Origin of the sequence: Mycobacterium sp. 852002-51613_SCH5001154 (assembly GCF_001667425.1) — a bacterium.
Lineage (GTDB): Bacteria > Actinomycetota > Actinomycetes > Mycobacteriales > Mycobacteriaceae > Mycobacterium.
Map to the genome: position 1 here is coordinate 57,672 of NZ_LZII01000005.1, position 57,671 is coordinate 115,342.

The following is a 57,671-nucleotide window of genomic DNA, read 5'->3' on the forward strand; positions in this document are numbered from 1 at the left end:
GCCGCTCGGGGACTTCACCGGATGGCGCCCGCAGATGCCGGTCACCCAGTGGGCGGTGACGACATGACCGTGTATTTCATCGGTGCGGGTCCGGGCGCGGCCGACCTGATCACCGTCCGCGGCCAGCGGCTCCTTCAGCGATGCCCGGTGTGCCTGTATGCGGGTTCGATCATGCCCGACGACCTGTTGGCCCTGTGCGCACCCGGGGCGAAAGTCATTGACACCGGCCCGCTGACGCTGGAGCAGATCATCGCCGAACTGGCCGACGCCGACGCCGACGGCCATGACGTGGCGCGGCTGCACTCCGGTGACCCGTCGCTCTACAGCGCGCTGGCCGAGCAATGCCGCCGGCTCGACGCGCTGGGCATCGACTACGAAATCGCGCCCGGTGTACCGGCGTTCGCCGCGGCGGCGGCCGCGCTCAAGCGCGAGCTCACCGTTCCCGGTGTCGCGCAGACCGTAACCCTGAGCCGGGTCGCCACCCTGTCGACCGCCATGCCGCCCGGTGAAGACCTGATCGCGCTCGCCCAATCCGGCGCCACGCTGGTCCTGCATCTGGCCGCGGCCCAGATCGATGCCATCGTCCCGCAACTCCTTGAAGGCGGCTACCGACCCGAAACACCGGCTGCCGTTGTGGCTTTCGCCAGCTGGCCGCAGCAAGTGGTGCTGCGCGGCACGCTCGCCGACATCGCCGGGCAGATGCGGGGGGCCGGCGTCACCAAGACGGCGGTGATCGTCGTCGGCGATGTGCTGGCCGCCGAGGGATTCACCGACAGCTATCTGTATTCGACTGGGCGATCGCGGGGGAGCGGGCACTGATGCGGGTACTGCTGCTCGGCGGCACGGCCGAAGGGCGTGCGCTGGCGGAGGTCCTGCACCCACGCGTCGACATCGTCAGTTCCCTCGCCGGCCGGGTGCCCGACCCCGCGCTGCCGGTCGGCCCGGTCCGCGTCGGCGGCTTCGGCGGCGTCGACGGGCTACGGCGATGGCTGCTCGATGAACGCGTCGGCGCCGTCATCGATGCAACCCACCCGTTCGCGGCCACCATGACCGCACACGCTGCACAAGCCTGCGCTGAGCTGCAGATCCCGCATCTGGTGCTGGCCCGACCGGCGTGGGATCCCGGCGACGCAATAGTCGTCGACTCGGACACCAAAGCGGCGGAAGCCGTTGCAAAGCATGACTTCTCGCGGGTGTTTCTCACCACGGGACGCTCCGGGACGAGGGCATTCGCGGGCAGCGACGCATGGTTTCTGATCCGGGCGGTCACCGAACCCGACCCCGCGTCGCTGCCGCGCCGCCACCAGTTGGTGCTCTCCCGCGGCCCGTATCGTTACGACGACGAGCTCGCGCTGTTGCGCGAACACCGCATCGACGCCCTGGTCACCAAGAACAGCGGCGGGCAGATGACGCGGGCGAAATTGGATGCCGCTGCGGCACTGGGCATTCCGCTGGTGGTGGTGGCGCGCCCGCCGCTACCGGCAGGGGTGACGGCGGTCGGCAGCGTCGACGAAGCCGCGAAATGGCTAGCGGCGCTGCACAACTAGCCCGTCAGGTCGTCGCGCTCGGCGTCGGCGGCCAGCAGCGCGTCGCGGGCGCGCGCGACGCGGGACCGGATGGTGCCCACCGGGCAGCCGCACACCGCGGCGGCGTCGGCGTAGGGCAGTCCGAGCAATTGGGTGAGCAACAAAGCTTCTCGTTGCTCGGGGGTGAGGCTCGCGATCATCGTCGTCACTTCGACCAGGTCTTCGAACCCCCGGGCGTGGCGGTCACCGCGCAGAACGTGTTCCGGGTCGGCGCCGAGGGCGGCGCGCGGCCGCGACTGCACGTGGCGGATGTGGTCGGCCACGACGCGGCGCGCAATGGAGAGCAGCCAGGTCCGGGCGCTCGAGCGCCCGGAGAACCGTTCGATGGCGCCAATCGCGCGCAGGAACGTCTCCTGGGTGAGGTCGTCGGCGCTGCCCGCGTCGGACAGATATGTGACAAACCGCCACACGTCTTGCTGGGTGGCTTTGATGAAACTCTCTAGCGCCCGGTCATTCCCACGCGCGGCGGCCAACGCGAGTTCGGTAACGGCCTCGTCATCGCTGGGCGCGACCATGGCGAACCACCTTTGTTTCGCGGGCGGACTGAGTCTACGACGGCCTGTCGTAGGGGCTGCGGTGGGGTCGAGGGCCGCCCGGTTGATGGGCCAGAGGTGACCGCGTCGCCGGGCGACCGGGGAGTCCGCCGACCAGTCGGCGTCGTCCGCCGTGTCGGAGGCGCCGGCTCGGTCTGATCGGACCCGTTCCCGCGCCACCAGCAGCGCGAACGCGAGGCCCAGGAGCAAGGGCATGTGGCTGGCGATCCGCGTTGCCGTGACGTCGCCCGCGAAGGCGTCGACGATTACGTATCCCAACAGTGCGACGGAATAGACCCCCGTAATCGCCGCCACGCCAATCGCGGTGACGGGCCAGACACCCGCGGCAACCATCGCCAGGCCCAGGGCCAGCAACCAGGCGGTGGACTCGTGCATCAGGTGCTCACCGGACATCGCGCCGTGCATGTGGCTAGACACCATCCCGAAATCGATGCCGCTGATCTGGGCGGCAGCGATCGCCACCTGGAACACGCCGACACCGATCAGGCCCCATCGCCGGTAGTGCGAGCGAAGCCAGCGCATCCGGCGCTGGCGCCCGGACGACTCCTCGCCGATGCTCGCCATGATCTTCGTGACCAGGTCGGGCCCGTCGGCCGGCTCGACCGTGGCCAGCCGGCGAGTCTGGGCCGCGGCGCCGATGAGCCAGGAGCGGCAACGTCGGCACGATTCGAGATGGGCGTCGACCTGCTGCGCGAGCACCTGGGGACGTTCGCCGTCCAGTCGAGCCGAAAGCGCCTCACGCACCGCGTCACACCGCATCCCTGCATCGTTGCGCATGCCCGGTCCGCGCGCAAAGACCAGGGAAATCAGACGGCGGGAACTAAACCGTCCGGCAAACCGACCACTGAACGTCAACAGCCCCGACATTCACCGAAGAGGTATTCGTGTTCGTGCCCGAAGGCCACCGACGATGACCGCCCCGATCTGGATCGCCTTCCCGCCTGAGGTGCACTCGACGTTGCTCAGCAGCGGCCCCGGACCCGGGCCGCTGCTCGCCGCCGCCGCGACATGGTCGGAGATGGGCACTCAATACGGCGAGGCGGCAGACGAACTCACCGGCTTACTGGGCGCCGTGCAGGGCGGTGCATGGGAGGGCCCCAGCGCCGAACAGTACGTCGCGGCCCACGCCCCGTACCTGGGCTGGCTGCTTGAAAGCTCCGCCAAGAGCGCGACCGCGGCAGCGCTGCACGAGACGGCGGCCGACGCTTACACCGCGGCCCTGGCCGCCATGCCGACGATGCCTGAGCTCGCCGCTAACCATGCGACCCACGCGGCGTTGGTGGCGACGAATTTCTTCGGCATCAACACCATCCCCATCGCCGTGAACGAAGCCGAATATGCGCGCATGTGGGTGCAAGCCGCCGCGACCATGACCACCTACCAGGCCGTCAGTGAATCGGCCCTCGCGGCGGTTCCTGCCACCGCGCCGGCGCCGGCGATCGTCATCCCGGGAGCGGAGGCGAGCGTCGCGAGTCTGCAGGCGGCCGACACCCAGCAGCAGGCGACGCAGACCTATCCGTCCTGGCAGGACCAGCTCACGGCGTGGCTGCAGCAGTACACCAAGAATTTCGCCTGGCCGGTGTCCAAAGACCTCAATCCCGGTGGCTGGCCGTTCCCGCCGATGCCTTTCGTCAACGGTCTCGCCTCCTTCTTCGGTCAGTTGGGTTTCTCGCCGGCCCTCTCCAGCGCGCTCGGCTGGGCGATTTTCCACACGCTGATGATCTTCTGGCCCTTCATGCAGGCCGCGATCCAGATGGCCGTGGTGCTGGCCCCAATGGTCGTCTCCGTCCTGGGCGCCGCCGCGGCAGGGGGAGCGGCGGCGGCGGTCACCGCGGTCAGCGTCGCGGCCCCGCTCTCGGTCGCCCCGCCGCTGCCCGCTTCCGCGCCGGCACCGGCGCCGATGGCGTCCGCGGCGAGTCCGACCATCAGCACCGCGCCGGCAAGCGTGAGCAACGCTCCGACGATGTCCAGCTCGCCCGCACCGACGGTGGCCTCGCCGGCCGGCGCCGGACCCGTCGGCGGCGGGCCGGGCGCCGGTTTCAGTCCCACGGCCACGGACGGCATCGGCGCGGGCATGTCCGATGCCTTGTACGCGGTGGGACTGTCGGGGCTTGCGGCGCGCGGCAGCGCGAGCGGGCGGGCGCGCCGCAAGTCCGAGGAGCCCGTGCCCGACGACGTCGACGCGCCCGCCGCCGCCGCGGCGGCGGCAGCGGCCAAGAAGATGGCAAGGGCGCGTCGGCGCCGCGCCGGGACCGCCACGGACCGCGCGTACCGCTACGAATTCATGGACCTCGACGAGGACTCGGGCGTGGAGGGCGAAGACGCGGACACTGTGCGCGACTCGGGTCAGGGCGCGGGACCGCTCGGATTCGCCGGGGCGGCAACGAAATCCGGTGTCACCCAGCCCGCCGGGTTGGCGACGCTGACCCGCGACGGGTTCAGCGATGGCCCCACCGTACCGATGCTGCCCAGCAGCTGGGGCAGCAAGGATTAACCGACCGGATAGCGCCTTGGTGTGAACACCCGGTCGCCGGAATCGCTTGCGTGCCACTGGGTTTGCGAGGAACCGACGATCAGCAGACAGCGCATGTCCACCTCGCCGGGGTCGAGATCGGCCAGCCGCACCACGCGGACGTCCTCGTCGGGCCCAGAAACACTGCGGCCGATCACTACCGGCGTCCCGGGCTCGCGATGTTCCAGCAGCAGGTCGCGCATCGCGCCGACCTGCCAGGTTCGCGTCTTGGACGCCGGGTTGTAGATGGCCAGCACGAGATCGGCGGCGGCCGCGGCGGCCAGGCGCTGCGAGATGATTTCCCACGGCTTGAGCCGGTCGGACAGCGAGATCACCGCGTAGTCGTGGCCTAACGGAGCGCCGACGCGGCTGGCGACGGCCTGTGCGGCCGTCATCGCCGGAATGACCCGGACCCGCACTCCCGGCCACTCTTTGGCCTCTTCGAGCACGGCGGTGGCCATCGCGAAGACTCCCGGATCGCCGGACGACACCACCGCCACGGCCCGCCCTTGCTCGGCCAACGTGCACGCCAGCCGGGCGCGCTCCGGTTCGTCGGTGTTGTCGCTGGGGTGCCGCCGCTGGCCGTCGCGCACCGGGACGCGGTCCAGGTAGCCGCCGTAGCCGATCAGGTCGGTGGCGGTGGCCAGCTCGCGCCGGCTCTGCGGCGTCATCCAGTCGCTGTCGCCGGGCCCCAGACCCAGCACCGCGACGGTGCCGGCATGGGGCGACCGCCGTCCGCGGCGCCCACCCGGCAACATGGCCAGCGAGAAGTACGGCACGCCCGCCTCGTCGACGTCGGCGGCGGGCATGATGCGCTGCCCGCCGGTGCTGGCGCGCTCGACGTAATAGGCGTCGTCAAGCTGCCCAGACGCCGAAAGCGCTTCGCGCACAGCATGATACGAACGACCCAGCTTTAGCACCACGGCGGCGTCGGCGTCGGCCAGGCGGCGGGTCAGGTCGGCGACGGGCAGGGTGCCCGGCAGCACGGAGAGCACCTCGTCACCGGCCACCAACGGCGTCGCGATGGCCGCCGACGCGGCGCTGACCGACGTCACCCCCGGCACGATGACGGCGTCGAACCGCTGCGTCAGCCGGGTGTGCAAGTGCATGTACGAGCTGTAAAAGAGTGGGTCGCCCTCGGCGAGTAGCGCCACGTTGCGGCCCGCGTCGAGGTGGGCGGCGATACGCGCGGTGGCTTCGGCGTAGAAGTCCTCCAGCGCGCCCGCGTAGCCGCCGGGGTGGTCGGTCACCTCGGTGGTCACCGGGTAAACCAGGTGCTCCTCGATCTGGCCGGGCCGTAAGTATGGTTCGGCGATGCCGCGCGCGATGCTGCGGCCGTGCCGGGCGCTGTGGTAGGCCACCACATCGGCCTCGCCGATCACCCGGGCCGCCTTGACTGTCACCAGTTCCGGGTCACCGGGACCCAGCCCGACTCCCCATAGCGTTCCCCGGGCGGTCATTCGCGGTCGCTCGCGATCGCGTTGACCGCCGCGGCGGCCATGGCGCTGCCGCCGCGGCGGCCCCGCACCACCAGATAGGACATCCCGCGCGGACGGTCGATGAGTTCCTGCTTGGACTGGGCCGACCCGACGAATCCGACCGGGCCGCCAAGCACCCCGGCCGGCGGGGAAACCCCTTCGTCGATCAGCTCGAGCAGCCGGAACAGCGCGGTCGGCGCGTTGCCGATCGCGAGCACGGCGCCCGGCAGCTGGTCGGCCCACAGCTCCACCCCGGCCGCCGATCGAGTGGTGTTCCGGCGCGCGGCCAGCTCGGCGGCGCGCGGATCGGCCACCAGCGACACCACCTCGTTGCCGGCCGGCAGCCGCGCGCCGGTGATGCCGGCCGCCACCATCGACGAATCGCACAGCACGGGGGCGCCCCCGCGCAGGGCGGCACCGACGCGCGCGACGACGTCATCCGTATAGGCGACATGCTCGGCGAGATCGACCTGCCCGCAGGTGTGGATCAATCGGACTACCACCCGCGCGATGTCTTCCGGGAACGGGGTCAGGTCGGCTTCGGCTCGAATAGCCGCGAACGACTGGCGATAGATCTCAGCTGCGTCGCGGATGTAGTCGAGCACCCGATTACCGTAGCTGGCGGTATCCGTCGCCAGTCGCCAGCAGCACCTCACCGGTAAGCGGGCTGCCGCACGCGCGGTCGCAGCCGACGAAGTGGCGATGCACTCCCGCATCCCCGCCCGCCGCCGCGGCCGCGTCGGCCCGCACGTCGGCGAGAGAATGCGTGCACCCTGGGCTGCCGGTGCAGGCGCTGACGTTCAGCCAGGGGGAGTTCTCGTCGAAGACCAGACCCAATGGCGCCAACACCCGCAGCGCGACGTCGGCGACGGCCTCGTCGAGGTCGCACACCAACACCGACCGCCAGGGCGTGATCACCAGCGGGACCTCGATCGCCGCCAGGTATTCGGCGACGCGCGCGGACAGCACCCCCAGCGGCACCGCGGCGCCGAGCGCCACCCGGCCGTCATCCTGGTTGATCCAGCCCACCGGTGGCCTGGTGACCGCGGGAAAGCGGGCGACGCCGAGCTCGACCCCGGGCAGCAGGCTTTCGATATCGTCCAATTCCTTGATGCGCCAAGCGGTTCCGCGCGTAGCCGCGAACCGACCCGCGATGCCGACCAGCGTCTCGACCACCTCGCTGGCCGCCAGCCGGACACCGGTGTCGCGTCCGGTAAGCAGCAGCGCGCAGCCGTCGGGGAACGCGTGCACGCCGACATCGGCGCACAGGCCCGATACGTCGGCGCGCCCGTCGTCGAAACTGAACCAGAATCGGCCGCCCAGCTCGACGAGGCCCGGCTCGGCGCAGATTGCCGCGTCCAGCTTGGCCACCCACGGCCGCGCATCGAGATTCCCGCCGGCGCGCCCCGACAACGGCGACGCGACGATATTGCGGACCCGCTCGTGGGTGTCCGAGGGCAAGAGCCCGGCGTGGGCTATCGCCTCGGCGGCCGCCGCCACATCGGTGATGCCCCGCACCTGCACGTTGCCGCGAGCGGTGAGCTCCAGCGTCGACGAGCCATACGCGCTCGACACGTGTGCCAGCGCCGCCAGCTGATCGGCCGTCAGCATGCCGCCGGGCAGCCGGATCCGCGCCAGGGCACCGTCGGCCGCCCGGTGCACCTGTAGCGCACCCGGGCAGGCGTCGGTGTCGCGGGCTCTGGCCATGTGCCCACGGTACCGAGGGGTCCCGATCTCGCGCCGAACGTGCACTCACGGCGAGATTTCGGCGGTTTTTCGCCCTGAGTGCACGTTCGAGATTGAAGCCTCGCCGACCTGGGCACCCTCGTGCCCGTGCAGACAGTGGAGTACGCACCAACACGTTTCGCGGATGTCTACGGCGACTCGACCCGGCCCACCGTCCTGTTGTGGCACGGCATGCAGACCGACGCCCGCGCCGCATTCGGCCCTCTGGCCGGCATGCTTGCCGACCGCGGCGCGGCGGTGGTTGCGCCGGACTGGAACTCGCACGCCGACGACGGCGGGCGCGGGGATCTGCTGCGATCGCTCGACTTCGCCCGCAACTTCGCCGACGCCCCCGACAACATCGTCCTCGTCGGGTGGTCGATGGGAGGTGTCGCCGCGGCGGCCCTGACGCTGCGGGGCGACGCGCAATTGGCGCACACCGTGTGCCTGGCGGGCGCATTCATGGTCCCCGACCCGATCTTCGGTCGGCGCGTCGACGACGACCTGTCGGCCGGCCCTGTCGGCGCACCGTTCACGTTGCTGCACGGCCTGGCTGATGACGTGGTTCCCGTGACGGCCAGCAGGGAGTTCGCCGAAAGCCTGCAACGGGTCGGGTGGCCGGTCGAGTTGGTGGAGCTGGCGGCCGACCACGGCTCTATCGCCGGCGCCGACTACGACCCGGTCGCCGACCGCTATGAGCCCGGCACCAGCGACGAGGCATTGCGGGTGGCCGGAGAGGTCGCCGCCCGCATCGCGGCGACGCTGCTGTACGAATGAGGGGTGGCTGAGCCGACCGTCCTGCTGCTGTCGACATCCGATACGGACCTGATCAGCGCCCGTGCCAGCGGCAAGAACTATCGGTGGGCCAACCCGTCACGCCTGGACGAGAGCGAGCTCCCGGCGCTGCTGGTCGACGCCTCGATCGTGGTGGTCCGGATCCTCGGCGGTTACCGCGCCTGGCAGAGCGGCATCGACGCGGTCATCGCCAGCGGGGTGCCGACGGTGTTGGTCAGCGGCGAGCAGGCTGCGGACGCAGAATTGACCGGCCTGTCCACGCTGGCCGCCGGCATCGCGGTGCAGGCGCACATCTACCTGGCGCACGGCGGCGTGGAAAACCTGCGCCAGCTGCACGCCTTCCTGTCCGACACCGTGCTGATGACGGGTTTCGGGTTCAGCCCGCCGGTGGTCACGCCGACCTGGGGCGAGCTGGAGCGGGCCGCGGGCGACGGCGACGGTCCCACGATCGCCGTGCTGTACTACCGCGCGCAGCAACTGGCCGGCAACACCGGCTACGTCGAGGCGCTGTGCCGGGCCATCGAGGACGCCGGCGGGCGCCCGATGCCGGTTTACTGCGCATCGCTGCGCACCGCCGAACCTGAACTGCTGCAACGGCTGGGCGACGCCGACGCCATGGTGGTCACGGTGCTGGCCGCCGGGGGACTGAAGCCGGCCGCGGTGTCGGCCGGCGGCGACGACGACAGCTGGAACGTCGAACACCTTGCGGCCCTGGACATTCCGATCCTGCAGGGACTCTGCCTGACCAGCTCCCGCGCACAGTGGAGCGAAAACGACGACGGGCTCAGCCCACTCGACGTCGCCACCCAGGTGGCGGTGCCCGAGTTCGACGGCCGCATCATCACCGTCCCGTTCTCCTTCAAAGAGATCGACGACGACGGGCTGATCTCCTATGTCGCCGACCCGGAGCGATGCGCGCGGGTCGCAGGCCTGGCCGTCCGGCATGCGCGGCTGCGCGACGTCGCCCCGGCCGACAAGCGGGTGGCCCTGGTGTTTTCGGCCTACCCCACCAAGCACGCGCGGATCGGCAACGCGGTCGGCCTGGACACGCCCGCCAGTGCGGTCGCGCTGCTGCGGGCCATGCGCGAGCGTGGGTACCAGGTGGGTGAACTGCCCGGGGTCGATGCCAACGACGGGGACGCGCTGATCCACGCCTTGATCGAGCGTGGCGGCCAGGACCCCGACTGGCTCACCGAAGGGCAGCTCGCCGGCAACCCGATCCGGTTGTCCGCCAAGGATTATCGCGATTGGTTCGCCACCCTGCCCGCCGCGCTGACGGACGCGGTGACACAGCATTGGGGCCCGCCGCCCGGCGACCTGTTCGTTGACCGTACCGGCGACCCCGACGGTGAAATCGTCATCGCCGCAATGCAAGCGGGCAACCTGGTGCTGATGGTGCAGCCGCCCCGCGGCTTCGGGGAGAACCCGGTGGCGATCTACCACGACCCGGACCTGCCGCCCAGCCACCACTATCTGGCCGCCTATCACTGGCTGGACACCGGATTCGGCTCGCACGCCGTGGTGCACCTGGGCAAGCACGGTAACCTGGAATGGCTACCCGGCAAGACACTGGGCATGTCCGCGGCCTGCGGGTCCGATGCCGCGTTGGGCAACCTGCCCCTGATCTACCCCTTCCTGGTCAACGACCCAGGAGAGGGCACCCAGGCCAAGCGACGGGCGCACGCGGTGCTCGTCGACCACCTCATCCCGCCGATGGCGCGTGCCGAAACCTACGGCGACATCGCCCGTTTGGAACAGCTGCTCGACGAGCACGCGAACGTCGCCGCGCTGGACCCCGGCAAGCTGCCCGCCATCCGCCAGCAGATCTGGACGCTGATCCGGGCCGCCAAAATGGACCACGATCTCGGGCTGACCGAGCGGCCCCCGGAGGACTCGTTCGACGACATGCTGCTGCATGTCGACGGCTGGCTCTGCGAGATCAAGGACGTCCAGATCCGCGACGGCCTGCACATCCTGGGCCAAAAGCCCTCCGGGGAAGTCGAACTCGACCTCGTGCTGGCAATACTGCGGGCCCGCCAACTGTTCGGTGGCGAGCAGACCCTCCCCGGGTTGCGGCAGGCACTGGGCCTCGCGGAGGACGGCACCGACGAACGCACCTCGGTCGACCAGGCCGAAGCCACGGCGCGCGAACTCGTTGCCGAGCTGCAGGCCAGCGGCTGGGATCCCGAAGCCGCCGAACGCATCACCGAGGAGACCGAGGTGGCGGCCGTGTTGCGGTTCGCGGCCACCGAGGTGGTGCCCCGGCTCGCCGGAACGGCCGCCGAAATCGAGCAGGTGCTCAACGCGTTGGACGGCCGGTTCATCCCGGCCGGCCCCTCCGGCTCCCCGTTGCGCGGCCTGATCAACGTGCTGCCCACCGGCCGCAACTTCTACTCCGTCGATCCCAAGGCGGTTCCGTCGCGGCTGGCCTGGGAAGCCGGTGTGGCCCTGGCGGATTCGTTGCTGAGTCGCTACCGCAACGACCACGGGCGATGGCCGCAATCGGTGGGACTCTCGGTGTGGGGCACCTCGGCGATGCGCACCTCCGGCGACGACATCGCCGAAGTGCTTGCGCTGCTGGGTGTCCGACCGGTCTGGGACGACGCGTCGCGTCGAGTCGTCGACCTGACGCCGATCCCACTGGCGGAGCTGGGCCGGCCCCGCATCGACGTAACCGTGCGGATCTCCGGGTTCTTCCGGGACGCCTTCCCGCACGTCGTGACGATGCTCGACGACGCGGTACAGCTGGCCGCCGGTCTTGAAGAGCCCGCCGACGACAACTACGTCCGCGCGCACGCACAGGCCGACCTAGCCCAGCACGGCGATCAACGTCGCTCCACCACAAGAATTTTCGGATCCAAGCCGGGCACCTACGGCGCCGGGCTGCTGCAGCTGATCGACAGCCGCAACTGGCGCGACGACGCCGACCTGGCGCAGGTGTACACGGCGTGGGGAGGGTTCGCCTACGGCCGCAACCTGGACGGCCGCGAGGCGGTCGACGACATGAACCGCCAATACCGTCGGATCGCCGTGGCCGCCAAGAACACCGACACCCGCGAACACGACATCGCCGACTCCGACGACTACTTCCAGTACCACGGCGGCATGGTGGCCACGGTCCGCGCGCTGACGGGGCAGGCGCCCGCCGCTTATATCGGCGACAACACCAGACCGGACGCGATCCGCACCCGCACGCTGTCCGAGGAGACCACCCGGGTGTTCCGGGCCCGCGTCATCAATCCGCGCTGGATGGCCGCGATGCGGCGGCATGGTTATAAGGGCGCGTTCGAAATGGCGGCGACCGTTGACTACCTGTTCGGCTACGACGCCACCGCCGGGGTGATGGCCGACTGGATGTACGAGCAGCTCACCGAGAGTTACGTGCTGGATCCCGAGAACCGAAAGTTCATGGCCGAGTCCAACCCGTGGGCGCTGCACGGCATGGCCGAACGCCTGCTGGAGGCAGCCGGCCGCGGTATGTGGGAACAGCCGCAACCGGAGACCCTCGACGGGCTGCGGCAGGCGCTGCTGGAGACCGAGGGTGACCTCGAGGGCTGACGCTCAGTCAGGAGTTTGCGCGAGTCGGCAGCGAGGTGACCGGGACCGGCGGCAGCGGTGTCGTCGGCAATGTCCACCCATGCCACCTTCACCAAGAACGGCCTGCCGAAGCCGACGCCAATCTGCGTCGCCACCGAACGTGCGGTTGGCCGCACCTTCGGCATCGAACGTGCGGCTGGCCGCACACTCGGCACGGCTGAAACCTCAGATGAAGTCCGATCCGCCGTCGACGTTGACGGTGGCACCGGTGACATAGCCGTTTCGCCGCGACACGAGGTAGGCGGTAATAGAGGCGACCTCTTCGGGAAGTCCGGCGCGGCCGAGATCGCAGGGCTGGTGAAAGTTGTTGTCGATCCAGCTCATGACGTCGACCGGGTCGGTGGCGTCGAGGCCCTCGGCGGCAAGGATGTCTTTGAGCGCCTCGGTGAAGCTGGCCGTCACGATCGTCCCAGGACATATGCAGTTGACTAGAATGCCGTCCTTGGCAAGGCTTTTCGACAAGTTCTTGGTGACGCTGGCAAGTGCCGCCTTCGACGCCGTATAGGCGACGATGCGCGGGTTCTGGCGCTGAATCGAATGTGCGGCCAGCGTCACGATGCGGGCCCAATCCGCGGTCCGCAGCAGCGGCAACGATGCTCGGATCGATCTGACGCCCGACATGGTGCCGAGCGCAAACGCCTCGTCCCACTCCGCGTCGTCCATCTGCTCGAAATAGCCGTCGCCGGGTCCAATGGTGTGGACCAGACAATTCAGTCGACCCCAACGCTCCGAGATCGTCGCAAAGGCATCACTGATGGACTGGGCATCAGCCATGTCGACGCTGATTCCCACGGCGTCCGGGGCGCCGGCCGCGCGCAGTGCTGTGACCGCGGTGTCGAGCGCACCGCGGCCCCTGGCCATCACGGCCACGCTGGCTCCCTCGGCCGCAAGGGTTTCGGCAATGGCCAGACCCATCCCTTTGCTCCCGCCGGTGACCACGGCGGTCGACCCCACGAAACCGAGATCCATCATCGACTCCTTCGCTACGAGTTTTTGGAGCAAATCCGCTCGATCGCTTCCGCCGTCACGCCCAGCCCGCTCAGGCAGAAGCGCACACTGCGCCGGCGGAGATCGTCGCGGTCACAATCGCCGGCCGCCCACTGTTGGTGAATGCCCGCCCAGACCACCCCGTGAATGAATTGGGCGTCGGTCGCCGGATCGATGTGGTGAAACATTCCGTTGTCCATGCCGCGCTGAAGTGTGTCGCTGAGTGGTTCGAGGATCTCGGCGTATGCGGGCCGAACGAGAATGGGGGAGGCGAACATCTGGGATTGAGCCTCCATCGACAGGCGGCGCAAGTCAGCACCGATGGTTTCGTCGAACGCCAGGTCGAGTCGGCCGTCAATCCACGCCGCCACCGCCTCGATGTCCGTGGTGGCACGGCTCATTCGGCGCCGTAGGCGCCGTTTCTCGACGCGCGCGTTCTCCAGGAAGACGGCGGCAATCAATTCGTCTTTGGAGGCGAAATGCCGATAGAACGCGCGTGTGCTCAATCCTGCCCGTTCCAGCACGGCGGTGATACCGAGCCCGCGAACTCCATCCTCGCGCAAAGCGATCGACGCGGCCTGCAGGATCTCGCGGCGTACGGCCGGGTCGGGGCCCAGCTTGTCGCGTCGCCGCGTGCGGGGAGCGGTCATGTCGTCAGCCGGTCGCATCGTAGCTGGCGAGGTAGTCGGCGAACCGTTCGCGAACGCCGTCGGGTGTCAAGCCGTAGTCGGTCAGCTCATAGTCATGCGCGCCACGGGAGCCGGGTCTGTGCCCTTTGGCCCATTGCTCTACGGAAGCCATCGTGGCGTCGGTGAAGCTCAAACCCAAGGCCTCGTAGCTGGTTCGCAGGGTGCGCACGGGATCGGTCTGCAGATCGGCGAACGAGACGTCTGCGAATCGGTCGTCACCGGCGCGGCCGCGGAAATCCATTGCCCGCCGGACGGCTTCAACCCAGCTGTTGACTTGTTCGGCACCGAGTTCGTTAGCGTCGTTGCGGTCGCTGCTCCAGCTGCGCACGTACTGAATGAGGCTGCATACCGACCCCATCACCTTCGCCGGGTCACGGTGGCTCCAAAGGAATTTCGCGTTCGGGTAGGCCTCGACGAGCGCGTCGAGTGCGAACATGTGCACGGGCGTCTTGAGGTGCCATAGCACCGGCGGACAATGCCATTGCAACAGCTTGAGCACTCGCCGGTGAAAGGTGTAGGTCCCGCGCATGTCGCAGTCCATCAACCACGCGAGATAACCGGGCGCGCGAACGGCGCCGTCGAAGTGAAAGGTGCGAAAGCTCATTCCCATCAGGTCCTGGCATTCGGTCGGTGCCGTTGGCTCGGAGTTGTACAGCGTCTTCATGAGCGGGAACATGTCATCGAGCATCTTCAGGCCGGCCTCGGCCTGTGCGATCCGCGGATCGGTGTGTTGGGTCGCGGCCTCCGGCGGCGGGGTGGGGGCTTGCGATTCCCACATCCGTAGCGACCGGAATTGCGGGTCGGCGGCCACCAGCTGACTCAAAGCGGTGGTCCCGGTGCGGGGTAACCCGATCACGAATACGGGGCCGTCGACCACCTCGTCGTCGAGCTCGGGGTGGCGGGCGTAGGTGTCCTCGATCTTGAGGCGCTGAATCAAGGCGTTACTGATGGTGGCGTGCTGGATGATCCGGCCCATGTCGTTGAGGTCGGCCTCGGTGTTCAGCGCATCGACGATGCGTTCGAGCCCCTCGCGATAGTAGGGCGAACCGAAATCCTCGAGACCCGTTGCGGCGCGGGCGCCGTCTTCCAACTTGTCGGCATCGAACATCATTGTGCAAACCTCTTGTGCACGGCTTGGCGACGCGCCGCGAGGACGGACCGGCGCTCTTCTGGAGTGACTTTTGCGGTATTCGGAGGTAACTCCGAATCAATCTCGCCGAAGGGCACGACGCGGGTGGTCGGCGTCGGCGCCGTCTCGGTGCGCACACAGCGCAGGATGATCGGGCCGTTGCTGTGGCCGGCGGTGTCGAGCCAATTGGCGACGCCCGGATCGTCAGAGCACAGCACCAAGCGCACGATGCCATCGTCGTCCACTACGGCCTGATGGGCATTGAGGCTGGACTGGTGGCGCCCGTAATGGATCGTCTCCCACCACGGATTGCCGATGGAGAAGCTCCAGTAAATACCTTGGGGCGGCTTCACTTCCACGATGAGCGCCTCATTCGGGCCCAGCTCCCACCGGCCGATTACCGGCCTGTTCTCCGCCGCCGCACCTATATCTGTGCGGTCGATCGGCGGCAGGAATCCGTTGGGCGGTGCCGCGGCGCCGAATTGCAGGAAGAACGCCAGATTGTCGCCGACGAAGTCACCGAGCGCAGTGATCTGCCGCGACACCACCATGTCCGGATCAACTGATGGGCCGTCGGTTTGCACCGCGTCGCCGATTCGCTCGATGCGCAGCGACGAGGCCACCTCGGTGTCCCAGTCGTAGAAGAAGTGCCGCACCGTCAACGTGGGATGGTCTCCCTCGATGCGCATCCAATTGCCTGGTCGGTCATCGGCTGACAGCACGACCTCGAAGTTGCCATCCGCATCCACGTCGAGCTCATCCACCAGTTCGTTCGCTGTCGCGGCGACGCCGTTCATTGTCTGCAGCCCGACGTACCTCGCGGTCCCTCGATTCCCGAACAGCCGATAACTCTCGCCGCCGCGCAACACCGCACGGGTGTAGAGGCAGTCGGGGCACTCCATGCCCCAGGTCACCAGGTCGTCAGTGCTGGTACGGCGCACGCTCAGAACCGGGTGCGGATCGAACCGCAGCACCTCGTCGATTCCGGCGGCAAGCAACACCAACAGATGCCGGATGCCGGCAGCGACGTCGATTCGGTTTCGACTTGCCGGGTCGGATTCGACGGTCTGTGCGGCTGCCCGTAGCCGGACCAGCAGATGGGACCACGCCTGAGAAAGGTCTACATTGCCGACTTCTTCCGACAACGCCGCCTCTGCGATTGAGAACGGCAGCCACGCCAGCGGTGTTCTCGGCTCGCTCACGTTCTCCGCTTCCGTCGTGCCGGCAGTCTTAACTGAAAATAATATTTTCGGTTAAGGGTGCCATGACTATCGCAGTGACCGCTCACGATGTCAATGACGGGTCGTGCAGCGTAGGTTGTTACCGTGACGCCCGCATTCGCCGATCTCGCCAAGGCGCAGTACATCCTGTTGACCACCTTCACCAAAGACGGCAAGGCCAAGCCGACGCCGATTTGGGCGGCCGCCGACCAAGACCGGCTCCTGGTCATCACTCAGGAAAAGTCCTGGAAGGTCAAGCGGATTCGCAACACTCCGAGGGTCACGCTGGCCACCTGCACCATGCAGGGCCGCCCGACCAGTGAGGCCGTCGAAGGCACCGCCGCGATACTGGACAAGTCGCAAACCGCCGTGGTGTACGACGCGATCGGAAAGCGTTACGGCATCGTCGGCAAGGTGTTCAATCTCTTCAGCAAGCTGCGCGGCGGCATGGAGAACAATGTCGGTCTCGAGCTGAGGGTGGCGCAGGCCTAGGGCGCCTCATGGGCACCGTTCTCGTTCCGATCCCGGACCGCGATTTCGACCCGACCGAGGTCGCCGTCAGCTGGCGCGTCTTGATCCGCAACGGTCATCGGGTGGTGTTCGCCACCGAAAGCGGATCGCCCGGTGCGGCGGACGACATCATGGTGAGCGGCCGCGGTTTGGACGTGTGGTCCGCCCTGCCGGTGCTGGGCGCCATCCCGGCGGTCGGGCTGATGCTGCGCGCGAACAAGGACGCGCGTAGCGCATACCGGGACATGTTGGCGTCAAACGAGTTTCAGCACCCAATCGCGTGGGCGCAAGCCGGTCTCGACGGAGTCGACGCCCTGCTGCTGCCCGGCGGGCATCGCGCCCGCGGCATGCGCAGCTATGTCGACAGCGACGTCCTGCACCGGCTCGTCGTCGACGCCTTCAAGCGGGGGGTCGTCGTCGCCGCCATATGTCACGGCGTGCTCCTAGCCGCGCGCAGCGTCGACCCCGCGACGGGTCATTCGGTGCTCTACGGACACAAGACCACCGCGTTGACATGGGCGATGGAGGGCCTGGCGTGGCGATTGACGCGGTTCACCCGATTCTGGGATCGAAACTACTACCGCACCTACACCGAGCAGCCCGGCCAGCCCCGCGGCTACATGTCCGTGCAGTCGGAAGTGACTCGCGCACTTGAAAATCCGACGGATTTCTGCGACGTCGTGCGCGGTTCGCCGGGCTGGCGGCGCAAATCCTCCGGGATGTCACGCGACACCGCGACCGACTCGCGGCCTGCGTTCGTCGTCGACGACGGCAGCTACGTGTCGGCGCGTTGGCCGGGAGATACGCACACGTTCGCGACGGTTTTGTCGCGAAAGCTGGTGTGACGCAATTACGTCGTCGCGCCCGATGCCAAATGTTCGCCGAAGAACGCGAAGACCCGGCGCCAGGCGTCCTCGGTGGCGTCCGCGTCGTAGCCGAAACCGGTAATCCGCAGTAGTGGCTGGGCGGGCAGTTCGTTGGCGAAGCTGTGGCCGACACCGGGGTAGACCTTCACGTCGGCGGTGATGTTCTTGTCGGCGATGGTCTCGCGCAGCTTCTCGGGCGCGCCCCGTCCCAGCGGGTCACGGGCGCCGAAGCTGGCCACTATGGGGCACGCCCCATCGAGCGTCCTGTCGAGGTTGCGGGGCAGGGGAGCGCCGTAGAACGGCGCCGAGGCGCCGAAACCCTTGGGCGACATGACCAAAGCGAACTGGCCGCCCATGCAGAAACCCGCGATGCCGACCTGACCGGAACATTCGGGCATGGCTTTCACGTGGTCGCGGGCCGCGAGGATGTCGTCCAGGGCACGGCCGCGCTGTGTCTGCAGCTCCTTCATCACCCGGGTGATGCAGCGGATGCGGCCGCCCCGCGCGTACATGTTCGGGGTGATCGCCACGTAGCCGGCCTGCGCGATGCGCTTGTTCGTCGACTCCTTGTCCCTGCCGTATCCGAACGCGTCGTGAATCACGACCACGCCGGGCCACGGGCCTTCACCGCTGGGAAGGTCCAGCAGCGCGTCGATCGGTCCGGCGGGCGTGTCGATCTCAATCGTGGTCATAGCGTCATCTAACTGCAATCGCCCCGGACACCACCATGGGAACTTCGACGCAGTTGGCGGACGTTGGCTGTACATGCTGTCACGGCTGTTTCTCGTCTACGCCGCCGTCGAGCTGGCGGCGACCATCGCCCTGGTTGCGACGATCGGTTGGGGTTGGACGCTGCTGGCGCTGGCGGGCACCTTCCTGCTCGGATGGAGCCTTCTGGTGCCGGTGATGGGCTCGCACCTGGCCCGTCAGATCGGGCACCTGCGCTCCGGCCTGGCCGAACCGCGCACCGCGGTGCGAGACGGGACGTTGGTCACGCTGGCCACCCTGCTGGTCCTGGTGCCCGGACTGGTCACCACGGCCCTGGGGCTCCTGCTGCTGATGCGGCCCGTCCGCGCTGCGGTCGGCCCCGGTCTGGCCGCGGTCGCGATGCGTGGCCTACGACGGCGGGTGCCGCTGTTCGCCGACACGACGTTGTTCGCCGCAGGCGTGCGTCAGCGCGGCGGTGCTGCGGCGGACGACTACATCGACGGCGAGGTCGTGGACGTCCACGACATCAGGCCGCCCGCCCTACCGAACGAGCCGGTGCGGGGCGGATACCCGGGCCGGCCCGCCTGGGACTAACCACCGGCCCGCCACCACACGTAGTTTTGCCCTGTGAGCGACACGTTGCTGGTCAACGGCCGGGTGCACAGCCCGACCCATCCAGACGCCACCGCCATGGCGGTGCGCGACGGCGTGGTCGCCTGGCTGGGCAGCGATGACGTCGGCCGCAGCACGTTTCCGGGCGCGGACGTCGAGGACTTGAACGGCGGTTTCGTGGCGCCCGGCTTCGTGGACAGCCACATTCATCTGACCGCGACGGGCCTGACGCTCAGCGGGCTCGATCTACGCGCGGCGAGCTCGCGCGCGCAGTGCATCCAGATGCTCGCCGAGTACGCGGCAGCCCACCCCGGCCGTCCGGTGTGGGGGCATGGCTGGGACGAGACGTCGTGGCCCGAGAACTCCCCGCCGAGCACCGCCGACCTCGATGCCGTCCTCGGCGACCGCGCCGCCTACCTGTCCCGGGTCGACGTGCACTCGGCGCTCGCCTCGACGGGGTTGCGCCGGCTGGTCGCGGACCTACCGGCGGCGGTCGGCTTCGCCGCCGACCGGCCGCTTACCGGCGACGCCCACCACTTGGTCCGCGCCCTAGCCCGCGGCCTGTTGACGCCCGAGCAGCTGGCCGAGGCCCGCGCGGCCGCCCTGCGGGCCGCCGCGGCGGCCGGCATCGTCGCGGCGCACGAATGCGCGGGGCCCGAGATCGGCGGGCTGGACGACTGGCTGCGGCTGCGTTCCCTCGTTGCGGGTGTTCGAGGCGTCGAGGTGACCGGCTACTGGGGCGAGGCGGTGACCACGCCCGCACGGGCGCGCGCGCTCATCGAGGAGACCGGAGCCCGCGGGCTGGCCGGCGATCTCTTCGTGGACGGCGCGCTCGGGTCGCGCACCGCCTGGCTGCACGCGCCGTACGCCGACGCCGAGGACCGGCTCGGCACCTGCTACCTGGACCCCGACGCCATCGAGGCGCACGTGCGGGCGTGCACCGAGGCGACGGTGACCGCGGGCTTCCATGTCATCGGCGACGCCGCCGTCTCCGCGGTGGTCACTGCCTTCGAGCGGGTCGTCGCGCAACTCGGAGCCGTCGGCGTCGCCCGGTGCGGGCACCGCCTGGAGCACGTCGAAATGGTCACCGCCGAGCAGGCCGCCCAGCTGGGGCACTGGGGCGTCATCGCCAGCGTGCAGCCCAACTTCGATGCGTTGTGGGGTGGCCCCGAGGGCATGTACGCGCGCCGCCTCGGCGCCGAACGAGGCAGTCGGCTCAATCCGTTAGCGCTGTTAGCATCCCAAGGCGTGCCCCTCGCGCTTGGTTCCGACGCACCGGTAACAGGCCTCGACCCCTGGGCGAGCGTGCGCGCGGCGGTCAACCATTGGACCCCTGGCAGCGCGGTCTCCGCGCGCGCCGCGTTCGCCGCAGCAACCCGTGGTGGCTGGCGGGCCGCAGGCGTCCACGACGGCAAGATGGGGACACTGGTGCCCGGTGCGCCGGCCTCCTACGCCGTGTGGGACGCCGGGCCCCTCGACGTCCACGCACCTCGCGACGCCGTGCAGCGCTGGTCGACCGACCCGCGCGCCCGGGTGCCGGCCTTGCCGCGCCTGGGCCCGAACGACGCCCTGCCGCGGTGCCGGCGAACGGTGCATCGGGGCGCTGTCATCCATGGCTGAGGACTGGCCCGGCCGAAAGGACCGCGCTGAGGAAGCCGCTGAGGCCGACCCGACGGACGATGATCTTGCGGCGCGCCCCGATACCGAACCGGCCAGTGGCGACGCGGCTTCGGAGCGCGATGACAAGCCCGGAGAAGATGTCGACCCCTCGGAACCCGGCGCGCCACCGCTGACGAGCCGCATCGCGGCCGCAGCACGCCGGGTGGGCGCCGGAGCGCTCGCGCGGCTGCCTGCCGTCCGGGCCGCGATGCTGCCGCGGCTGACCCGCTTGGCCTGCGCCATAGCCGGCGGTGTCCTGCTCTTCACCAGCTTCCCGTCGCTGAACTGGTGGTGGGGCGCGGTCGTCGCGGCCGCGCTGCTGGCTTGGGTGCTCAAGCATCCGGCGACGACGCCGGCGGGCGGTTTGGGCTACGGGTTCCTTTTCGGGCTGGCGTTCTATCTGCCGCTGCTGCCCTGGATCAGCATGCTCGTCGGTGCCGTGCCCTGGATGGTGCTGGCCATGACGTGTGCGCTGTTTCCCGCCCTCTTCGGCCTTGGCGCCGTGCTCGTGCGGCAGCTGCCGGGCTGGCCGGTGTGGTTCGCGCTGGTGTGGACGGCCCAGGAGTGGCTGAAATCGATCGTCCCGTTCGGCGGCTTCCCATGGGGGTCGGTGGCATTCGGCCAGGCGCAGGGCCCCTTCTTGCCGTTGGTCCAGCTCGGCGGCGCCGCGTTGCTCTCGATGGCGATCGTGCTGGTTGGGTTCAGCGCGACCGCCATCGAGCTGGAGATCGTGAAGTGGTTGCACGCCGGTAAGCGGGCGCACCGCGGCGCCGACGAATCGGCGAACGCCGGTGCTGAACCGCCCGCGGTGGTGCTGCCGGGCGTCTGCATCTGCCTCGTGCTGTTCGCGTCCGTCGTCGTCTGGCCGCAGGTTCGGCACGCCGGCACAGGATCGGGCGGCGAACCGTCGGTCACCGTCGCGGTGGTGCAGGGGAATGTGCCGCGGCTGGGTCTCGACTTCAACGCGCAACGTCGGGCCGTGCTCGACAACCATGTCCGCGAGACCCTGCGGCTGGCGGAGGACGTGCGAGCGGGACAGGCGCCGCAACCCCAATTCGTCATCTGGCCAGAGGACTCCTCGGACATCGATCCACTGGTCAATGTCGACGCCGCGCTGGTGATATCGCAGGCCGCGACCGCGATCGGCGCACCGATCCTGATCGGCACCGTGTCGGAACTGCCCGGCAGCCCGCCGGAGAATCCGCAGTACACCAACACCATGATCGTGTGGAACCCGTCGACCGGACCGGCCGACCGGCACGACAAGGAAATCGTGCAGCCCTTCGGCGAATACCTGCCAATGCCGTGGTTGTTCAGCCATCTCTCCTCGTACGCCAACCGCGCCGGGAACATGGCGCCCCGGCCGGGCACGGACGTCGTGCACATCGCCGGGGTGCCGGTCGGGGTGGCCACGTGCTGGGAAGTGATCTTCAACCGCGTCCCGCGCAAAGCGGTCCTCAACGGTGCCCAGTTGCTCGCCGTGCCGAGCAACAACGCCACCTTCAACAAGACGATGAGCGAACAGCAGCTGGGATTCGCCAAGGTGCGCGCCGTTGAGCATGACCGATACGTGGTGGTCGCGGGCACCACCGGGATCAGCGCGGTGATCGCGCCGGACGGCGCCGAGCTGGTTCGCACCGACTTCTTTCAGCCCGATTACCTGGACATCCAGGTGCGCCTGAAGACGAAACTGACACCGGCGACACGTTGGGGTCCCATCCTGCAATGGCTCCTGGTCGCGGCGGCCGGAGCGGCAATCCTGGCCGGGATACGGCACAATAGATTGTTCCCGCGTCCGATTCGTCGGAGGTCCGAGCCCCCGGACGAATCCCCGAACGCCGGTACGCCCCCGGGCGAAACCCCGCCTGACGAGGGCGGCGACCAGGCGCCGCCGGAGGACGGCGGTGACTACACTCCGCTCCACGAGGGGGGCGAACGACCATCGCGACACATCGGGCGACACAGAGGAGCTACATGACCACCGGCCAGCCGGCGCCCCGGAACCCGGGGAATCGTCCCAGCGAGCGCGTCCTGGTGATCATCCCGACCTACAACGAGCGGGAGAACCTGCCGGTGATCCACCGGCGGCTGAAGGACGCCTGCCCGCACGTGCACCTACTCATCGTCGACGACAGCAGCCCCGACGGCACCGGCGATCTCGCCGAGGAACTGGCCGCCGCCGATGCGGGTCGCACCCACGTGATGCACCGCACCGCCAAGGACGGCCTGGGCGCGGCGTACCTGGCGGGCTTCGCCTGGGGTCTGAGCCGCGACTACTCGGTGCTGGTGGAGATGGATGCCGACGGCAGCCACGCGCCCGAGCAGCTCCACCGTCTGCTGGACGCGGTCGACGCCGGAGCCGACCTGGCCATCGGATCCCGCTACGTCGAGGGCGGGTCGGTGCGAAATTGGCCGTGGCGGCGCTGGGCGCTGTCGTGGACGGCCAACACCTATGCGCGGCTTGCCCTGGGAATCGGCGTCCATGACATCACCGCCGGCTACCGCGCCTACCGCCGAGAGGTCCTCGAGGCGATCGGCCTCGAGGCGGTGGACTCCAAGGGCTACTGCTTCCAGATCGACCTGACCTGGCGCACCGTGTGCAACGGGTTCGTCATCGTCGAGGTGCCGATCACCTTCACCGAGCGCGAACTCGGCGTCTCCAAGATGAGCGGATCCAACATCCGCGAGGCGCTGATGAAGGTCACCCGATGGGGCATAGAGGGCCGCAAGGCCCGCGCCGGCACCCAGCGCGCCGACAACCGCAGCTAAAGCGGTCGGGGGTCAGCCGCGGCGGCGTGACCGGATGATTTCGAGCCGCTCCTTGAGCAGCTCTTCGAGCTCCTCGACCGAACGGCGCTCCAGCAGCATGTCCCAGTGCGTACGCGGCGGCTTGACCTTCTTCGGCTCGGGCAGGTCGCCGTCGATCAGCGTGCCGTCCAGGCCGTTCTTGCAGGGCCAGGTGCCGGGAATCTCGGCGTCGTCGGCGAACGGAACCTCGAATTCCTCGCCGTTGTCCGTGCGGTACCGCGCGATCTGACGCGGCGCCAGGTCGTGGTTGCGGTCGGTCTCGTAGCTCACGGCTCCGAGGCGGCTGCCCCTAAGGACGCGATCAGCCATGTTGCTACTCCTCTAGGTCATTTGAATTTTCGGGCTGCGGTAATGCAATTCTGTCCGCTTGGCAAACGTTGCGGCGGTCCGTGTAGTTCCCCGGTCGGCGGGGCGGCGTACGCGACGCGACCTTCAATGATACCGGGATGGCCGGGCAATCCCGACTAAAGTCGGCAGGCGTGAGCCGCCGCCCCCGCCCGCAGCCGTGTCGTTGGTGCGGTCGAGACGTGTCCGACGCCGGGATGGGACGGCGACGCCAGTACTGCCGCCAGTCGTGCCGGCAGCGGGCATACGAACAACGCGCCTCGTTGACCCGTGGCGGCGCCGGGGCCTCACTGGCCTTGCCTCCCGACGCGGTGGTTCTCTCGGCCGACGACGCCGCCGACCTGTCCGACCGGGTCTACCAGGTGCGGTGCGCGGCCGAGGATGTCGCCACAGCCCTCGACGAGGGAGCGCAGGCGACCGAACTGCGCGAATTGTGCGACCAGCTGATCAGGGCCGCCCGGGCGGCAGACGGCTGGCGCCGGGTGGGCGTCTGAGCCGTCCTGACCACTGTCGATGCATAGCCGGGTACAGTCGCGCCATGGATGGCGCGTCAGTTGTATCCCGGCGTACCGGGGTCACGAGATGCCTCGACACCCGCGGGCGCAACGGCGCGTTCCGGATCCCCTGGGACAAGGCGTGCCTCACGCCGAAGCCGGTTCTCCTGTAGCAGCCGGGAGCATCGGACGTTTTGAAATACCGTCAGAGTTGGCCATACTCACCAGCGACATTCTTGGGCCGGAGAGCGGCACGGCATCGCATCGTGCAGCAAATTCCGTGACTCGGCGAGAGTCGCATCGAGGCAGCTGACGGCCAAGTTAGGCGAGAGGTAGTGATGGTGGATCAACTCCAGCATGCGACCGAAGCGCTGCGCAAAGCGCTGGTCCAGGTCGAGCGCCTGAAACGCACCAATCGTGCGCTGCTGGAGCGGTCGAGCGAGCCGATCGCGATCGTCGGTATGTCCTGCCGCTTCCCGGGCGGAGTCGAGACACCGGAAGAGCTGTGGCAGATGGTGGCCGACGGCCGCGATGTGATCACGGAGTTCCCCAACGATCGCGGCTGGGACCTGGCGAGCCTGTACGACCCCGACCCCGACGCCCGCCACAAGACATACGCGCGGACCGGCGGTTTCGTGGACGGTGTCGCCGACTTCGATCCGGCGTTCTTCGGCATCGCGCCGAGCGAGGCGCTCGCGATGGACCCGCAACATCGGATGTTGCTGGAACTGTCGTGGGAGGCATTGGAAAGGGGCGGCATCGACCCCAGCGCGCTGCGGGGCAGCGCGACCGGCGTGTTCGCCGGGCTCATCGTCCAGGGCTACGGCATGCTCGCCGAGGAGATCGAGGGCTACCGGCTGACCGGCATGACATCCAGCGTCGCTTCCGGTCGGGTGTCGTATGTGCTGGGGCTCGAGGGCCCGGCGGTGTCGGTGGACACTGCGTGTTCGTCGTCGTTGGTGGCGTTGCACATGGCGGTGCAGTCCTTGCGTTCGGGGGAGTGCGATCTGGCGCTGGCCGGCGGCGCGACCGTCAACGCGACCCCGACGGTCTTCGTCGAATTCAGCCGCCACCGGGGGTTGGCCCCCGACGGACGGTCCAAGGCTTACGCCGGAGCGGCCGACGGCGTCGGCTGGTCGGAGGGCGGCGCGATGCTCGTCGTCGAGCGGCTCTCGGATGCCCGGCGGTTGGGTCATCCGGTGCTGGCGCTGGTGCGCGGCTCGGCGGTCAATCAGGACGGTGCATCCAACGGGCTGACCGCGCCGAACGGTCCGTCGCAGCAGCGGGTGGTGCGTGCGGCGCTGGCCAATGCCGGTTTGTCGGCGGCCGACGTCGACGTGGTGGAAGGCCACGGAACCGGAACCACGTTGGGCGACCCCATCGAGGCCCAGGCGTTGTTGGCCACGTACGGCCAGGACCGGTCCGAGCCGCTGTGGCTGGGGTCGATCAAGTCGAACATGGGTCACACGCAGGCCGCGGCGGGCGTGGCCGGTGTGATCAAGATGGTGCAGGCCATGCGGCACGAAATGTTGCCGGCGACATTGCATGTGGACATGCCCAGCCCGCATGTCGATTGGTCGGCGGGAGCGGTCTCGTTGCTGACCGAGGCGCAGCCGTGGCCGGCGAGTCGGCGCGTGCAACGGGCGGGCGTGTCGTCGTTCGGGATCAGCGGCACGAATGCACACGTGATCATCGAGGCGGTCCCGTCGCCCGAGCCGCTGGCGGACCGCCCGCAGCCCGTTGCGGTGCCGTGGGTGGTGTCGGCAAAATCGTTGCCGGCGTTGAGGTCTCAGGCGGCCCGGCTCGCCGGACATCTGCGCGGCCATGGCGAGCTGGACGTCGCCGACGTGGCCTGGACGCTGGCGGGGCGCGCGACCTTCGAGCATCGGGCCGTCGTGGTCGGTGGCGACCGGGAGCGGTTGCTCGCCGGGCTGGACGAGCTGGCCGGTGACGACCCGGCCGGCACGGTCATTCAGGGCAGCGCGGTGCCGGCGGGCAAGAACGTCTTCGTGTTCCCCGGCCAAGGTTCCCAATGGCTGGGCATGGGCATCGAATTGCTGGACACCGCACCGGTATTCGCGCAGCAGATCGACGCGTGCGCGGAGGCGTTCGCGGAATTCGTCGACTGGTCGCTGGTCGATGTCCTGCGTGGCGTCCCGGGCGCCCCCGGCATGGATCGCGTGGACGTGGTGCAGCCGGTGCTGTTCGCGGTGATGGTGTCGCTGGCAGAACTGTGGAAATCGGTCGGAGTCAACCCGGACGCGGTGATCGGCCATTCGCAGGGGGAGATCGCCGCGGCGTATGTCGCGGGCGCGCTGTCGCTGCGCGATGCCGCTCGGGTGGTCACGCTGCGCAGCAAGTTGTTGCGGTCGCTGGCCCACTCCGGTGGCATGCTCTCCATTGCTTGCAGCACCGAACGCGCACGGGAACTGTTGGCGCCCTATGGCAATCGCGTCAGCATCGCCGCCGTCAACGGCCGCTCGGCGGTAGTGGTATCGGGCGAGGTGGCCGCGCTTGACGAACTCGTCGGGTTCTGCGCCGACCTGGAGCTGCGCACTCGCAGGATCGACGTGGACTATGCGTCGCATTCGGTCGAGGTCGAGGCCATCCGGGATGAGCTGGCCGAGGCACTGGCCGGCATCGAGCCGAGTTCCTCCCGCATTGCCTTCTTTTCCACGGTGACCGGAAACCGTTTGGACACCGCCGGTTTGGATGCAGCGTACTGGTACCGCAACATCCGGCAAACCGTGCAGTTCGACCAAGCGGTGCGGGCCACATGCGAGCACGGGTATCGCACGTTCATCGAATCCAGTCCGCATCCCGCGCTCATCGCCGGCATAGAAGACACCGTGAACGACTGCCTGAAAAACTCGGTCGGCGACCCCGAGGTCATCGTGGTTCCCACCCTGGGCCGCGATGACGGCGGCCTCGAGCGGTTCGTCACGTCGGCCGCCGCCGCATTCGTGGCCGGTGTGAGCGTGCACTGGCGTGGTGTGTTGTCCGGGGCGGGCTTCGTGGAGCTGCCGACGTACGCCTTTGACCGGCGCAGGTTTTGGCTGTCCGGCGAGGGCATCGGAGCCGACGCCGCGGGCTTGGGGCTCGAGACCAGCAAGCATGCGTTGCTCAGCGCGGTCGTCGAGCTGCCGGCTTCCGACGGGGTGCTGCTGACGGGCCGTATGTCGCCCAGCCTGCAGGGGTGGCTGGCCGATCACGCGGTCTCCGGCGCGGCCGTGTTCCCGGGCGCGGGGTTTGTCGAGTTGGCGATCCGGGCCGGCGACGAAGTCGGCTGTTCGGTGGTCGACGAATTGACGCTGCAGGCGCCCCTGATGCTGCCTGCCTCCAGTTCGGTTGCCCTGCAGGTCGTCGTCGGTCCCAGTGACGATTCGGGACGGCGCGCAGTCTCGGTGTTTTCCCGCGCCGACGCCGGTTCGGGATGGATTTGTCACGCGGAGGGGGTCTTGAGCTCCCGATCGATCGAGCCCGGCGCCGATCTGTCAGTGTGGCCGCCCGAGGGCTCGGTCGCGGTGGACGTGGCCGACGGCTACGACCACCTGGCAGCGCATGGGTACGGCTACGGCCCGGCGTTCCGGGGATTGACCGCGACGTGGGTCCGCGGCGACGAGGTGTTCGCCGAGGTGCGACTGCCGGACGCGGCCGGAGGCGCCAGCGGGTTCGGCGTGCACCCGGCCCTGCTCGACGCGGCGATGCACGCCGTCATCATGGCCCAGCAGGCGGCGGGCCAGCCCGTCGATGTGATGTTGCCGTTCTCGTGGCAGGACGTCTCGCTGCACGCCGCGGGTGCGACCGCGGTCCGCGCCCGGATTGCGCCCACCAGCCGGGGCACACAGACCGGTGGGGGCGCCTCCATCTCGATCGAGCTCGCCGACGGGCTGGGCCTGCCGGTGTTGTCCGTGGGCGCGATGGTTGCCCGCCCGGTCAGTGAGCGGCAACTGCGCGCGGCGGTGTCGAGCTCGGGGCCCGAGCGACTGTTCGAACTGGCGTGGTCGCCGGCAACCGTGCCGGCCACGGCGAACCCGGCAGCGGCCTACGAGATTCTGGAATGGGTTGGCACCGAACAGGATCCGGTCACCGCAACGTATGAGCGTACCCACCGGGCGCTGGCCGCCGTGCAGTCGTGGCTGACCGAGCGCGACGCCGGTGTGTTGGTCGTGGTGACCCGCGGCGCCGTGGGATTGGCGGGGGAGGACGTCACCGATCTGCCCGGCGCGGCGGTATGGGGTCTGGTGCGCTCGGCGCAAACCGAGCATCCGGGTCGCATTGTCCTGGTGGATTCCGATGTGCCGCTGGATGCTCAGGCGGTCGCTTCAGTGCTCGCGGTCGGGGAGCCGCAGGTATTGCTGCGCAACGGTCAGGTCCATACGGGGCGGGTGCGGCCCAGCCGCGCGGTCGACGATCTCTTGGTTCCCCCGGACGAGGGACCCTGGCGCCTGGGTATCAGCAACGCCGGCACGTTCGAAAACCTGCGGCTGGAGCCGGTTCCCAACGCCGACGCGCCATTGGAGCCGGGTCAGGTTCGGGTGGCCTTGCGCGCTATCGCCGCCAACTTCCGCGACATCATGATCACCCTGGGCATGTTCACCCACGACGCGCTACTCGGCGGCGAAGGCGCCGGCGTGGTGGTCGAGGTCGGCCCGGGTGTCACCGAATTCGCCGTCGGCGACTTGGTTTACGGTTTCTTCCCCGACGGAAGCGGCACGTTGGTCGCCGGCGACGTACGCCTGCTGCAGCCTATGCCTGCGGACTGGTCATACGCCGAGGCCGCCGCCATCTCGGCCGTCTTCACCACCGCTTACATGGCCTTTGTCCACCTGGCCGATGTCAAGCCGGGCCAGCGGGTATTGGTGCATGCGGCCGCCGGCGGGGTCGGCATGGCCGCGGTCCAGTTGGGCCGGCATCTGGGTCTCGAGATATTCGCGACTGCCAGCCGGGGTAAGTGGGACACGTTGCGGGCCATGGGCTTCGACGACGACCACATCTCGGACTCCCGCAGCCTGGAGTTCGAGGACAAGTTCCGGGCGGTGACCGGTGGCCGCGGGATGGATGTGGTGCTGGATTCACTGGCCGGCGACTTCGTCGATGCCTCCCTGCGGCTGGTCGCCCCCGGCGGCGTGTTCTTGGAGATGGGCAAGACCGACATCCGCGATCCGGGCGTGATCGCCCAGGAATATCCGGGCGTGCGCTACCGCGCCTTCGACCTCTTCGAGCCCGGCCGTCCCCGCATGAATCAGTGGATGATCGAGTTGGCCGGGCTGTTCGACGCCGGTGTGCTGCGACCATTGCCGGTGACCACCTTCGACATTCGACGCGCCCGCGCGGCGTTGCGGTACCTGAGCCAGGCCCGCCACGTCGGCAAGGTAGTCATGACGGTTCCGGACACCTGGGCGGCCGGCACCGTGCTGATCACCGGTGGCACCGGAATGGCGGGTTCGACGCTGGCCCGCCACTTGGTCACCCGACACGGTGTGCGGAACGTGGTGTTGCTGAGTCGCAGTGGCCCTGATGCGCCGGGATCCGCCGAGTTGATCGCGGAATTGGAAGAAGCCGGTTGCCGGGTGCGCGCGGTCGCGTGCGACGCGGCCGACCGGGAGGCGCTGGCCGCGGCGATCGCCGATATTCCGGCGAGCGAACCGCTGACCGGGGTGATCCACGCCGCCGGTGTGCTCGACGACGCGGTCGTCACGTCGTTGACTCCGGACCGAGTCGATGCGGTGTTGCGCGCCAAGGTGGATGCAGCATGGAACCTGCACGAGCTCACTCGTGATCTCGACGTTTCGGCGTTCGTCATGTTCTCGTCCATGGCCGGCCTGGTCGGATCGTCGGGGCAGGGTAATTATGCGGCGGCCAACTCTTTCCTGGACGGGTTGGCCGCGCATCGGCGGGCCCTTGGGCTGCCCGCGGTCTCACTGGGATGGGGGCTGTGGGATCAGGCCAGCGCCATGACCGGTGGGCTGGACGCGGCCGACCTCGCCCGCCTCGGTCGCGACGGGATCCTGGCCCTGTCTTCGGACGAGGCGATGGAATTGTTCGACACCGCACTGATTGTCGACGAGCCGTTCATGGCGCTCGCCCGCATCGACCTGAACGCGTTGCGTGCTCACGCTGCCGCGGTGCCGCCGATGTTCGCCGACCTGGTCAACGCGCCGGCGCGGCGTCAGGTCGACGACTCGCTGGCTGCCGCGAAATCGAAATCGGCTCTGGCGCACCGTCTGCACGGGTTGCCAGAACCGGAACAGCACGCGGTACTCCTGGACCTGGTCCGCTCACACATCGCCACGGTGCTGGGTAACACCACGCCCGAAGCGATCGACCCGGACAAGGCGTTCCAGGATCTGGGCTTCGACTCACTGACCGCGGTCGAAATGCGTAACCGGCTGAAAACGGCTACCGGGCTGGCGCTTTCACCCACCCTCATCTTCGACTACCCGACACCGAACGGGCTGGCGGGCTACATCCGCAGCGAACTTGCCGGGGTGCCACAAGAAATCACTTCCGCCCCGGTCGTTCGCGCCGTCGGCGACGACCCGATTGTGATCATCGGCATGTCGTGCCGCTATCCGGGCGGGGTGAATTCTCCCGACGATTTGTGGCAGATGCTCATCGAGCGCCGCGACGTGCTCTCGGAGTTCCCCTCCGACCGCGGTTGGGATCTGGCCGGCATTTACAGCCCGGATCCCGATGTTCCGGGCACCTGCTATACCCGCACCGGAGGCTTCGTAGACGGAGTCGCGGACTTCGACCCCGCCTTCTTCGGCATCGCGCCGAGTGAGGCGTTGGCCATGGATCCCCAGCAGCGGATGTTCCTCGAGCTGTCATGGGAAGCCTTGGAGCGGGCCGGGATTGAGCCCGGTGCGTTGCGGGGCAGCGCGACGGGCATGTTTGCCGGGGTCTACACGCAGGGCTACGGCATGGGCGCCGCCCCGGCCGCGGAGGGCTTCCGCCTGACCGGGCAGTCGTCGAGTGTCGCGTCGGGCCGAGTGTCGTATGTGCTGGGGCTGGAGGGGCCGGCGGTGTCGGTGGACACGGCGTGTTCGTCGTCGTTGGTGGCGTTGCACATGGCGGCGCAGTCGCTGCGCTCCGGCGAGTGCGACCTGGCGCTGGCCGGCGGCGTCACAGTGAACGCCACACCCGACATCTTCGTGGAGTTCAGCCGCATGCGCGGGTTGTCCGCGGATGGCCGGTGCAAGGCCTACGCGGGGGCAGCCGACGGCACCGGGTTCTCCGAAGGCGGCGGCATGCTCGTCCTCGAGCGCTTGTCGGATGCGCAGCGACTGGGTCACCCCGTGCTGGCGGTGGTGCGGGGTTCGGCGATCAACCAGGACGGCGCCTCCAACGGCTTGACCGCGCCCAACGGTCCGTCCCAGCAGCGAGTGGTGCGCGCCGCGCTGGCCAATGCCGGATTGTCCGCGGCCGAGGTCGACGTGGTCGAAGGCCACGGCACGGGAACCACGTTGGGCGATCCCATCGAGGCACAAGCGCTGCTGGCCACCTACGGGCAGGACCGCGGCGAGCCGCTGCTGTTGGGGTCGATCAAGTCGAACATGGGACACACGCAGGCCGCTGCCGGTGTGGCCGGGGTGATCAAGATGGTGCTGGCGATGCGTCACGACCTGCTGCCGGCGACGCTGCACGTCGACGAACCCAGCCCGCACGTCGACTGGTCGATGGGATCGGTGGCGTTGCTGACCGAGCCGCAGCCCTGGAGCGCGAAACGTCCGCGCCGCGCCGGCGTGTCGTCATTCGGGATCAGCGGCACCAACGCGCACGTGATCATCGAGGCCGCGCCCGTCGAGGCCGCGGCCGTGGTGGAACGCGCCACGGCGCCGGTGTTGCCGTGGGTGGTGTCGACGAAATCGTTGCCGGCGTTGGGCTCTCAGGCCGCGCGGCTCGCCGAGTACCTACGCCAGCGCGGTGACCTCGACGCCGGTGATGTGGCGTGGTCGTTGGCGGGCCGGTCGAACTTCGAGCATCGTGCCGTCGTCGTCGGTGGTGATCGCGAGCGGTTGCTGGCCGGCCTCGACGAGTTGGCCGGCGGTGAACTCGGATCGGTCGTCCAGGGCACGGTCACGCCCGGCGGTAAGACGGTCTTCGTCTTCCCCGGCCAGGGCGCCCAACTGCTCGGCATGGGCATGGGTTTGCACGCCGCCTACCCGGTGTTCGCCGAGGCGTTCAACACCGTCGTGGCCGAATTGGATCGGCATCTGCTGCGGCCGTTGCGCGAAGTCATGTGGGGCCACGACGAAAAGATCTTGAACACCACCGAATTCGCCCAGCCCGCGTTGTTCGCGGTGGAAGTCGCCCTGTTCCGGTTGCTCGAATCCTGGGGCGTCCACCCCGACTTCGTGCTGGGGCACTCGATCGGTGAGCTGTCGGCCGCGCACGTCGCCGGTGTCTTGTCGCTGGAGAACGCGGCGGTACTGGTCGCCGCTCGCGGCCGCTTCATGCAGGCCCTGCCCGAGGGTGGGGCGATGATCGCCGTGCAGGCCACGGAGGAGGAAGTGCGCCCGCTGCTGGTTCCCGGCGTCGGCATCGCCGCCGTCAACGGGCCGACGTCGGTGGTCATTTCAGGCGTCGAGGACACGGTATCCGCGATTGCGGGCCAACTTCGCGCCGACGGGCGCCGTGTCCACCAGTTGGCGGTGTCCCACGCGTTCCACTCACCGTTGATGGATCCGATGGTCGACGAATTCGGTACGGTCGCGGCCGGGCTGGCCATCGGCAGCCCGACGATACCGATCGTGTCGAACTTGACCGGCCAGCTTGCGGCCGACGACTTCGCTTCGGCGGCCTACTGGAAACGGCACATTCGCGAAGCCGTGCGGTTTGCCGACAGCGTGCGCTTCGTGCATTCGGCCGGCGCAAACCGCTTCCTCGAGGTCGGCCCCAGCAGCGGGCTGACGGCATCGATCGAAGAATCGCTCCCCGACGCTGCGGTGACAACCATGTCGGCGCTACGTAAGGACCGCCCGGAACCGGTGGCCCTGACCACCGCGGTCGCGCAGGGATTCGTCGCCGGCATGGACGTGGACTGGCGCGGCGCCATCGGCAAAGCCAATTTCGTGGAACTGCCCACCTACGCGTTCGAGCGCCGGCGGTTCTGGCTCTCCGGCGACGGTGCCACGGTCGACGCCGCGGGGTTGGGGCTCGCGCCCGGCGAGCACGCCCTGCTCGGTGCGGTGGTGGAACTGCCGGCGTCCGGCGGGGTGGTCTTGACGGGCCGGTTGTCGCCCAGTGCGCAGGGCTGGTTGGCCGACCACGCCGTGGGTGGCGTGGTGCTGTTTCCCGGTGCCGGATTCGTGGAGCTTGCGATCCGCGCCGGTGACGAAGTGGGCTGCGGCGTTGTCGATGAGCTGAATCTGGCGGCGCCGCTGGTATTGCCGGGCTCCGGGTCGGTCGCGGTGCAGGTCGTCGTCGGCGGCGTCGACGAATCGGGTGCCCGTGCGGTGTCGGTCTTTTCGCGTGCCGACGCGGGTTCAGGCTGGTCGTTGCACGCCGAGGGCGTCCTGCGTGCGGGCGAGGTGCAGCCGAGCGCGGACCTGTCGGTGTGGCCACCGATGGGTGCCACCGCGGTCGACGTCGGCGACGGCTATGAACGCCTGGCCCAGCGCGGATACGGCTACGGCCCCGCGTTCCGCGGCCTGACCTCGATGTGGCGTCGCGGTGACGAAGTGTTCGCGGAGGTGACCCTGCCCGCGGACACGGGGGTTTCGGCGGTCGGGTTCGGCGTCCACCCGGTGATGCTCGACGCGGCACTGCACGCGGTGATCTTGTCGTCCGATGGCGACGAACTGCCCGAAGGTTCGATGTTGGTGCCGTTCTCCTGGCAGCAGGTCTCGTTGCACGCCGCGGGCGCGACGGCGGTGCGGGCGCGGATCGTGCCGGTGAGTGATTCGGCGGTGTCGATCGAACTTGCGGACGGGTTGGGGCTGCCGGTGCTCTCGGTGGCGTCGATGGTGGCCCGGCCGGTGACCGACCAGCAGCTGCTGGCGGCGGTCTCGAGTTCGGGACCGGACCGGCTCTTCGAGGTCATCTGGTCGGCGCAGCGGTCGACGTCGGTGCAGCCTGTCGCGGTATCGCCTTGGGGCGCAACGGAATCAGGTGACTCCACGACGCAGCCGTCGGCGGTGGTCTTCGAATCGGTGCCGGTGGTTGACGATGTCGTGGCCGACGTCTACGCGGCCACGCGCGCGGTCCTGCCGGTGCTGCAATCCTGGCTGGCTCGCGACGGCGCGGGCACCCTGGTCGTGGCGACCCGCGGCGCGATGGCGTTGCCGGGGGAGGACGTCACCGATCTTGCGGGCGCGGCGGTGTGGGGACTGGTGCGCTCGGCGCAGACCGAGCACCCCGGCCGCATCGTGCTCGTCGACACCGATGGCCGGTTGGACGACGAGTCCGTCGGAGCGGCGTTGTCGGTGGGCGAGCCGCAGGTATTGCTGCGCGGCGGCGCGGTGTACACCGCGCGGGTGCATGGCAGTCGCGCCGTCGTTGGCCTGCTGGTCCCCCCGGCCGATGGGCCGTGGCGACTCGGTATGAGCAGTTACGGCACGTTCGAGAATCTGCGGTTGGAACGCATCCCGGACGCCGACGCCCCGCTGGCGCCCGGGCAGGTTCGGGTCGCCCTCTCGGCCCTGGCCGCCAACTTCCGCGACGTGATGATCGCGCTGGGGCTCTACCCGGACCCGGACGCCGTCATGGGCATCGAGGCATCCGGCGTTGTCATCGAAACAGGTCCGGACAGTGGACGTTTCGCGGTCGGCGACCGCGTGATGGGCCTGTTCCCCGATGGCACGGGCACGATCGGCAGGACCGACCAGCGCCTGCTCGCCAAGGTGCCGGTTGGATGGTCGCACACCGCGGCCGCCACCACGACGGTGGTGTTCGCCACCGCCTTCTACGCGCTGGTGGACCTGGCCACCGCCAAGCGGGGCCAGCGGGTGCTCGTCCATGCCGCCACCGGTGGGGTGGGAATGGCCGCGGTGCAGCTGGCCCGCCACCTGGGCCTGGAAGTGTTCGCCACCGCCAGCCGCGGTAAGTGGGACACATTGCGGGCCATGGGTTTTGACGAGAATCACATCTCGGATTCCCGCAGCCTGGATTTCGAGGACAAGTTCCGGTCGGTCACCGGTGGGCGCGGCATGGACCTGGTGCTGGACTCGCTGTCCGGCGACTTCGTCGACGCTTCCCTTCGACTGGTCGCCCCCGGCGGCGTGTTCCTGGAGATGGGCAAGACCGACATGCGCGAGCCGGAAGCGGTGGCTCAGGGACACCCCGGTGTCCGCTACCGCGCCTTCGATCTGTTCGAGGCCGGGCCGGACCGGATCGCGCAGATACTCGACGAGCTGGCCACATTGTTCGGTGACGACGTGCTGCGGCCGTTGCCGGTGACCAGGTTCGACGTGCGCCGCGCGCCGGCTGCGCTGAGATATCTGAGTCAGGCCCGCCACGTGGGCAAGGTCGTCATGACCATGCCGGACGCCTGGGCGGCCGGCACTGTATTGATCACCGGCGCCACCGGGATGGCGGGTTCGGCATTGGCCCGCCACGTGGTCACGCGCCACGACGCACGGAACCTGGTGTTGGTGAGCCGGCGCGGTCTCGACGCGCCGGGCGCCGCCGAACTGGTGACGGAACTCAACGCCGCCGGCGCGCAGGTGCAGGTGGTGGCGTGTGACGCCGCCGACCGCGAGGCACTGGCCAAGGTGATCGCCGATATTCCGGTGCAACGGCCGCTGTCGGGTGTAATCCACGCAGCCGGCGTAGTCGACGACGCGGTGATCTCATCGCTCACTCCCGAGCGGGTGGAGGCGGTGTTGCGGGCCAAGGTCGATGCCGCATGGAACCTGCACGAGCTGACCCGTGACCTCGATGTGTCTGCGTTCGTGATGTTTTCGTCGATGGCGGGACTGGCGGGAGCGTCGGGTCAGGCCAACTACGCGGCGGCGAACTCGTTCCTCGACGGGTTGGCCGTGCACCGGCGCACGCACGGGCTGCCCGCGATGTCGCTGGCCTGGGGTCTGTGGGATCAGACCAGCGCGATGACCGGAGCGCTCGGTGCCGCCGATCGTGCGCGGTTCGGCCGCGACGGAATCGTCGCGATGTCCTCCGATGAGGCGCTCGAACTGATGGACACCGCGCTCGTCGTGGACGAGCCGTTCCTGTTGCCCGCCCACATCGACCTCGCCGCCTTGCGGGTCAAGTTCGACGGCGGGACGCTACCGCCGATGTTCGTCGATCTGATCAACGCGCCGACCCGGCGGCAGGTCGACGACTCGCTGGCCGCGGCGAAGTCGAAATCGGCTCTGCTGCAGCGCCTCGAAGGGCTGCCCGAGGACGAGCAACAGGCGGTTCTGCTGGACTTGGTGCGTGCCAACATCGCCACCGTCCTCGGCAACTCCAGCCCAGAGTCCATCGATCCGGACCGCGCATTCCAGGAGCTGGGTTTCGACTCGCTGACCGCGGTGGAGATGCGCAACCGGCTGAAATCAGCCACCGGCTTGGCGCTGTCGCCGACGCTGATCTTCGACTATCCGAACTCCGCCGCGCTGGCCGGTTACATGCATCGGGAACTCGTCGGTGCGGCCCAGCAACAGAGTCCCGCCGCCGCGCCCGGGGAAGCCGAAATCCAGCGCGCCGTCGGGTCGATCCCGGTCAAGCGCCTGCGACAGGCAGGGGTGCTGGAGCTGTTGCTCGCGTTGGCGAACGAGGCCGACGGCGGTCGAGCTGACGGACAGTCGCCGGCCGCCCCGGTGACCTCGGAGAAGGACATCGCGGACATGGACCTCGAGGATCTGGTCAACGCGGCGCTGATGGACGACGACGAATAGCCATGAATTTGCACAGGGCCAATCAGTGAGAGTCGCCGTCACCGGCGCCGGCGGCGTGCTGGGCCGGGGCCTGACCTTCCGCTTGCTCAGCCAGGGCCACGACGTCACCGGATTCGCTCGTCATCGGCCCGAAAGTTGGCCCAGTGCAGCCGAATTCGTCGCAGCCGACGTCCGGGACGCCGATGCGGTCAACCGCGCGATCGCCGGCGCGGACGTCGTCGCCCACTGCGCGTGGGCGAACAGCCCGGGCGCCGACGCCCGGATCAGCCACCAGGTCAACGTCGAAGGCACCCGCAACGTTCTGCGGGCGATGGCCGAAACCGGGGCCAGCAGGATCGTTTTCGCATCGTCGCCACATGTTTACGGTGGGGGAGACGCGCCGAAGACCGAGCACGATGCGAGAACGCCGGTGAGCGCAGAGGGCCAATGCAAGGCCCGGGTCGAGCAGATGCTCGAGGAGTCGGGACTGGAATGGGTCGCGGTCCGCTCCGCGCTGATTGTCGGCCGAAACGTCGATAACTGGGTGCGTCGGCTGCTGGCCCTGCCTGTGTTCCCCGACGGGTCGGCCGACCGTCTCATGCAGATCGTGCACCTCGACGACGCCCTCAGGCTATTCAACCGGGCGATCGTGGACACCGAAATCGGCACTGGCCCCGTTAATCTCGCGGCCTCGGGCGAGCTGACGTTCCAGCGCCTCGCCGCGGCGCTTGGACGCCCGGTCGTGCGGTTCGGCTTCGAGCTGGCCGAGCTGCAACTGGTGCACGGCGCGGCGTTCATGGATACCGCGCGGTTGCGTGAGCAGTGGGGATTCCGGCCGGCGTGGAACTCCGGTGAATGTGTCGAAGATTTGGGGCTCGCGGTGCGCGGCCGGGTAACGGTGGGCAAGCGGGTGGTGTCGGTGCCCTGGCGGATGGCCCACATCGGCGATCTCCCCTCCGTTGACGCACCGACCGAGGACGGGGTGAAACCCAATTGGGCTGGCCCAGTGGGAGATAACGGCGAGTTCGATACCCCGATCGACCCGCGCTTTCCGACCTTCCTGGCCACCAATTTGTCGGAGGCGCTACCGGGCCCGTTTTCGCCGGCGTCAGCATCGGTGACCGTGCGCGGGCTGCGCGCCGGCGGCGTGGCCATCGCCGAGCGGCTGCGGCCCGGCGGCATCGTCCAGCGCGAAATCGCCACCCGGACCGTCGCCGTTTTCGCCCACCGGCTCTACGGTGCCATCACCTCGGCGCATTACATGGCCGAAACCGTACCGTTTGCCAAGCCCGCGATGATCGTCAGCAACAGCGGATTCTTCGGCCCCAGCATGGCATCGTTGCCGATCTTCGGTGCGGAGCGCCCACGCTCCGAAACCAGCCGCATCCGAAAGCAACTGCGGACCGTTCGTAACATCGGGGTATTCGGCGTCAACCTCATCGGCCTGTCCGGCGGTTCGTCCAAAGACACCCACGAGTTCGTTGCCGATGTTGATCACCTGGAACGCCTGGCCGACGACGTCACCCGGCTGGACGAAGGCCGGCTGCTCAGCCTGATCTCGTTGGCGCGCGACGACGTGGTGCACGGCTGGGTGCTGGCATCCGCGTCGTTCATGTTGTGCGCCGCGTTCAACGTCCTGCTGCGCGGTCTGTGTGGTCGAGACACCGCTGCGCCGGCGGGCCCAGAACTGGTCAGCGCGCGTTCGGTCGAGGCAATGCGGAGGTTGGTGGTTGCCGCACAGCGCGACCCGAAAGTGACAGCGCTGCTGGCCGAACCGGGTGAGCGGCTGGGCAAGCTGGCCGTCGAGGCGCCGGAGTTTCACGCCGCCGTACTGGCCGAGCTTGCGCTGATCGGGCATCGTGGCCCCGCCGAACTCGAGATGCTGTCGATCAGCTACGCCGATGATCCCGAGTTGCTGGTCCGGATGGTGACCAGAGCCATGAGTGTCCCGCCGCCGCCCCAGCCGCAACGAGCCCCGATTCCACTGCACGCCAAGCCGATCGCACAGCTGGCAGCGCGACAGCTCCGCGACCGCGAGGTACGCCGCGACAAGGTGGTGCGGGCCAACTGGGTGTTACGGAACCTAATGCGCGAGTACGGGCGCAGGTTGGTCGAGGCCGGGACATTCGATACCGCCGACGATGTGTTCTATCTGCTCGTCGACGAGCTCGATGCGCTGCCGCCGGATGTGGGCGAGCTGGTGGCCCGGCGCCGGGCCGAACAACGCCGGCTGGCCGCCGTGGTTCCGCCGACCGTGTTCAGTGGGACCTGGCAACCCACCACAACGACGTCGGCGGCTCTCACCAGCGGGGAAACGCTGCGCGGTGTCGGCGTGTGCGGGGGGAAGGTGCGTGGCCGGGTGCGTATCGTGCGGCCCGAAACGATCGACGACCTGCAGCCCGGCGAGATCCTTGTCGCGGAGGTCACCGACGTCGGATACACCGCGGCATTCTGCTACGCCGCCGCCGTGGTGACCGAACTCGGCGGCCCGATGTCACACGCCGCGGTGGTGGCCCGCGAGTTCGGATTCCCGTGTGTAGTGGACGTTGCGGGCGCCACCAAGACTTTGCCGCCCGGCGCGCTTGTCGAGGTCGACGGCACGACCGGCGAAATACAAGTGCTCGAAGTGACCACTTAGGAGGCTGGCTCTCCTCGGCGTACCAGCAATGGTCTACGTCAGGCGGGGGTGAGGCGGATCGGCAAGCGGGTCGGTCCGCGTAGCGAGCTGTGGCTCGACCATTGCGTCGGACCCGCTGGAGTGATTCGGGCGACGCGAGTGACGAGTTGCCGTAGTACGGCTTGGGCTTCCATTCGGGCCAGCAGTGCTCCCAGGCACATGTGCGCGCCGTAGCCGAAGGCGACGTGCGCACGCGGGTCGCGGTCGGCGCGGTACTCGTCGGGATCGTCGAACGCGGTGGGGTCTCGGTTGGCCGCGCCGAAGGACAGCAGCACACGTGATCCGGTGGGGATGGTGACGTCGCCGATCCGGTAGTCGGCCCGGGTGTAGCGGTAGAGGTTTTGGATGGGTGTGGTGACCCGTAACTGCTCTTCGACGGCGAGGGGGATGAGGTCGGGGTTGTTGCGGATCAGGTCGTACTGGTCAGGATGGCGGGCGAGCGTGTCGAACATTCCGCCCAGGAGGTTGGTCGTGGTCTCGTTGCCTGCGATCAGTAGGTGGATGGCGATCAGCAGAAGCTGAGTGTCGGTGAGGCTGCCGTCGGTGTTGTGCTCGATGAGCCGCCCGAGCACGGTGTTGGACCCTTTGAGTCCGCCGGTTGCGAATTGGCTTGTGAAATAACGTTGTAACGCCACCATCGCTGATATCGACTTGGCCGCGTCGACGACACCGGAGAGCGTGGGCTTCAGTTCCATGACTCCAACGGCGCGTTCGGACCAACGACGAAAGTCGCCGACGTCGGTGTCGGGTACGCCCAGGATCTGGGCGATCAAGCGTATTGGCATCGGTATGGCCAAGCGCTGCACGACATCGCAGCCTTGGTCATTCAGCACATCGGTGACCAATTCGATGGCTAGCTTCTCGGTCATCTCCTGCCATGACTTCATGGCGCCCTTGCTGAATCCGGGCTGGACTTGCTTGCGCAGCCGGGTGTGTTCCTCACCATCGGTGAGCACCGCCAATGAGCCGGACATCCGCAGGCGCGTTACCCCTTGGGTGCTGGTGACCTGTTCGGTGTCGCGCAACGCGGCCCGCACGTCGTCAAGGCGGCTGATGATAAAGGCGGCCCGCCTCGGGTTGTAGTGCACGCGGCCGCTTCGGTGCAGGGTGCGGTACGCGTCGAACGGGTCCGCGGCAGTGGCAGGGTCCTGCGGGTCGTAGTCGGTGTTGATCGCGCCGGTCCAACCGTTGTAGCCGCGTCGGCGGGTCCGGACGGCGGCGGCGACATTCATCCGCACGAGACCAGCGACTGGTCTGAGGGTTTTGGTCGCCTTCTGGGCGGTCTCTGTGATCGACACCGTCGTTCCTATTCTGATCGCTGAACTGGGCGACCGTCGCCGCGTCGCGTGCGGAGTTGGGTACGAAGGATGCTGATCGTCAAGTAGGTGATGTAGCAAACGGACAATATGGGCGTTGGTCGACGCGTGTGCGGGCGCAGCATGAGAACGCCGAGCGCCGTTTCGATCGCGCCGTTGACGTATGTGAAAGTGCGAGCGTGGTGGGGGAAACCGAGGCGATTGAAGGGATCGAAGATCCACGGAACGAGGAAGTGCGCCACGCCGATCAGGCCGCCCAGTAGGCCAAGCGCTCGGCGTGCGCGTTCGCCGCGAGTGTCAATGTCCGCCATGGCGATGTTGTCCTTCTTCGCGGGGCTACGCGTTGCGCGCGGTCGCGATCATGTTCTTGAGCGTGAACGCCGCCAGAACGCCACCGTCGCAGGCGATGTCCACACCGGTGAGGTAGCCGGCTCTGGTCGAAGCGCAAAAAGCCAGCACTTCGGCGACCTCCTCGGGCTTTCCAAAGCGCTTCAACGCGGCCAGTTTCACCATCGCACCCGATCCGGCTTGCTCCTCCAACCTGCCCATCTCGGTGTCGATGCTGCCCGGAGAAACCGAGACGATCCGGGCACCGCGGCTGCCGAATCGGGCCGCTTGAGAGGCGCAGTACCACGTCACGAAGTTCTTGCTGATGGAGTACGCCAAACCGGGGCGCATTCCGGTCGGCATGATGTTGCAGGCCGAGGTCACCTTCGCCATGAAGCGGTCCTCGTTGCGCAGAGCGTCCTTGAACCGCCACTTGGGGATGAGCAGCCGAGGGAACATGTGCGCGGCCATGGACGCGACATTGACGATGGCGAACCCCTCACGCGCCAGCGGGAGGAACGCCTCGTTGACATGGACCGTGCCCAACGCGTTGATGCGCAGGATGTGCTCGGCATCGCCCATGCTGGGACTGACACCCGCCGTGTGGATCACCGAGGTCACCGAGCCCAACGATGTCGAGGTGGCGATCAGCTCGGCGACCGAAGAGCGGTCGGTCACGTCGCAGTCGACCGCCACGCAGTCGATGCCGAGGCTCTGAAGTTCGGCTGACGCCGCCTCCAGCCGGCTAGGGCTGACATCGCTGACGACGACCAGCCGGTCTTGCCCGACGATCTTGGCCGCGGCCAGTCCCATGCCACCCGCGCCTCCGGTGATGACGCACAGCTCGCGCATGTATCCACCTTCACGATCAGACGCACGCCCGTCGGCGACGACCAGTATCAATTACGAGATAAATTTTCTCGTTAATCGTGACACATCGTGGTGCCGTTGCCTAGGCGCGACGTCGAGCAATTGCTCTAGGTTCTCTATGTGAGCCAATTCCGGCGGGGACGACCACGGAGCGCGGCTGTGCACGAGGCGATCCTGGAAGCCACCCGGTCGCTTCTCGTCAAAGCCGGCTACAGCGGAGTCTCGATGGACAAGGTCGCCGCTATCGCCGGCGTGGGTACCCAAACGGTGTATCGACGTTGGCCGTCAAAAGGTCCCCTGGTGGCCGAGGCGGTCATGCAGGCCTACGACCAGACCGACTTCGCGCTTCCGGACACGGGAAACACGGTCGAGGACTTGAGAACATGGATGCGCGCGTATGCCGAAATCGGTTCGGCTGCCGAGAACGTCGCCCTCATCCGCGCTCTCGCTGCTGCCGCTGCTGAAGACTTGAGCGACCGCGACACCCTATACCGCCAACTCACCAGCCGTTTCCAGGATGCAGTGTCAGATCGGTTACGCGTCGGAATCTCGGTGGGCCAGGTTCGGGGGGATGCCGACGTCGAAGCCGCCGCCGACGCATTAATCGGAGCCACGCTCTACCGGATGCTCAGCGTTACGACATCAGCCCATGAAACCACCGAACGCTACTACGGACTGATAGACACACTGATGTGCGGCATCTCGCCGCACAACTGAGCTTCTGGCACCCCACCTATCGCGCTTCAGGTATCGAACTCGAGCGGTAGGCGCGTGGGCCCACTCATGCCGAGAAGTGGCCGCCACGGCGGCTTTTCGGTGCACCGCGGATGCGTCAGGCGGCGGGAAAGAATCTTGAGCGCTTCAGAGAGTTCCCGCCGGGCAAGATTTGCGCCCAGGCAGTAGTGAGCTCCACCACCGAAGGTCAAGATGGGCGGCGGATCGTTGCGAGTGATGTCGAAGCGGGTGGGGTCCTCGTAGATCGACGGATCACGGTTGGCGGCATAGGTGTTCACGATGATGAAGGTGCCGGCCGGGAAGGTGTAGTCACCGACTGTGACGTCATCGGTGACACTGCGCAGGGTGCTGCACATCGACGGGGAGTGGCGCATCGTTTCTTCGACGGCTCTCATTCCGAGCTCGGGCTTGTCGCGGAGCAACGCCCACTGCTCTGGGTGCTCGCACAATACTTGCATCGAGGCGCCCAACTGCGTTCGGGTGGTGTCGGTTCCGGCCAGCAGGATGCTGAACGCCAGCATCTTGACTTCACCGGCGTCGAGGCGATCGCCTTGATCTTCTGCCCGGATGAGTTCCGAGAGTAGGTCGTGGGTCAGCGCCCCGCGTCGATTGGCGATCATCGCGTCGACGTATTCATCGAAAGCGTCCCAGGCCTTCAGAACCTTAGGCTCCTCCTCGGCGAGATTGCAGTCGAAGCTGACCACTTTGAAGATGTCCTCTGCCCATTTCGAGAACAGCTGCCAATCTTCCCGTGGCGCACCCAGCAGAGCGCAAATGACTGGAATCGGATATGGGCGCGCGATCTGCTCCACGAACTCGCAACTTCCTTCCGCGACAACCGCGTCGGCGAGCTCATTGATGACCGCATGGATCGTTTCGTCCATGCGGGCGGTTGCCCGGGGTGTGAATGCCCTCGACACCAGGCTGCGCAACCGGCGATGCGCGGCGCCGTTCATGCACAGGATGCTGGCAACGACACGATCCCAGAGCTCACCCGATGTCACACCGTGGGCGGTGAGGTGAATACCCGGCGGGATCACGAATCGCGGGTCGCCGAGGACGGTTCGGGCAAGTTCATAGGAGAGCACCTCCGGGCCCACGGGACCCAGCGCGATCGGTGCCACCTGCTGGGCGGCCCGAAATTGTGGATAGATCTCCTGGGGCGTGTCGGTAACGTCGTAGCGCAGCGTCGGTAGATCGGCGTCGAAGACGCTCGCTGGTGCGGTGTTGACGGTCACGGTGCTACTCCAATCACGGAATGTTGGTCGCCAGGAACGTCAGGGGCAGGCCCAGGATCGATACGTCGTTTTCGTCGAGGTAGGAGCCCTCGCCCTCGAAGTGCTGCCGGAATCGAGCTGTCGCACCGTAGCGCTCGGCCACAGCGTCAGCAGAAGAGGCGTCCGGCACTCCGATCACCACGGTGTACACGCCGTCGCCGTGACGTTGCAGGAACTCAGCCACCGCGCCGGCCACCTGCCCGGTCGACCCGGGTATCGGGCTGATCAGCTCGATACCCCGACTCCAGTCGAGGTGGATGTCCAAGCCGAGCTCGGTCAGCTGAAGGGGCTCGAAGGCGAATCCCAGATCGCTGAACATCTGCGTCGCGTCGGCATGTCGTTCCGGGGCCACGGCGAAGACGACATGATGCAGCGACGGTTCTTGCTTTGCGGTCATGGCCCGGCTTTCTGTTCAACTGGTTGTCAAGACTCCGCGCGGAAGGAGCAGCGGTAGGTCGGTGTAGGTGGTGATGCCGGGCGGCGCGGCGATGACGGCGGGTATCGCGGTGATCGCCGGCATTGCGGTGATGGTGAGGCCCAGCATGATGTAGTCGTCCAACGTCGTACCGTCAAAGTCCGGCGGTGGGAGGAAACTCAGCGTGGTTCTGATGGTCGGGCGGCCCTGCACCTCGACCGTGTAACCCATGTCCAGCGGCCAATCCGGTTCCAGCGTCTGTCCTTTTCGCCATTGGCCGCCGATTTCGATGACCTCTCGACCAGCCAGTATCCCTGTCCAGCGAACGTGGATGCCGGCGACGCAACCCTTCGCGATGGTCCAGCCTCCGGGCAGGTGCAGATCCTCCGTGGTCTGGGCGTACTCGGCTTGACAACGGACCTCGTCGAGCTCGACGCCGAGGGCGTCGGCGAGCAGTAACACGCCGTCGCGGAAGATGCCGGATCCTTTCTCGGTGACGGCCGGGAGGTCCTGCTGATCGATCGGATAGCCGAAGCCCATGGGTATCTCGGTCGCCGGAGAGTTATAGATCGTGGTATCAAAGGATTCCAGCACCGAAACCTTATCCACCCGGTCGGAGAGCCCCGCGGACACGATGGTCAACAGTTGGATGAAGCCGGGGTTGATGCCAGTGCCGAAGATGCTCGATCCGCCCGCTTCGCACGCCCGCGCGATCCGCTCGCGGCCCTCGCCGAGGAAATGGCCGGTGACGAACCCGGCCGTGCCCACCACGTTGATACCTGCTTCGAGGATGCGAACCAGCTCGTTCACATTGGCGAACATCGGGTTGTAGATAATGCAATCCGGCTTCAGCGCGAGCAGCGCCTCGACGTCGTTGGTGGCCTTCACGCCGAGGGTTTCGATTCCGCACAGCTCGCCGACATCGCGCCCGGCCTTCTCCGGCGACCAGGCGTAACACCCGACGAGCTCCAGTGTGGGATTGGCGGCTATCGCCCGCACCGAACTCTTGCCGACGTTTCCCGTCGTCCACTGGACGACGCGGTACGTCAAGGGTGTGACCCTGCGTGCTGTTGGGCGGCCTGGCGGGCGAGCCTATCGTTGTGGATCTTGACGAGTTCGCGGAACCCGAGCCTGTGGTATTTCGGTATCGGCTGGATGCCCCACACGTCCTGCGCGGTGGCCTTGCCCTCGGCGCCCTCCGGCGGCCCGAAGGGCGGGTACGGATACTTGCACTCCAGGGTGTCGTTGGAGTAGCGAATCTTGAGCAGCTCGCTGCAGATTTGGGTGAGGCTAAGCGTGGGGTAGCCGTAATAGACGGCCATGAAGGGCAACGTGAACGCACCTTCGAGCACGAGTGCCACCAGGCATACCAAGACGGCCCGCTTGATCCATTTGTGCATGCGTGCGTAGTACGGCGTGGTACCCGGCTCGAGATCCGTGGTCGGTTCTTGTTCTTCGGTGGGCGACGGTGCGGTCATGGCACAGCTCCTTGAGGCCTAGTCGGTGAAGATTTCGCGGTTGACGGTGTGCAGGTAGGGGATGGCGAGGAACGGGGTGATGTAGAAGATGTCGTAGAGCCACCAGCCGATGACCGGGAATACGACGCCGGCGTACCGCACGTCGGCGAACATGGTCATGTTGAAGACGTAGGCGGACCAGATCACCACGCCCATCCAGCAGGTGACGACCATCCACTGATGGCCCCACCGCTTCATCTGTAGGAACCCGATCGCCGCGGCGACCCGCATGGAGAACACCGTGAGGATCAGCCCGGCCACGTAGGCCTTCTCGCCCGGTCCCGCCGCGCCGCCGACCCAGAGCTCGTTGTAGTGCCAGAAGTAGCCCGCATCAAACATGTTGCCCCAGCCCACCATCAGGACCCGGTTGATCAACGTGTGGTTGGCGACCAGGTCCAGGGCCCAGCCCAGGCTGTTAAGCATTCCGTCGATGAGGACCAGATAACCGATCAGCGTCACGATCATGGGCCGCACCGACAGGCCGGCGCGCAGCGCTTGGCGCTGCAGCCACACCCCGCGCATGAAGATGGGGAATCCGATCAGGCCCGGCGCCCACATGCCCATCAATGCCGCGCCGACGATCATCCACTTGTCGGCGCGGCGCTGTGCCTGGCGGGACTCGTCGTGGTGATCCTCGAAGCTGACCGAGCCGGTTGCCTGCGCGGCAACAGGTTTCACAGGTCCCACCACCCTCGGGCGAATGACATGTACAGCTGGATGCCGAACATCGCCAGCAGGTAGCCGTAGATGAAGATCTGGAAGACGATGAGCGCCCTCTTGCGCTTCTGTTCCTGTTGGTCCATGCCGGGCTCCTTTCTCATGGGGTCGCGCTCGGGGCGTCGGTGGCGGCCAGGCTGGCTGCCGCGACTTCACGAAGTCCGTCGGTGACTGCGCCGTCGGTGCTCAGTGGCGCGAGTATGCACGCATCGGCCGCATCCAATTCGGTTGCGCCGGCGGCGATCAGGTGCGCGGTCGTGACCAACACCCTGGTCGACGGCGGCTCGAAGTGAAAGGCTTCGTCGGCCGTGCGGATGGCAACCGCGCATTCGACCAACCGCCGCGCCGTCGTGAGGGGAATTCCGGCCTCGGCGACAATCACTTCGGCCTCGCGCTCGGGGGACAGATACCTCATCGCGAGTGTGACAAACCGCTGGCGGAACGACGGTTTGAGCTCCTTGAGCGAGCTGCGATACGCCGGGTTGTAGGAACACACCAGCATGAAGGTGTCCGGTGCCGTCACGACTTCGCCGGCGCGGTCGAGGTACAGCGCACGCCGGTGATCGGTGAGCGAATGCAGGATGGCCAGCGAGTCGTGGCGAGCTTCGACGACTTCGTCGAGATAGCAGATCGCGCCGGCTTTCACGGCCCGGGTCAGCGGGCCATCGGTCCACACCACGTCGCCACCGGTCACCATGAAGCGGCCGACGAGGTCGGAGCTGGTGAGGTCGTCGTGGCAACTGATGGTGACGACCGGTCGTTGCAACAGCAGGCCCATGTGCTCGACGAAACGTGTCTTGCCGCATCCCGTTGGGCCGGTCAGCATCACGGGCATGCGCTGGCGGAAGGCCTGCTCGAACAGCTGAACTTCGTTGCCGTTGGCGAAATAGAGATCGGTGGCAGCGTTCATGCGGCGACCAGTTCACGATGGACATGGGCCAACACCCTCGGGAGCTCCTCTACACGTTGGATTCGTTGCGACCGTCGGGGACCGAACACCTCGGGAAGGGGATCAACCCGGGTCGGTCCGACCCCGAGGTAGTACGTCGACACGCCGGCGTCGTTAGCCTCCTCGACGGCGTGCGCGGCATCCGCCCAGGCGTACCGGCCTTCATAGCCTTCATCGGAGATCAGGCCGTCGCCGATGACGATCAGCAGCCGACGCTCGGAGGGCTGCGCCAGGAGTCGGCTCGTCAAATGGCGCAGCGGCGCGCCGAGCCTGGTGTATCCGCGGGTGGACAGGCCAAGCCCGCTTGGAGCCACGAGCCGGCGGTCTTCGAAGTCCTTGAGGCAATGGACCTCGACCCGATGGCGGGTATTGCCGGTGAACACAAAGACGCCGTGTCGCTCGCGCGCCAGTGTCATGGCGCGCGAAAGCGCGTCGGCACAGGCCAATTCCAGTCGGAAGATTCGCCCGCCGTGCACCCCGAGCGAGGAACTGCCGTCAAGCAGTACGGCCGTCGTGACGTCACGGGTGCTGGGCAGCAACTCGCGGAATATCTTCGGCTCCTTGGCTTCGCCGGTGGTCAGGTCGATGTAGTGGTTGACGTATTGGTCGACGTCGAGGTCGGAGCCGTCCTCGAGGCGATTTGTCATCGCACGATGGGTGTGTTCTTCGAACCACTTCCGTACGTCGACGGCTACTGGCACAGGACGGCGACTGCGCCGGGCGTCTGCACGCTCGATCACGGCGACGTGATCGCGCATGAATCGCTGTGTCCACATGTTCCATTCGGGGTAAGGAATCCCGGGCCGGTGTTCTGGCGTGACGTCGAAATCGTTGTCCTGGGGCCGGCTCGGCGGTGGCAGGTTGGGATTGCGGACGCCGCCGTCGCCGCCGACGGGAACCGAGTACGGCCGCGGAAGGCGCTTTTGCGTTGTCGTCCATGGCATCCTGCCGAAGCTGCGACGCAACCGGTCGGTCACACCCTGCGGCATCGTGTAAGCCAGCGGCAGATTGCCCAGCAGTGGATGAACCGTCAATGCCTGCTCTTTGGCTGCCAACGCAATTGCCCTGTCGAGCATGTGTTCCGCGGCCATATCGCCGGCTTCGGGATCGATCTCCGGGAGCAGCCGCTGCAGCTCGGGCAGCAGGCCCGGCCATCGCGATGCTATCCAGCCAAGCGCGACGCCGGCTTCGACAATCGTGAGCGCACGCAGCTCGCGAGCGGACAACTCGTTCAGGCGGTATTCGGTGATACGTTCTTTCGACGGCGAACATTGAAGGGCCACACCGCATGTCAGGGCTCTGCGTGTCCAGCCGGGGTTCGACAGGCGGGTCGCGGGGTAGGGGACATGAACGAACGTGAGCGCGGCATTCAGACCGAAGCAACGCCGGTCACCGGTGACGAGCCGGACGCCCTCGCGACGTTGCTCACTGAGCGCGACGGCCGTCACGGAGCAGCTCCGTTCCAGGGCCATCGCCGCGGAATCTTCAGCCATCAGGGGCATCCCATGCGTTCCGGCGGCCCGGTCCACCGTTCAGAACGTACCGATGTTGGAGAACAGCCAATACCAGAACCAGATGATCAGGCCGGTGCCGCCCCATGCGGCGACGTAGCGAAGGATTTCCCACACATAGTCCACGATTTGACCTCCTCGGTGACGTAGTCATGCGATGCGTGCTGAGATCTCGAAAACTTTCTCGGTACAGCGAGACTCCCCGGCGATCGGCTTGTCGACTGGATTCCACGTCGCGCATGTCAGTCGGAGAAGAGTTCGCGGTTGACGGTGTGCAGATAGGGGATTGCCAGGAACGGGGTGATGTAGAAGATGTCGTAGAGCCACCAGCCGACGACCGGCAGTACGACGCCGGCGAAGCGCACGTCGGCGAACATGGTCATGTTGAAGACGTAGGTAATCCAAATCACCACGCCCATCCAGCAGGTGACGACCATCCACTGATGGCCCCATCGCTTCATCTGCAGGAAGCCGATCGCCGCCGCGATTCGCATGGTGAAGACCGTCAGGATGAGACCGACCTCCATGGCTTTTTCGCCAGGACCGGCCGCGCCGCCGACCCAGAGTTCGTTGTAGTGCCAGAAGTAACCGGCGTCGAACATGTTGCCCCACCCGTTCAGCAGCACACGGGCCAGCAGAGTATGGCTTGCCACCAGGTCGAGTGCCCATCCGACAGTGTTGATCGCGGCGTCGATGATGACCAGGTAGCCGAGCAACGTGACCAGCATTGGACGGACGGAAAGCCCATCCCGTTGGGCTCTGCGCAGTAACCGCACTCCCCAGAGGAACAGTGGCAGGCCGAAGACGCCGAGGGCGGCGGTGCCGATCAGGAGACTGCCGGAGATAAGCCACTTGTCGGCCTGACGCTGCGCGTATTGCGACCGCTCCATGTGTTCGTCGATTGTCAGCCCCGGTGAGGCAGCGCCACCTGGCCCGGCTCCCGTGCCAGTGCCGGCATCACGCTGTCGCAGTTTCGGCAGATTCACGAACCCTCCATCCGATTGGATCGGCTTCCGCACTATAACAGGCTGACTACAGTCAGCAGAAGGCCGCGACACCGCCACCTGAAGGCTGGAGTTGATCTTTTGGTCCCGACTGCTGCACAGTGCCATTAGCCGGTTCAGCGGCTAGATCCGAGCGAACTGCCCCCGCTGAAGCTGCAGCTCCGGCGGGCTATTACTGACAAAAGTCAGCCCTGAATCGTTGACACACCTTTCAAGGCGCGCCTACGCTCAGCGAGCACTCAGCCGTTCCGGCCCTGCAAGAGGAGTAGCGATGACACCCAAGTCGCCGGCCGAGAAGAAGTATCGCGTAATCCAGTGGGGCGTCGGCAATGTCGGGACGATCGCGCTCCGTCATTTTGTTCACAACCCTGCCTACGAACTGGTCGGAGTGCTGTGCAATCGTCCGGAGAAGGTGGGCAAGGACGCCGGCGAACTGTGCGGAAAAGCACCGACCGGTGTGTACGCGACCAACGACAAGGCTGTCGTCGAGGCACTCGATGCCGATTGCGTGTTCTATGCGCCCTTATGGTCGGACGCAGATGAGGTGTGCCGCTTGCTGCGCGGCGGCAAGAACGTCGTCGCGTCAGGTGGCGCGTGGTGGTATCGAACCGAGCACAGCCGGGCGGACATCGACAAGATCGACGCCGCCTGCCACGAGGGCGGCACGTCGTTTCATGCCGGTGGTGTGAATCCGGGTTTTGCCGGCGACCTGCTCGTCCTGACACTGGCGCGGATCGTCAGTCAGATCGACACTATTCACATCTACGAGGTGGTGAATTTCGGGCGGGACACGCTGAAGTACTTGTTCGAGATGGGCATGGGGAGCGATCCGGCCGGGTTTGAGGATGGCCCGAATCTGCTGGGGCAAGCATGGCCATTGTTCGCGCAGTCGATGGCAATGGTCGTGGAGGGAATGGGTAAAACGGTTGACAAGTACACGACCGAGGTGGAGCTCGGCGTCGCCACTCGGGACATCCCCTTCGAAGGCGGGGAGACCAGCGACATGCCGGGCTTCAAGGGCGTGATCAAGAAGGGCACCGTCGCTCGCCAGCATCACAAATGGACGGCGTGGGTCGAGGGGAGACCTCTCATCATTTTTCATGAGATATACACAATGGATACCTTCGATGCTATTGAACCGCAAGAGGATTGGCCCCAGCATTACCACTACCGCATAGTGATCGAGGGCGATTCATCCACCGAGCTGATCTTGCAGGGGGCGCGGGACCCGAATGGCGGCTACGCCCTGCCCGGCTATACCTGGACCGCGATGGGGCCCGCGAACGCGATTCCCGCGGTTTGCGACGCTCCACCGGGGTTCATGTCCCACAAGGAACTCGGGCTCATGCCGCTGCGAGGCGTCATACGGCCTTAGTGCCGCCGCGCGTTAAGGCTTCAGGCTGCGCAATGTCCTCGCGACGTAGTCTTCCAGCAGGGCGTGGCCGGTCGGCCAGTGGTTGGTCGTAATCAACAGGGCGTAGAGGCCCAGCAGAAAGAACACCGCACTGTTCATGGGATTGACGTCCGGATCGGTCTCACCGCATTCTTGAGCCCGCGCGATCTCCTGGGCGACCAATACGATCAGAGGGTGATCCCTGCCGTCTTCGGTAGGGGGACGAGTTTGGGAGAAATGCAGTGCGAGAAAGTCATTGAAGAGCAGATCGCCTAGCCGACGTTCCAAGCCGACCACCAAGCGGACCGCCTCGTTCAACGAAGAAACAAGATCGTGCTTGGACTTCAAGAATTGGGCGAACTGCTTGGCTATCCGGCCTTCTTCGCGACGCTCCAACTCCAGCAGCACGTGCTCTTTGGTGGGGAAGTGGAAAAAGAAGGTGCCGTGGGCAACCCCTGCCGCGGCCACGATGGCACTGACGTCGGCCTCGGCCATACCGGCGCGGGCGAACTCGGCGATCGCGGCGCCCATCAATCGCTCCCTCGTCTGCAGGCGCTTCGCTTCGCGTGCCGACACCCGGTCCGTCACAGCCATCTCAATTCCTCACACTTGACCCGACTCCGGCAAGAGTGCCAAGGATAACTCAGCCATTATGCCGTGTTATCGCCAAAAAGGCTTGCATAACTTGACTATTGTCGGATCACACCGACCGCCACAGATCCCGACCGCGCAAGATCGTTGACTTTAGTCAGCAATACTCCCTAGATTGAACTCGCACTTACCACGCATGGTCAAAGGAGCCCCGGCATGGCATTGGAGCAGTTCCGCCTCGATGGACAGGTCGCAATCGTCACTGGCGCCGGGAAGGGCGTCGGCGCGGGCATAGCGCGGGTCTTGGCGGAGGCGGGCGCCACGGTCGTCGGGACCGCACGCACCGAGGCGGACATCGTCGGCACGATTCGAGGCATCGAGGCCGCGGGCGGCAAGGGGCTGGCGCTCGTGGCCGACGCGATGAGTCGTCCCGACGGGGAGCGGGTCGTGAACGCCGCGATGGAGCGGTTCGGCCGCATCGACATTCTGGTCAACAATGTCGGTGGGTCGACCTACGCGCGGTTCTTGGACATCACCGACGAGGACTTCCGGCACACGTTCGACTGGTGCGTGACGTCGGCGTTCATCATGAGTCAGCTTGCTGCCCCACACATGCTCAGCGCCGGACACGGTTCCATCATCAACATCTCGTCGGGCTCGGCCCGGTTCGGCATCCGCGCACTGACCGCATATTGTGTCGCGAAGGGCGGCCTGGAAGCGCTAACCCGCGCTATGGCACAGGAACTCGCCCCAAAAATTCGCGTCAACGCCATCGCCCTGGGTTCGTTCGCCACCGACGGCCTGAAGGGCAGCCTGGATCTGATGCCCGGTTCGCTGGAGAAGATGCAGGAGGCCACGCCGCTGCACCGGCTGGGCGACGTCGAGGACCTGGGGCGGCTCGCGGTATATCTCTGCACCCGCGATTGTTACGCGACCAACGCGACCTTCCACGTCGACGGCGGCATCGACTCCAACAATTCGCCGCTGCCGATACCCGACTACTGACCCCGCGCCGCGATTGAACGCGCCATGATGGTGCATCATCCGCCGCTGGAAGGACGAAGGTAACCGTGCGCAGAGTCATCCAATTCTCCACCGGAAACGTGGGCCGGCACTCGTTGCGAGCCATCATCGGCAGACCGGATCTCGAACTGGTCGGCGTGCACGCCGCCAGCGCCGAGAAGATCGGTCAGGATGCGGCGCGGTTGTGCGGACTGGACGAACCGACCGGTGTCATCGCCACCGATGACATCGACGCGCTGGTGGCCCTGGGCGCCGACTGCGTGGTTTACACGTCGCAGGCCGAAACTCGGCCGCTGGAAGCCATCGAGCAGATGGCCAAGTTCCTCGCGGCGGGCACCAATGTCGTCGGCACGTCGATGGTCTGGCTGGTCACACCGCGCCACGCCGACGATTGGCTGCGGGAGCCCCTGGAGCGTGCTTGTGCGGCCGGCGACACCTCGCTCTATGTCAACGGCATCGACCCCGGTTTCTCCGGCGACACGTTGGTGCACTCGGCGGCCAGCCTGACCACCCGCATCTCCTCGATCACCGTGCAGGAGATCTTCGATTACGGAAATTACGATGACGCCGAGTTCACTGGTGCTGCAATGGGATTCGGGTCGAAGCCGGACGACGACTCGCCGATGATGTTTCTGCCCGGGGTGATCGTGTCGATGTGGGGCGGTCAGGTCCGCAGCCTGGCGGACAATCTCGACATCAAACTGGACGACGTGCGCCAGCGCGTCGAACCCTGGTACACGCCGGAACGAATCGAATGCACAATGATGACGGTGGAGCCCGGACAAATGGCCGCGGTGCGCTTTGCCACCGAGGGCGTACGTGACGGCGTGCCGGTGATCACCCTCGAGCACGTCACCCGGCTCACTCAGGCCGCGGCGCCCGACTGGCAATACCCACCCGAGGGGCATACCGGCGTACACCGCGTCGTCGTGGAGGGTGAGCCGCGGGTGGAAATCAACACCCACGTGTCCCATCCGGTACTGGATTCCACTGACGCAGGCTGTATTTCGACGGCGGGGCGGGCCGTCAATGCGATCGACTGGGTGTGCCGCGCACGCCAAGGACTACTCGGGGTCGAGGACATCCCGCTGTCGGCGACGATGGGCGGCCTGATGTGGAACGAGCGGTAGCCGGGTGACACCACATGAGGGGCGTGTTGCCGGTAAGCGCATTCTGATCACCGGCGCCGCCCGCGGGATGGGCCGAGGCCACGCGCTGCGGCTTGCCGAGGAGGGTGCGGACCTCATCCTGGTCGACATCTGCCAATCCTTGCCCCAGGTCGAGTATCCGCTGGCAACAGAGGACGACCTGGCCGAAACAGTTGGCCTGGTACGGGATTTCGGCCATGGCTGTACGAGCTACGTCGTCGATGTTCGCGACGAGGCGCAGTTGCGCGCGGCCGTTGATGACGGCGTGAGCGAGCTTGGCGGGCTCGACGGCGCTGTGGCAAACGCCGGTGTGCTGACCGTGGCGTCCTGGGACAAGACAACCGCCGATCAGTGGCGCACGGTGGTCGATGTCAATCTCATCGGGGTGTGGAACACCTGCGCGGCCGCGATACCGCACTTGCTCGACCAGGGCGGCGGCAGCCTGGTCAATGTCAGCTCCGCCGGTGCGATCAAGGGCTTTCCGCTGCAGACGCCCTACACGGCGGCCAAGCATGGTGTGGTCGGGCTGACGCTGGCCTTGGCCAACGAACTGGCGGCACAAAGCGTTCGCGTCAATACCGTGCTGCCGACCGGTGTCCCCACGGGGATGGTCCCGCCGTCGTTCGGCCCCCTCCTGGGTGAGCAACGGTCCGACCTGATTCCCATCTTCGTCAACGCGATGCCCACTCCGGCCGTGGAACCCGCCGATGTCAGCAACGCGGTGCTGTTCCTGCTATCCGATGAATCCCGATATGTCACAGGGCTCGAGTTCAAAGTCGACGCCGGGGTGACCATCAACTAAATCGCTTAGAGCGGCCAGCTATTCGGCCCGATCTCGTAACGCAGCGCAGCGGCCGGCGGCAACGGCTGTCGATCGTTGACCGAAATCGCATCGACGACGAGTGCGACATAGCGTCGCCATCCGTCGCTGCCCGACTCCATCGTCGACAGGACGCTGAAGAGCATCGCGATCAGGCGCGGGAGGTCATCGGCGACCAGGTCGGTGCGGATGCTGCCTACGCGCTGGCCTTCTCGGGCAAGCTCGCCGAGCGCCTCGTTAAGCGAAACCGAGATGTCGGATGTGAGCGCACCGGCCCGGCGCGCGGCAGTCAGCAGGTTGTGTTCGCGCGCCCCCAATGAAATAGCCGCTTCGATCAGCTGAGTGAGACCGCGTAGCGGATCCTTCGCGTTGCGGGCGGCGTCGATCACCGGCGTGAGGTCCTCCGCGATGCTCTGATCCAGGGCGGCGCGGACCAGGTCGGCCTTCGCCGGGAACCTGCGGTACAGGGTTCGCTCACCCACCCCCGCGCGGCGAGCGACCGCCTCCACCGGGGCGTCGGGGCCCAAGTCGCCGTAGACCTCGCGCGCCGCGCGCAGGATGCGCTCGACGTTGCGAGCCGCGTCCGCCCGCAACGGCCGGTCTGCAACCGCGGTCATGGTGACAGCCTAACTGACAGTTGACTGCCAACAAGGGGAGCTTTACGCTCTACAACTGGCAGACAACTGACAGTTAATGGGAAACGCGGCTTATGTCAACAGCTTCCAAATCTTTCGGAACCGCCGACGCCAGCCCTGACGCCGAACTACCGGTGCTACCGGTGCCCCGGCCTGGACACTGCCCGCTCGCGCCGCCACCCGAGTTCGCGGACTGGCGCGAACAACCCGGGCTGCGACGTGCGATCTTCCAGGGCAAACCGGTATGGGTGGTCAGCCGATACCGGGACATCAGGGCGGCACTGGTCGATCCGCGCTTGTCCGCGAAGACCATCCCGGACTCCATAATGCCTACGGACGCTGACAACAAAGTCCCCGTGATGTTCGCTCGGACCGACGACCCCGAACACCATCGGATCCGGCGCATGATGACCAGCAACTTCACCTTCCGGCGTTGCGAATCGATGCGGCCGCACATCCAGGAAGTGGTCGACCACAATCTCGGCCAAATGATCGCCAACGGTGCGCCTGCGGATCTGGTGCGCGAATTCGCCTTGCCGGTGCCGTCTATGGTGATCGCGCTGTTGCTGGGAGTGTCGCCCGAAGACCTCGAACTCTTCCAACGCAACACCACGACCGGCCTCGACCAGAAGTCCACCGACGCGGAAAAGGGCCAGGCCTTCGGCGCCATGTACGCCTATATCGAGGAGCTGGTGAAACGCAAAGAACGCGAACCCGGAGACGACCTGATCAGCCGCCTGGTCACCGAATACGTGGCGACGGGCCAACTCGACCGTGCCACCACGGCCATGAACGGGGTGATCATGATGCAGGCGGGCCACGAAACCACCGCCAATATGATTTCCTTGGGAACCGTTGCGCTGCTGGAACATCCGGAAGTCTTCGAGCGACTCGGACAAACCGACGACCGTGCCGCCATCGCGAACATCGTCGAAGAACTCATGCGCTACCTCACCATCGTGCACAGCCAGGTCGATCGCGTGGCGACTGAAGATCTGATGATCGGTGGTGAGCTGATTCGCGAGGGCGAGGTCGTCATGATGAGCCTGCTTGCCGGAAACTGGGACGCCGAATTCGTCGATAATCCCGAATCCTTCGATGCCGACCGAAACACCCGCGGACACTTGGGCTTCGGGTACGGCGTGCACCAATGCATCGGCGCGAACCTGGCCCGCGTCGAGATGCAGGTCGCGTTCGCCACGCTGGCGCGCCGACTACCCGGGCTGAAGCTGGCGGTGCCGCCGGAGAGACTGAGATTCAAAGAGGCTCACATCTACGGCATGAAAGAGCTTCCGGTCACCTGGTGACAACGACCATGCGATTCGACAATCAGGTCGTCGTAATCACCGGTGCAGCCAGAGGTTTGGGCAGACAATACGCACTCCTCCTCGCCTCGCGCGGCGCCCGAGTCGTGGTCAACGACACCGGTGGATCGCTGACCGGGAATGGCTCCAACCCCTCATCGACGTCCACTTGAACGGTGCGTTCAACGTGACGCGGCCCGCGTGGCGCGCGATGCGCGAGCAGCGCTACGGCAGGGTGCTCAACACCTGCTCGGCCGCCGGAATCCTCGGCGCCGAACGCATGAGCAACTACGGCGCGGCGAAGACCGGGCTGGTCGGCTTGACCCGCGTGCTGGCCGCCGAGGGGG

Annotated in this window: 43 protein-coding genes and 3 pseudogenes (2 of these 46 cut by a window edge); 21 read left to right on the plus strand and 25 right to left on the minus strand. The window is 67.2% G+C overall.

All coding sequences use genetic code 11. From position 1 onward, the window contains the following. The 3 genes in view from A5750_RS00730 to A5750_RS00740 are tightly spaced (each overlapping or abutting the next) and all read left to right on the plus strand, a layout consistent with a single transcriptional unit that may run on beyond the window. Positions 1 to 67: the 3' end of a bifunctional cobalt-precorrin-7 (C(5))-methyltransferase/cobalt-precorrin-6B (C(15))-methyltransferase gene (locus A5750_RS00730; protein ID WP_066949027.1), read on the plus strand. Its footprint begins 1,106 nt before the window's first position; only the last 67 of its 1,173 coding nucleotides appear in the window; its start codon lies beyond the left edge, outside the window; it ends in the stop codon at positions 65 to 67. Then, entirely contained in the window at positions 64 to 819 is a 756-nt protein-coding gene (cobM, locus tag A5750_RS00735) for a precorrin-4 C(11)-methyltransferase (RefSeq protein WP_067260884.1), read from the plus strand. Before A5750_RS00730 ends, cobM begins: the two co-directional genes overlap by 4 nt. Next, complete coding sequence (locus A5750_RS00740) at positions 819 to 1,547, plus strand: cobalt-precorrin-6A reductase (protein ID WP_067260624.1); 729 nt, start codon at positions 819 to 821, stop codon at positions 1,545 to 1,547. Before cobM ends, A5750_RS00740 begins: the two co-directional genes overlap by 1 nt. Here A5750_RS00740 and sigC read toward each other — a convergent pair. Next, on the minus strand, positions 1,544 to 2,101 hold the full coding sequence (gene sigC, locus A5750_RS26225) for an RNA polymerase sigma factor SigC (RefSeq protein ID WP_231989093.1): 558 nt from the start codon (positions 2,099 to 2,101) through the stop codon (positions 1,544 to 1,546). The genes A5750_RS00740 and sigC overlap by 4 nt on opposite strands. Positions 2,102 to 2,230: 129 nt before the next feature. Further along, positions 2,231 to 3,007: pseudogene (locus A5750_RS26495) on the minus strand (DUF2275 domain-containing protein); the annotation flags it as partial. Positions 3,008 to 3,050: 43 nt separating this feature from the next. Between A5750_RS26495 and A5750_RS00750 the strand changes: the two are divergent. Then, positions 3,051 to 4,634, plus strand: coding sequence for a PPE family protein (locus tag A5750_RS00750; protein WP_067260628.1), 1,584 nt, complete (start codon positions 3,051 to 3,053; stop codon positions 4,632 to 4,634). Here A5750_RS00750 and A5750_RS00755 read toward each other — a convergent pair. From A5750_RS00755 to cobG, 3 genes are read right to left on the minus strand one after another with little or no spacing between them, the layout of a single operon-like run. Further along, the gene (locus A5750_RS00755; protein WP_067260632.1) at positions 4,631 to 6,112 is read right to left on the minus strand and encodes a precorrin-2 C(20)-methyltransferase; all 1,482 of its coding nucleotides are present in this window, start codon (positions 6,110 to 6,112) and stop codon (positions 4,631 to 4,633) included. The two genes, A5750_RS00750 and A5750_RS00755, sit on opposite strands and share 4 nt — an antisense overlap. Further along, on the minus strand, positions 6,109 to 6,735 hold the full coding sequence (locus A5750_RS00760) for a precorrin-8X methylmutase (RefSeq protein ID WP_066949011.1): 627 nt from the start codon (positions 6,733 to 6,735) through the stop codon (positions 6,109 to 6,111). The genes A5750_RS00755 and A5750_RS00760 overlap by 4 nt, the downstream gene beginning before the upstream one ends. A 4-nt stretch (positions 6,736 to 6,739) precedes the next feature. Beyond that, positions 6,740 to 7,837: a precorrin-3B synthase gene (gene cobG / locus A5750_RS00765; protein WP_066949008.1), complete on the minus strand. Its 1,098-nt coding sequence runs from the start codon at positions 7,835 to 7,837 to the stop codon at positions 6,740 to 6,742. Positions 7,838 to 7,963: 126 nt separating this feature from the next. On the opposite strand from cobG, the gene A5750_RS00770 reads away from it, so the two are divergent. Next, a complete protein-coding gene (locus A5750_RS00770) occupies positions 7,964 to 8,632 on the plus strand; it encodes an alpha/beta hydrolase (protein WP_067260888.1) in 669 nt (222 codons plus the stop codon). Positions 8,633 to 8,635: 3 nt separating this feature from the next. Further along, entirely contained in the window at positions 8,636 to 12,208 is a 3,573-nt protein-coding gene (cobN, locus tag A5750_RS00775) for a cobaltochelatase subunit CobN (RefSeq protein ID WP_067260635.1), read from the plus strand. Positions 12,209 to 12,412: 204 nt separating this feature from the next. On the opposite strand, the gene A5750_RS00780 is transcribed toward cobN, so the two are convergent. Genes A5750_RS00780 through A5750_RS00795 form a run of 4 tightly spaced genes read right to left on the minus strand, consistent with a single transcriptional unit; the run spans position 12,413 to position 16,254 of the window. Then, positions 12,413 to 13,216 (minus strand): SDR family NAD(P)-dependent oxidoreductase, encoded by an 804-nt coding sequence (locus tag A5750_RS00780; protein ID WP_066949004.1) that lies wholly within the window; start codon positions 13,214 to 13,216, stop codon positions 12,413 to 12,415. Positions 13,217 to 13,230: 14 nt separating this feature from the next. Continuing rightward, a complete protein-coding gene (locus A5750_RS00785) occupies positions 13,231 to 13,884 on the minus strand; it encodes a TetR/AcrR family transcriptional regulator (RefSeq protein ID WP_066949154.1) in 654 nt (217 codons plus the stop codon). A 4-nt stretch (positions 13,885 to 13,888) separates the two neighbouring features. Then, the gene (locus A5750_RS00790) at positions 13,889 to 15,034 is read right to left on the minus strand and encodes a sulfotransferase (RefSeq protein WP_066948994.1); all 1,146 of its coding nucleotides are present in this window, start codon (positions 15,032 to 15,034) and stop codon (positions 13,889 to 13,891) included. Beyond that, positions 15,031 to 16,254: a DUF1214 domain-containing protein gene (locus A5750_RS00795; RefSeq protein ID WP_197505318.1), complete on the minus strand. Its 1,224-nt coding sequence runs from the start codon at positions 16,252 to 16,254 to the stop codon at positions 15,031 to 15,033. The genes A5750_RS00790 and A5750_RS00795 overlap by 4 nt, the downstream gene beginning before the upstream one ends. 123 nt (positions 16,255 to 16,377) lie before the next feature. On the opposite strand from A5750_RS00795, the gene A5750_RS00800 reads away from it, so the two are divergent. Together A5750_RS00800 and A5750_RS00805 are read left to right on the plus strand one after the other, a co-directional pair. Next, entirely contained in the window at positions 16,378 to 16,764 is a 387-nt protein-coding gene (locus A5750_RS00800; protein ID WP_066948991.1) for a PPOX class F420-dependent oxidoreductase, read from the plus strand. Positions 16,765 to 16,772: 8 nt separating this feature from the next. After that, positions 16,773 to 17,627, plus strand: a complete 855-nt coding sequence (locus A5750_RS00805) for a type 1 glutamine amidotransferase domain-containing protein (protein ID WP_067260639.1) — start codon at positions 16,773 to 16,775, stop codon at positions 17,625 to 17,627. Between the two features lie 5 nt (positions 17,628 to 17,632). Here the strand turns inward: A5750_RS00805 and A5750_RS00810 are convergent, their stop codons facing one another. Next, positions 17,633 to 18,340, minus strand: a complete 708-nt coding sequence (locus A5750_RS00810) for a dienelactone hydrolase family protein (RefSeq protein WP_066948983.1) — start codon at positions 18,338 to 18,340, stop codon at positions 17,633 to 17,635. A 73-nt stretch (positions 18,341 to 18,413) separates the two neighbouring features. Between A5750_RS00810 and A5750_RS00815 the strand changes: the two genes are divergently transcribed. The 3 genes and pseudogenes from A5750_RS00815 to lnt all read left to right on the plus strand — a co-directional run bounded on the left by A5750_RS00815 (position 18,414) and on the right by lnt (position 23,434). Continuing rightward, positions 18,414 to 18,950: an FxsA family protein gene (locus A5750_RS00815; RefSeq protein WP_066948975.1), complete on the plus strand. Its 537-nt coding sequence runs from the start codon at positions 18,414 to 18,416 to the stop codon at positions 18,948 to 18,950. 96 nt (positions 18,951 to 19,046) lie between these two features. Then, on the plus strand, positions 19,047 to 20,588 hold the full coding sequence (locus A5750_RS00820; protein WP_067260890.1) for an amidohydrolase: 1,542 nt from the start codon (positions 19,047 to 19,049) through the stop codon (positions 20,586 to 20,588). A gap of 247 nt (positions 20,589 to 20,835) precedes the next feature. After that, positions 20,836 to 23,434, plus strand: a pseudogene (lnt, locus tag A5750_RS00825) (apolipoprotein N-acyltransferase). Here the strand turns inward: lnt and A5750_RS00835 are convergent. Continuing rightward, on the minus strand, positions 23,409 to 23,744 hold the full coding sequence (locus A5750_RS00835) for an RNA polymerase-binding protein RbpA (protein WP_066948966.1): 336 nt from the start codon (positions 23,742 to 23,744) through the stop codon (positions 23,409 to 23,411). The pseudogene lnt and the gene A5750_RS00835 overlap by 26 nt on opposite strands. A gap of 170 nt (positions 23,745 to 23,914) precedes the next feature. Here A5750_RS00835 and A5750_RS00840 point away from each other — a divergent pair, with 170 nt between their 5' ends. The 3 genes from A5750_RS00840 (at position 23,915) to A5750_RS00850 (ending at position 39,733) form a co-directional block, all read left to right on the plus strand. Further along, a complete protein-coding gene (locus A5750_RS00840; RefSeq protein WP_082975613.1) occupies positions 23,915 to 24,274 on the plus strand; it encodes a hypothetical protein in 360 nt (119 codons plus the stop codon). A gap of 338 nt (positions 24,275 to 24,612) precedes the next feature. After that, a complete protein-coding gene (locus A5750_RS00845; protein WP_067260652.1) occupies positions 24,613 to 37,116 on the plus strand; it encodes a type I polyketide synthase in 12,504 nt (4,167 codons plus the stop codon). A gap of 25 nt (positions 37,117 to 37,141) precedes the next feature. Then, positions 37,142 to 39,733, plus strand: a complete 2,592-nt coding sequence (locus A5750_RS00850) for a sugar epimerase family protein (RefSeq protein WP_067260657.1) — start codon at positions 37,142 to 37,144, stop codon at positions 39,731 to 39,733. Positions 39,734 to 39,771: 38 nt separating this feature from the next. Here the strand turns inward: A5750_RS00850 and A5750_RS00855 are convergent, their stop codons facing one another. From A5750_RS00855 to A5750_RS00860, 3 genes are all read right to left on the minus strand, one after another. Beyond that, positions 39,772 to 41,004 carry a cytochrome P450 gene (locus A5750_RS00855; protein ID WP_082959016.1) on the minus strand — a complete coding sequence of 411 codons (1,233 nt, stop codon included), beginning with the start codon at positions 41,002 to 41,004 and terminating at the stop codon, positions 39,772 to 39,774. Positions 41,005 to 41,078: 74 nt separating this feature from the next. After that, positions 41,079 to 41,399 (minus strand): hypothetical protein, encoded by a 321-nt coding sequence (locus A5750_RS25085; protein WP_082948139.1) that lies wholly within the window; start codon positions 41,397 to 41,399, stop codon positions 41,079 to 41,081. A 25-nt stretch (positions 41,400 to 41,424) separates the two neighbouring features. After that, complete coding sequence (locus A5750_RS00860; protein ID WP_067260664.1) at positions 41,425 to 42,267, minus strand: SDR family oxidoreductase; 843 nt, start codon at positions 42,265 to 42,267, stop codon at positions 41,425 to 41,427. A gap of 177 nt (positions 42,268 to 42,444) precedes the next feature. Between A5750_RS00860 and A5750_RS00865 the strand changes: the two genes are divergently transcribed. Further along, a complete protein-coding gene (locus A5750_RS00865) occupies positions 42,445 to 43,002 on the plus strand; it encodes a TetR/AcrR family transcriptional regulator (RefSeq protein WP_231989081.1) in 558 nt (185 codons plus the stop codon). Positions 43,003 to 43,028: 26 nt separating this feature from the next. Here the strand turns inward: A5750_RS00865 and A5750_RS00870 are convergent, their stop codons facing one another. The 9 genes from A5750_RS00870 to A5750_RS00905 all read right to left on the minus strand — a co-directional run bounded on the left by A5750_RS00870 (position 43,029) and on the right by A5750_RS00905 (position 50,296). Next, positions 43,029 to 44,258 (minus strand): cytochrome P450, encoded by a 1,230-nt coding sequence (locus tag A5750_RS00870; protein ID WP_066948946.1) that lies wholly within the window; start codon positions 44,256 to 44,258, stop codon positions 43,029 to 43,031. 13 nt (positions 44,259 to 44,271) lie between these two features. Further along, entirely contained in the window at positions 44,272 to 44,694 is a 423-nt protein-coding gene (locus A5750_RS00875; RefSeq protein ID WP_067260672.1) for a hypothetical protein, read from the minus strand. A 15-nt stretch (positions 44,695 to 44,709) separates the two neighbouring features. After that, on the minus strand, positions 44,710 to 45,762 hold the full coding sequence (locus A5750_RS00880) for a dihydrodipicolinate reductase (RefSeq protein WP_067260677.1): 1,053 nt from the start codon (positions 45,760 to 45,762) through the stop codon (positions 44,710 to 44,712). Continuing rightward, positions 45,759 to 46,190 carry a hypothetical protein gene (locus A5750_RS00885; protein WP_066948933.1) on the minus strand — a complete coding sequence of 144 codons (432 nt, stop codon included), beginning with the start codon at positions 46,188 to 46,190 and terminating at the stop codon, positions 45,759 to 45,761. The genes A5750_RS00880 and A5750_RS00885 overlap by 4 nt, the downstream gene beginning before the upstream one ends. Positions 46,191 to 46,208: 18 nt before the next feature. After that, positions 46,209 to 46,907, minus strand: a complete 699-nt coding sequence (locus A5750_RS00890) for a hypothetical protein (RefSeq protein WP_066948930.1) — start codon at positions 46,905 to 46,907, stop codon at positions 46,209 to 46,211. Then, positions 46,904 to 47,032, minus strand: coding sequence for a hypothetical protein (locus A5750_RS26500; RefSeq protein WP_255360743.1), 129 nt, complete (start codon positions 47,030 to 47,032; stop codon positions 46,904 to 46,906). The genes A5750_RS00890 and A5750_RS26500 overlap by 4 nt, the downstream gene beginning before the upstream one ends. A 14-nt stretch (positions 47,033 to 47,046) precedes the next feature. Continuing rightward, a complete protein-coding gene (locus tag A5750_RS00895; RefSeq protein WP_067260681.1) occupies positions 47,047 to 47,856 on the minus strand; it encodes a CbbQ/NirQ/NorQ/GpvN family protein in 810 nt (269 codons plus the stop codon). Further along, the gene (locus A5750_RS00900; protein WP_067260892.1) at positions 47,853 to 49,388 is read right to left on the minus strand and encodes a nitric oxide reductase activation protein NorD; all 1,536 of its coding nucleotides are present in this window, start codon (positions 49,386 to 49,388) and stop codon (positions 47,853 to 47,855) included. The genes A5750_RS00895 and A5750_RS00900 overlap by 4 nt, the downstream gene beginning before the upstream one ends. Positions 49,389 to 49,648: 260 nt before the next feature. Then, on the minus strand, positions 49,649 to 50,296 hold the full coding sequence (locus A5750_RS00905; RefSeq protein ID WP_197505325.1) for a hypothetical protein: 648 nt from the start codon (positions 50,294 to 50,296) through the stop codon (positions 49,649 to 49,651). A gap of 385 nt (positions 50,297 to 50,681) precedes the next feature. On the opposite strand from A5750_RS00905, the gene A5750_RS00910 reads away from it, so the two are divergent. Then, positions 50,682 to 51,785 (plus strand): dihydrodipicolinate reductase, encoded by a 1,104-nt coding sequence (locus tag A5750_RS00910; RefSeq protein WP_067260684.1) that lies wholly within the window; start codon positions 50,682 to 50,684, stop codon positions 51,783 to 51,785. Between the two features lie 12 nt (positions 51,786 to 51,797). Here the strand turns inward: A5750_RS00910 and A5750_RS00915 are convergent, their stop codons facing one another. Further along, complete coding sequence (locus tag A5750_RS00915) at positions 51,798 to 52,397, minus strand: TetR/AcrR family transcriptional regulator (RefSeq protein WP_067260686.1); 600 nt, start codon at positions 52,395 to 52,397, stop codon at positions 51,798 to 51,800. A gap of 213 nt (positions 52,398 to 52,610) precedes the next feature. Here A5750_RS00915 and A5750_RS00920 point away from each other — a divergent pair, with 213 nt between their 5' ends. From A5750_RS00920 to A5750_RS00930, 3 genes are all read left to right on the plus strand, one after another. After that, positions 52,611 to 53,399 (plus strand): SDR family NAD(P)-dependent oxidoreductase, encoded by a 789-nt coding sequence (locus tag A5750_RS00920; RefSeq protein ID WP_066948915.1) that lies wholly within the window; start codon positions 52,611 to 52,613, stop codon positions 53,397 to 53,399. 65 nt (positions 53,400 to 53,464) lie between these two features. Next, on the plus strand, positions 53,465 to 54,547 hold the full coding sequence (locus tag A5750_RS00925; RefSeq protein WP_067260688.1) for a dihydrodipicolinate reductase: 1,083 nt from the start codon (positions 53,465 to 53,467) through the stop codon (positions 54,545 to 54,547). 4 nt (positions 54,548 to 54,551) lie between these two features. After that, complete coding sequence (locus tag A5750_RS00930; protein WP_067260692.1) at positions 54,552 to 55,367, plus strand: mycofactocin-coupled SDR family oxidoreductase; 816 nt, start codon at positions 54,552 to 54,554, stop codon at positions 55,365 to 55,367. A 5-nt stretch (positions 55,368 to 55,372) separates the two neighbouring features. Here A5750_RS00930 and A5750_RS00935 read toward each other — a convergent pair whose 3' ends face one another. Next, a complete protein-coding gene (locus A5750_RS00935) occupies positions 55,373 to 56,002 on the minus strand; it encodes a TetR/AcrR family transcriptional regulator (protein WP_067260695.1) in 630 nt (209 codons plus the stop codon). A 92-nt stretch (positions 56,003 to 56,094) separates the two neighbouring features. Between A5750_RS00935 and A5750_RS00940 the strand changes: the two genes are divergently transcribed. Together A5750_RS00940 and A5750_RS00945 are read left to right on the plus strand one after the other, a co-directional pair. Then, positions 56,095 to 57,327 (plus strand): cytochrome P450, encoded by a 1,233-nt coding sequence (locus tag A5750_RS00940; RefSeq protein ID WP_067260699.1) that lies wholly within the window; start codon positions 56,095 to 56,097, stop codon positions 57,325 to 57,327. Between the two features lie 8 nt (positions 57,328 to 57,335). Beyond that, positions 57,336 to 57,671 (plus strand): annotated as a pseudogene (locus tag A5750_RS00945) (SDR family NAD(P)-dependent oxidoreductase); it runs 404 nt beyond the window's last position.

What these genes read in the sequence shown, in the direction of transcription:
- cobM (WP_067260884.1), top strand. Translation starts at nt 64, where the DNA reads ATGACCGTGTATTTCATCGGTGCGGGTCCGGGCGCGGCCGACCTGATC.
- A5750_RS00740 (WP_067260624.1), top strand. Translation starts at nt 819, where the DNA reads ATGCGGGTACTGCTGCTCGGCGGCACGGCCGAAGGGCGTGCGCTGGCG.
- sigC (WP_231989093.1), bottom strand. Translation starts at nt 2,101, where the DNA reads ATGGTCGCGCCCAGCGATGACGAGGCCGTTACCGAACTCGCGTTGGCC.
- A5750_RS00750 (WP_067260628.1), top strand. Translation starts at nt 3,051, where the DNA reads ATGACCGCCCCGATCTGGATCGCCTTCCCGCCTGAGGTGCACTCGACG.
- A5750_RS00755 (WP_067260632.1), bottom strand. Translation starts at nt 6,112, where the DNA reads ATGACCGCCCGGGGAACGCTATGGGGAGTCGGGCTGGGTCCCGGTGAC.
- cobG (WP_066949008.1), bottom strand. Translation starts at nt 7,837, where the DNA reads ATGGCCAGAGCCCGCGACACCGACGCCTGCCCGGGTGCGCTACAGGTG.
- A5750_RS00780 (WP_066949004.1), bottom strand. Translation starts at nt 13,216, where the DNA reads ATGGATCTCGGTTTCGTGGGGTCGACCGCCGTGGTCACCGGCGGGAGC.
- A5750_RS00785 (WP_066949154.1), bottom strand. Translation starts at nt 13,884, where the DNA reads ATGACCGCTCCCCGCACGCGGCGACGCGACAAGCTGGGCCCCGACCCG.
- A5750_RS00790 (WP_066948994.1), bottom strand. Translation starts at nt 15,034, where the DNA reads ATGATGTTCGATGCCGACAAGTTGGAAGACGGCGCCCGCGCCGCAACG.
- A5750_RS00805 (WP_067260639.1), top strand. Translation starts at nt 16,773, where the DNA reads ATGGGCACCGTTCTCGTTCCGATCCCGGACCGCGATTTCGACCCGACC.
- A5750_RS00810 (WP_066948983.1), bottom strand. Translation starts at nt 18,340, where the DNA reads ATGACCACGATTGAGATCGACACGCCCGCCGGACCGATCGACGCGCTG.
- A5750_RS00815 (WP_066948975.1), top strand. Translation starts at nt 18,414, where the DNA reads ATGCTGTCACGGCTGTTTCTCGTCTACGCCGCCGTCGAGCTGGCGGCG.
- A5750_RS00820 (WP_067260890.1), top strand. Translation starts at nt 19,047, where the DNA reads ATGGCGGTGCGCGACGGCGTGGTCGCCTGGCTGGGCAGCGATGACGTC.
- A5750_RS00835 (WP_066948966.1), bottom strand. Translation starts at nt 23,744, where the DNA reads ATGGCTGATCGCGTCCTTAGGGGCAGCCGCCTCGGAGCCGTGAGCTAC.
- A5750_RS00845 (WP_067260652.1), top strand. Translation starts at nt 24,613, where the DNA reads ATGGTGGATCAACTCCAGCATGCGACCGAAGCGCTGCGCAAAGCGCTG.
- A5750_RS00855 (WP_082959016.1), bottom strand. Translation starts at nt 41,004, where the DNA reads ATGAATGTCGCCGCCGCCGTCCGGACCCGCCGACGCGGCTACAACGGT.
- A5750_RS25085 (WP_082948139.1), bottom strand. Translation starts at nt 41,399, where the DNA reads ATGGCGGACATTGACACTCGCGGCGAACGCGCACGCCGAGCGCTTGGC.
- A5750_RS00860 (WP_067260664.1), bottom strand. Translation starts at nt 42,267, where the DNA reads ATGCGCGAGCTGTGCGTCATCACCGGAGGCGCGGGTGGCATGGGACTG.
- A5750_RS00875 (WP_067260672.1), bottom strand. Translation starts at nt 44,694, where the DNA reads ATGACCGCAAAGCAAGAACCGTCGCTGCATCATGTCGTCTTCGCCGTG.
- A5750_RS00885 (WP_066948933.1), bottom strand. Translation starts at nt 46,190, where the DNA reads ATGACCGCACCGTCGCCCACCGAAGAACAAGAACCGACCACGGATCTC.
- A5750_RS26500 (WP_255360743.1), bottom strand. Translation starts at nt 47,032, where the DNA reads ATGGACCAACAGGAACAGAAGCGCAAGAGGGCGCTCATCGTCTTCCAG.
- A5750_RS00895 (WP_067260681.1), bottom strand. Translation starts at nt 47,856, where the DNA reads ATGAACGCTGCCACCGATCTCTATTTCGCCAACGGCAACGAAGTTCAG.
- A5750_RS00900 (WP_067260892.1), bottom strand. Translation starts at nt 49,388, where the DNA reads ATGGCTGAAGATTCCGCGGCGATGGCCCTGGAACGGAGCTGCTCCGTG.
- A5750_RS00905 (WP_197505325.1), bottom strand. Translation starts at nt 50,296, where the DNA reads ATGGAGCGGTCGCAATACGCGCAGCGTCAGGCCGACAAGTGGCTTATC.
- A5750_RS00910 (WP_067260684.1), top strand. Translation starts at nt 50,682, where the DNA reads ATGACACCCAAGTCGCCGGCCGAGAAGAAGTATCGCGTAATCCAGTGG.
- A5750_RS00915 (WP_067260686.1), bottom strand. Translation starts at nt 52,397, where the DNA reads ATGGCTGTGACGGACCGGGTGTCGGCACGCGAAGCGAAGCGCCTGCAG.
- A5750_RS00920 (WP_066948915.1), top strand. Translation starts at nt 52,611, where the DNA reads ATGGCATTGGAGCAGTTCCGCCTCGATGGACAGGTCGCAATCGTCACT.
- A5750_RS00935 (WP_067260695.1), bottom strand. Translation starts at nt 56,002, where the DNA reads ATGACCGCGGTTGCAGACCGGCCGTTGCGGGCGGACGCGGCTCGCAAC.
- A5750_RS00940 (WP_067260699.1), top strand. Translation starts at nt 56,095, where the DNA reads ATGTCAACAGCTTCCAAATCTTTCGGAACCGCCGACGCCAGCCCTGAC.